The 54,674-nt window shown below is 58.7% G+C and carries 55 protein-coding genes, 1 tRNA gene and 1 pseudogene (1 of these 57 running past the window's edge); 20 read left to right on the top strand and 37 right to left on the bottom strand.

Annotation, left to right across the window (positions count from 1 at the left end; genetic code table 11):
* Positions 1-320: 320 nt before the first annotated feature.
* Positions 321-2,303 carry an OmpA family protein gene (locus tag NKK51_RS26230; RefSeq protein ID WP_352555072.1) on the bottom strand — a complete coding sequence of 661 codons (1,983 nt, stop codon included), beginning with the start codon at positions 2,301-2,303 and terminating at the stop codon, positions 321-323.
* Between the two features lie 197 nt (positions 2,304-2,500).
* Between NKK51_RS26230 and NKK51_RS26235 the strand changes: the two genes are divergently transcribed.
* A complete protein-coding gene (locus NKK51_RS26235; RefSeq protein WP_013530173.1) occupies positions 2,501-2,947 on the top strand; it encodes a YcgN family cysteine cluster protein in 447 nt (148 codons plus the stop codon).
* Positions 2,948-3,201: 254 nt separating this feature from the next.
* Positions 3,202-3,558, top strand: coding sequence for a hypothetical protein (locus NKK51_RS26240; protein ID WP_023809642.1), 357 nt, complete (start codon positions 3,202-3,204; stop codon positions 3,556-3,558).
* Between the two features lie 246 nt (positions 3,559-3,804).
* On the opposite strand, the gene NKK51_RS26245 is transcribed toward NKK51_RS26240, so the two are convergent.
* Entirely contained in the window at positions 3,805-4,518 is a 714-nt protein-coding gene (locus NKK51_RS26245; RefSeq protein WP_352555073.1) for an SIMPL domain-containing protein, read from the bottom strand.
* A gap of 134 nt (positions 4,519-4,652) precedes the next feature.
* Between NKK51_RS26245 and NKK51_RS26250 the strand changes: the two genes are divergently transcribed.
* Positions 4,653-4,728, top strand: a tRNA-Ile gene (locus NKK51_RS26250).
* A 212-nt stretch (positions 4,729-4,940) separates the two neighbouring features.
* Here the strand turns inward: NKK51_RS26250 and NKK51_RS26255 are convergent.
* From NKK51_RS26255 to NKK51_RS26265, 3 genes are read right to left on the bottom strand one after another with little or no spacing between them, the layout of a single operon-like run.
* On the bottom strand, positions 4,941-6,629 hold the full coding sequence (locus tag NKK51_RS26255) for a recombinase family protein (protein WP_352555074.1): 1,689 nt from the start codon (positions 6,627-6,629) through the stop codon (positions 4,941-4,943).
* Positions 6,626-7,132, bottom strand: a complete 507-nt coding sequence (locus NKK51_RS26260; RefSeq protein ID WP_032908834.1) for a DUF2924 domain-containing protein — start codon at positions 7,130-7,132, stop codon at positions 6,626-6,628. Before NKK51_RS26260 ends, NKK51_RS26255 begins: the two co-directional genes overlap by 4 nt.
* Before the next feature lie 5 nt (positions 7,133-7,137).
* On the bottom strand, positions 7,138-7,512 hold the full coding sequence (locus tag NKK51_RS26265; RefSeq protein ID WP_245273115.1) for a DUF3489 domain-containing protein: 375 nt from the start codon (positions 7,510-7,512) through the stop codon (positions 7,138-7,140).
* Between the two features lie 366 nt (positions 7,513-7,878).
* On the opposite strand from NKK51_RS26265, the gene NKK51_RS26270 reads away from it, so the two are divergent.
* Positions 7,879-8,865, top strand: a complete 987-nt coding sequence (locus NKK51_RS26270; RefSeq protein WP_081734773.1) for a 5'-nucleotidase — start codon at positions 7,879-7,881, stop codon at positions 8,863-8,865.
* Positions 8,866-9,084: 219 nt separating this feature from the next.
* Here the strand turns inward: NKK51_RS26270 and NKK51_RS26275 are convergent, their stop codons facing one another.
* The 11 genes from NKK51_RS26275 to NKK51_RS26325 all read right to left on the bottom strand — a co-directional run bounded on the left by NKK51_RS26275 (position 9,085) and on the right by NKK51_RS26325 (position 23,211).
* On the bottom strand, positions 9,085-9,621 hold the full coding sequence (locus NKK51_RS26275; RefSeq protein ID WP_023809638.1) for a GNAT family N-acetyltransferase: 537 nt from the start codon (positions 9,619-9,621) through the stop codon (positions 9,085-9,087).
* Positions 9,622-9,732: 111 nt separating this feature from the next.
* Entirely contained in the window at positions 9,733-11,469 is a 1,737-nt protein-coding gene (locus NKK51_RS26280; RefSeq protein WP_023809637.1) for an adenylate/guanylate cyclase domain-containing protein, read from the bottom strand.
* Positions 11,470-11,908: 439 nt separating this feature from the next.
* Entirely contained in the window at positions 11,909-12,367 is a 459-nt protein-coding gene (locus NKK51_RS26285) for a YidB family protein (RefSeq protein ID WP_023809636.1), read from the bottom strand.
* A gap of 362 nt (positions 12,368-12,729) precedes the next feature.
* Positions 12,730-13,734, bottom strand: coding sequence for a response regulator (locus NKK51_RS26290; protein WP_031212665.1), 1,005 nt, complete (start codon positions 13,732-13,734; stop codon positions 12,730-12,732).
* Positions 13,735-13,747: 13 nt separating this feature from the next.
* Positions 13,748-14,767 (bottom strand): chemotaxis response regulator protein-glutamate methylesterase, encoded by a 1,020-nt coding sequence (locus NKK51_RS26295; RefSeq protein WP_127297587.1) that lies wholly within the window; start codon positions 14,765-14,767, stop codon positions 13,748-13,750.
* A gap of 22 nt (positions 14,768-14,789) precedes the next feature.
* Entirely contained in the window at positions 14,790-17,063 is a 2,274-nt protein-coding gene (locus NKK51_RS26300) for a hybrid sensor histidine kinase/response regulator (RefSeq protein ID WP_023809633.1), read from the bottom strand.
* Positions 17,060-17,764 carry a chemotaxis protein CheW gene (locus NKK51_RS26305; protein ID WP_127297588.1) on the bottom strand — a complete coding sequence of 235 codons (705 nt, stop codon included), beginning with the start codon at positions 17,762-17,764 and terminating at the stop codon, positions 17,060-17,062. The genes NKK51_RS26300 and NKK51_RS26305 overlap by 4 nt, the downstream gene beginning before the upstream one ends.
* A complete protein-coding gene (locus NKK51_RS26310; RefSeq protein WP_023809631.1) occupies positions 17,764-19,002 on the bottom strand; it encodes a CheR family methyltransferase in 1,239 nt (412 codons plus the stop codon). Before NKK51_RS26310 ends, NKK51_RS26305 begins: the two co-directional genes overlap by 1 nt.
* A complete protein-coding gene (locus NKK51_RS26315; protein ID WP_127297589.1) occupies positions 18,999-19,466 on the bottom strand; it encodes a chemotaxis protein CheW in 468 nt (155 codons plus the stop codon). The genes NKK51_RS26310 and NKK51_RS26315 overlap by 4 nt, the downstream gene beginning before the upstream one ends.
* 23 nt (positions 19,467-19,489) lie before the next feature.
* On the bottom strand, positions 19,490-21,127 hold the full coding sequence (locus tag NKK51_RS26320) for a methyl-accepting chemotaxis protein (protein WP_023809629.1): 1,638 nt from the start codon (positions 21,125-21,127) through the stop codon (positions 19,490-19,492).
* 914 nt (positions 21,128-22,041) lie between these two features.
* On the bottom strand, positions 22,042-23,211 hold the full coding sequence (locus NKK51_RS26325) for a fasciclin domain-containing protein (RefSeq protein ID WP_352443095.1): 1,170 nt from the start codon (positions 23,209-23,211) through the stop codon (positions 22,042-22,044).
* A gap of 551 nt (positions 23,212-23,762) precedes the next feature.
* Between NKK51_RS26325 and xth the strand changes: the two genes are divergently transcribed.
* Positions 23,763-24,560, top strand: coding sequence for an exodeoxyribonuclease III (gene xth / locus NKK51_RS26330; protein ID WP_023809627.1), 798 nt, complete (start codon positions 23,763-23,765; stop codon positions 24,558-24,560).
* 50 nt (positions 24,561-24,610) lie between these two features.
* Here xth and ligD read toward each other — a convergent pair whose 3' ends face one another.
* Positions 24,611-26,383, bottom strand: a complete 1,773-nt coding sequence (gene ligD / locus NKK51_RS26335) for a DNA ligase D (protein WP_023809626.1) — start codon at positions 26,381-26,383, stop codon at positions 24,611-24,613.
* Positions 26,384-26,807: 424 nt separating this feature from the next.
* Positions 26,808-27,182 carry a hypothetical protein gene (locus NKK51_RS26340; RefSeq protein WP_031212655.1) on the bottom strand — a complete coding sequence of 125 codons (375 nt, stop codon included), beginning with the start codon at positions 27,180-27,182 and terminating at the stop codon, positions 26,808-26,810.
* A 192-nt stretch (positions 27,183-27,374) separates the two neighbouring features.
* Between NKK51_RS26340 and NKK51_RS26345 the strand changes: the two genes are divergently transcribed.
* Positions 27,375-28,817, top strand: coding sequence for a LuxR C-terminal-related transcriptional regulator (locus NKK51_RS26345; RefSeq protein WP_031212654.1), 1,443 nt, complete (start codon positions 27,375-27,377; stop codon positions 28,815-28,817).
* 561 nt (positions 28,818-29,378) lie between these two features.
* A complete protein-coding gene (locus NKK51_RS26350; protein WP_023809623.1) occupies positions 29,379-30,101 on the top strand; it encodes a Crp/Fnr family transcriptional regulator in 723 nt (240 codons plus the stop codon).
* Positions 30,102-30,707: 606 nt separating this feature from the next.
* Here the strand turns inward: NKK51_RS26350 and NKK51_RS26355 are convergent.
* Positions 30,708-30,893 carry a hypothetical protein gene (locus tag NKK51_RS26355; protein ID WP_245273113.1) on the bottom strand — a complete coding sequence of 62 codons (186 nt, stop codon included), beginning with the start codon at positions 30,891-30,893 and terminating at the stop codon, positions 30,708-30,710.
* A gap of 167 nt (positions 30,894-31,060) precedes the next feature.
* Between NKK51_RS26355 and NKK51_RS26360 the strand changes: the two genes are divergently transcribed.
* Positions 31,061-31,249, top strand: a complete 189-nt coding sequence (locus NKK51_RS26360) for a hypothetical protein (protein WP_023809620.1) — start codon at positions 31,061-31,063, stop codon at positions 31,247-31,249.
* On the opposite strand, the gene NKK51_RS26365 is transcribed toward NKK51_RS26360, so the two are convergent.
* Positions 31,246-31,965, bottom strand: coding sequence for an SOS response-associated peptidase (locus NKK51_RS26365; protein WP_127291943.1), 720 nt, complete (start codon positions 31,963-31,965; stop codon positions 31,246-31,248). The genes NKK51_RS26360 and NKK51_RS26365 overlap by 4 nt on opposite strands.
* Before the next feature lie 80 nt (positions 31,966-32,045).
* Here NKK51_RS26365 and NKK51_RS26370 point away from each other — a divergent pair, with 80 nt between their 5' ends.
* Both NKK51_RS26370 and NKK51_RS26375 read left to right on the top strand, forming a co-directional pair.
* The gene (locus NKK51_RS26370; protein WP_023809618.1) at positions 32,046-32,279 is read left to right on the top strand and encodes a hypothetical protein; all 234 of its coding nucleotides are present in this window, start codon (positions 32,046-32,048) and stop codon (positions 32,277-32,279) included.
* An 11-nt stretch (positions 32,280-32,290) separates the two neighbouring features.
* A pseudogene (locus NKK51_RS26375) lies at positions 32,291-32,536 on the top strand (hypothetical protein).
* On the opposite strand, the gene NKK51_RS26380 reads toward NKK51_RS26375, so the two are convergent.
* The 3 genes from NKK51_RS26380 to NKK51_RS26390 are packed head-to-tail and all read right to left on the bottom strand — an operon-like array spanning position 32,533 to position 33,621.
* The gene (locus NKK51_RS26380) at positions 32,533-32,760 is read right to left on the bottom strand and encodes a hypothetical protein (protein ID WP_023809616.1); all 228 of its coding nucleotides are present in this window, start codon (positions 32,758-32,760) and stop codon (positions 32,533-32,535) included. The pseudogene NKK51_RS26375 and the gene NKK51_RS26380 sit on opposite strands and share 4 nt — an antisense overlap.
* On the bottom strand, positions 32,760-33,041 hold the full coding sequence (locus tag NKK51_RS26385; protein ID WP_352555075.1) for a hypothetical protein: 282 nt from the start codon (positions 33,039-33,041) through the stop codon (positions 32,760-32,762). The genes NKK51_RS26380 and NKK51_RS26385 overlap by 1 nt, the downstream gene beginning before the upstream one ends.
* A gap of 7 nt (positions 33,042-33,048) precedes the next feature.
* The gene (locus NKK51_RS26390; protein WP_352555076.1) at positions 33,049-33,621 is read right to left on the bottom strand and encodes an ATP-dependent DNA ligase; all 573 of its coding nucleotides are present in this window, start codon (positions 33,619-33,621) and stop codon (positions 33,049-33,051) included.
* A gap of 111 nt (positions 33,622-33,732) precedes the next feature.
* Here NKK51_RS26390 and NKK51_RS26395 point away from each other — a divergent pair, with 111 nt between their 5' ends.
* Positions 33,733-33,921 carry a DUF3606 domain-containing protein gene (locus NKK51_RS26395; RefSeq protein ID WP_352555077.1) on the top strand — a complete coding sequence of 63 codons (189 nt, stop codon included), beginning with the start codon at positions 33,733-33,735 and terminating at the stop codon, positions 33,919-33,921.
* Between the two features lie 490 nt (positions 33,922-34,411).
* Here NKK51_RS26395 and NKK51_RS26400 read toward each other — a convergent pair whose 3' ends face one another.
* Together NKK51_RS26400 and NKK51_RS26405 are read right to left on the bottom strand one after the other, a co-directional pair.
* The gene (locus NKK51_RS26400) at positions 34,412-34,585 is read right to left on the bottom strand and encodes a hypothetical protein (protein WP_023809614.1); all 174 of its coding nucleotides are present in this window, start codon (positions 34,583-34,585) and stop codon (positions 34,412-34,414) included.
* 406 nt (positions 34,586-34,991) lie between these two features.
* A complete protein-coding gene (locus NKK51_RS26405) occupies positions 34,992-35,291 on the bottom strand; it encodes a hypothetical protein (protein WP_127291957.1) in 300 nt (99 codons plus the stop codon).
* Positions 35,292-36,748: 1,457 nt separating this feature from the next.
* On the opposite strand from NKK51_RS26405, the gene NKK51_RS26410 reads away from it, so the two are divergent.
* Together NKK51_RS26410 and NKK51_RS26415 are read left to right on the top strand one after the other, a co-directional pair.
* Positions 36,749-36,979, top strand: a complete 231-nt coding sequence (locus NKK51_RS26410) for a hypothetical protein (protein WP_023809610.1) — start codon at positions 36,749-36,751, stop codon at positions 36,977-36,979.
* Positions 36,979-37,221, top strand: coding sequence for a DUF982 domain-containing protein (locus NKK51_RS26415; RefSeq protein WP_023809609.1), 243 nt, complete (start codon positions 36,979-36,981; stop codon positions 37,219-37,221). Before NKK51_RS26410 ends, NKK51_RS26415 begins: the two co-directional genes overlap by 1 nt.
* A 460-nt stretch (positions 37,222-37,681) precedes the next feature.
* On the opposite strand, the gene NKK51_RS26420 is transcribed toward NKK51_RS26415, so the two are convergent.
* Positions 37,682-38,428, bottom strand: a complete 747-nt coding sequence (locus NKK51_RS26420) for a Crp/Fnr family transcriptional regulator (protein WP_352555078.1) — start codon at positions 38,426-38,428, stop codon at positions 37,682-37,684.
* Positions 38,429-38,918: 490 nt separating this feature from the next.
* Here NKK51_RS26420 and NKK51_RS26425 point away from each other — a divergent pair, with 490 nt between their 5' ends.
* Entirely contained in the window at positions 38,919-39,269 is a 351-nt protein-coding gene (locus NKK51_RS26425; protein ID WP_245273111.1) for a response regulator, read from the top strand.
* Positions 39,270-39,364: 95 nt separating this feature from the next.
* Here the strand turns inward: NKK51_RS26425 and NKK51_RS26430 are convergent, their stop codons facing one another.
* The 8 genes from NKK51_RS26430 to NKK51_RS26465 all read right to left on the bottom strand — a co-directional run bounded on the left by NKK51_RS26430 (position 39,365) and on the right by NKK51_RS26465 (position 46,871).
* The gene (locus NKK51_RS26430; protein WP_127291960.1) at positions 39,365-39,664 is read right to left on the bottom strand and encodes a hypothetical protein; all 300 of its coding nucleotides are present in this window, start codon (positions 39,662-39,664) and stop codon (positions 39,365-39,367) included.
* 451 nt (positions 39,665-40,115) lie between these two features.
* On the bottom strand, positions 40,116-41,570 hold the full coding sequence (terL, locus tag NKK51_RS26435) for a phage terminase large subunit (RefSeq protein WP_127291963.1): 1,455 nt from the start codon (positions 41,568-41,570) through the stop codon (positions 40,116-40,118).
* Positions 41,567-42,013 (bottom strand): DUF5681 domain-containing protein, encoded by a 447-nt coding sequence (locus tag NKK51_RS26440; RefSeq protein WP_127291965.1) that lies wholly within the window; start codon positions 42,011-42,013, stop codon positions 41,567-41,569. Before NKK51_RS26440 ends, terL begins: the two co-directional genes overlap by 4 nt.
* Complete coding sequence (locus tag NKK51_RS26445; RefSeq protein ID WP_352555079.1) at positions 42,010-43,389, bottom strand: site-specific DNA-methyltransferase; 1,380 nt, start codon at positions 43,387-43,389, stop codon at positions 42,010-42,012. Before NKK51_RS26445 ends, NKK51_RS26440 begins: the two co-directional genes overlap by 4 nt.
* Before the next feature lie 301 nt (positions 43,390-43,690).
* Positions 43,691-44,068, bottom strand: coding sequence for a hypothetical protein (locus NKK51_RS26450; protein WP_127291969.1), 378 nt, complete (start codon positions 44,066-44,068; stop codon positions 43,691-43,693).
* Entirely contained in the window at positions 44,065-45,342 is a 1,278-nt protein-coding gene (locus NKK51_RS26455) for a hypothetical protein (RefSeq protein WP_352555080.1), read from the bottom strand. Before NKK51_RS26455 ends, NKK51_RS26450 begins: the two co-directional genes overlap by 4 nt.
* Before the next feature lie 686 nt (positions 45,343-46,028).
* Positions 46,029-46,259, bottom strand: a complete 231-nt coding sequence (locus tag NKK51_RS26460; protein WP_352555081.1) for a hypothetical protein — start codon at positions 46,257-46,259, stop codon at positions 46,029-46,031.
* A gap of 330 nt (positions 46,260-46,589) precedes the next feature.
* A complete protein-coding gene (locus NKK51_RS26465) occupies positions 46,590-46,871 on the bottom strand; it encodes a hypothetical protein (RefSeq protein WP_352555082.1) in 282 nt (93 codons plus the stop codon).
* A gap of 1,248 nt (positions 46,872-48,119) precedes the next feature.
* On the opposite strand from NKK51_RS26465, the gene NKK51_RS26470 reads away from it, so the two are divergent.
* Positions 48,120-48,419 carry a hypothetical protein gene (locus NKK51_RS26470; RefSeq protein WP_352555083.1) on the top strand — a complete coding sequence of 100 codons (300 nt, stop codon included), beginning with the start codon at positions 48,120-48,122 and terminating at the stop codon, positions 48,417-48,419.
* An 89-nt stretch (positions 48,420-48,508) separates the two neighbouring features.
* A complete protein-coding gene (locus NKK51_RS26475) occupies positions 48,509-48,664 on the top strand; it encodes a hypothetical protein (RefSeq protein WP_352555084.1) in 156 nt (51 codons plus the stop codon).
* 407 nt (positions 48,665-49,071) lie between these two features.
* On the opposite strand, the gene NKK51_RS26480 is transcribed toward NKK51_RS26475, so the two are convergent.
* Positions 49,072-49,263, bottom strand: coding sequence for a helix-turn-helix domain-containing protein (locus tag NKK51_RS26480; protein WP_352555085.1), 192 nt, complete (start codon positions 49,261-49,263; stop codon positions 49,072-49,074).
* A gap of 501 nt (positions 49,264-49,764) precedes the next feature.
* On the opposite strand from NKK51_RS26480, the gene NKK51_RS26485 reads away from it, so the two are divergent.
* Positions 49,765-50,808, top strand: a complete 1,044-nt coding sequence (locus tag NKK51_RS26485; protein ID WP_352555086.1) for a LacI family DNA-binding transcriptional regulator — start codon at positions 49,765-49,767, stop codon at positions 50,806-50,808.
* 36 nt (positions 50,809-50,844) lie between these two features.
* On the top strand, positions 50,845-51,273 hold the full coding sequence (locus NKK51_RS26490; protein ID WP_352555099.1) for a GlcG/HbpS family heme-binding protein: 429 nt from the start codon (positions 50,845-50,847) through the stop codon (positions 51,271-51,273).
* A 30-nt stretch (positions 51,274-51,303) separates the two neighbouring features.
* Here NKK51_RS26490 and NKK51_RS26495 read toward each other — a convergent pair whose 3' ends face one another.
* The gene (locus NKK51_RS26495; RefSeq protein WP_352555087.1) at positions 51,304-52,335 is read right to left on the bottom strand and encodes an L-idonate 5-dehydrogenase; all 1,032 of its coding nucleotides are present in this window, start codon (positions 52,333-52,335) and stop codon (positions 51,304-51,306) included.
* 14 nt (positions 52,336-52,349) lie between these two features.
* Entirely contained in the window at positions 52,350-53,270 is a 921-nt protein-coding gene (locus tag NKK51_RS26500; protein WP_352555100.1) for a 2-hydroxyacid dehydrogenase, read from the bottom strand.
* Between the two features lie 171 nt (positions 53,271-53,441).
* Between NKK51_RS26500 and NKK51_RS26505 the strand changes: the two genes are divergently transcribed.
* Together NKK51_RS26505 and NKK51_RS26510 are read left to right on the top strand one after the other, a co-directional pair.
* Positions 53,442-54,179 (top strand): SDR family oxidoreductase, encoded by a 738-nt coding sequence (locus NKK51_RS26505; protein WP_352555101.1) that lies wholly within the window; start codon positions 53,442-53,444, stop codon positions 54,177-54,179.
* A protein-coding gene (locus tag NKK51_RS26510) for a gluconokinase (protein ID WP_352555088.1) crosses the window boundary here: on the top strand, positions 54,148-54,674 show its 5' portion. Its footprint extends 49 nt past the window's final position; only the first 527 of its 576 coding nucleotides appear in the window; it begins with the start codon at positions 54,148-54,150; its stop codon lies off the right edge, out of view. The genes NKK51_RS26505 and NKK51_RS26510 overlap by 32 nt, the downstream gene beginning before the upstream one ends.

The raw sequence follows: 54,674 nt of genomic DNA on the forward strand, positions 1-54,674 counted from the left end.
TCCCCGCCTAAATAGCTATCGACAACCGAGCGCTTGAAACTCTCGCTGTATTTGGACATGCAAAACCCCCGAAGGTTGTGTCCAACTTTCGGGGGTCAGTTCACAAACGGCGGGGCTTAATGCGTCCCGCTGGAGTCGGGACGGGGCAGGGAACGCCCAGCGCCGAATCTGGGGTGGCTGCGCCCGCGATTCAATGAGCCGTGTCTAATCCCCGAACAATTCTTGTTGAACCCGGCGCGTTGATCCACCCCCGGCAGTGCCGGGGATGGATGCTTCTCGTGCCGATTCCGCAAACCAGGTCATGGTTTTGAAATCATGACCTAATTGTTGCTGGCGACCGGTGCCACCAGCGACGTGATGCGGCGAATGCCAACGCGCCGGTTCTCGCGGTTCGGCGCCGACGTATTGACCTTCAGATACTCCTCGCCATAGCCCTGTGTCGTCAGGTTCTCCGGCGGGATGCCGAAGGCGTTGGTCAGCGCCTCCGCCACCGATTCCGCGCGGCGATCTGACAGGGCGAGGTTGGCTTCAGGCGAGCCGACGGCGTCGGTGTGACCTTCGATCAGGAAGGTCTCGGCCGGGTTCTTCTTCAACAACTTCTCCATTGCGGTGGCGACGCCCTCGAGCTTCTGCACCTCGGTGTCGGAGATCGAGGCCGAGCCGAATTCGAAGTTGAGCGTGTCGAGATCGACGCGCCGTGCGATGTCGCGCACGCGGGCCGAACGTTTGACCTCGTCGATCGAGTAGAGGCGCTGGACCTTCTCCACCGGTGGCTGTTCGAGGAAGGTGTAGTAGTCGTCCGGATCTTCGACATCCTCGGAGTCCAGAATGTACTCCTCGCGCGGGATTGTCAGCCGCATCGGCGGCAGATCATCGCCGGGATCGCGCCAGTCGCTGTCGTCCTCATAGTGCCGCTCATCGACATAGCTCAGCACATATTCGCGTCCATCCGGCGCAATGCGCGAACGCTGGATGACGTCGCCATAGCGGTTGCGGATGGTGACGATCTGGACACCGTTGTCACGCTCGACGATTTCCCGGGTGCGATTGCCCGAGAGATCCTCATAATAGACGTTCCTGGCGCCGCGGGTCATGCGCGGGGCGTCATTGCTCTCGACGAACGTCTGGTTGTTGAACTGCAGGATGACGCGGTCGCCGAGTTCCCTGACGACGTCGACGCCTTTCGGACGCCGGCGGTCGCGGACGTTCTCATCGGGTGCACGCTCTACGCGTGTGCCCTTTTCCTCGGTCACCGGCGCGATCTTCTCGGGCTTGATCTCCTGCTGTGCGGCCCTGTCGTCGGTGGGGGGCGGGCCTTGGTCGATGGGAGCAGCCACCGGCTTGCGGCCCTGATCGCCACCTTGCTGGGCATTTTGCCCGCCATTCTGCTGCTCGCCATCCTGGGGGACGATCTTGTCGCCCTGCTTGCGGCCGCCTCTGCGCTCGGCGTCCTTCTGGCTGTCCAGGATGGGAGCGGCGTTTGGATCGGCCGGTGCTTCGCCTTGCACCGGGCTTTCGCCCTGTACCGGTGCTGCCGTCTGACCATTGGCCGGTTGTTCGCCGGTGGCTGGCTGCTCGGCTGTGGCCGGCTGCTCGCCAACAGGTTTCCTGACACGCTTCTTCGTCGTGTCCTGGGGCTGCTCGCCCTGGGCCGCGGGCTGTTCGCCGGCAGGGGCCGTCGCCTCTCCAGCGGGAGCCTCCTTCGGTGCCGGGGCGACTTCAGGTTGGGCCTGCTGGTCCTGCCTGTTCTTCTTGCGCGGCTTGGCCTGCTCGCCGGGCTGATTGTCGTTGGCCGGTTCCGCCTGGCCGGCCGGCGCCTGCTCGGTTTGCTGCTGGTCGCGTTTCTTCCTGCGCGGCTGCTGTTCCTCGGCTGGAGCGGCCTGTTCGGCCGGCGCCTGCTCGGTCTGCTGCTGCTGGTCGCGCTTCTTCCTGCGCGGCTGCTGTTCCTCGGCGGGTGCTGCCTGTTCGGCCGGCGCCTGCTCGGTCTGCTGCTGCTGGTCGCGCTTCTTCCGGCGTGGCTGCTGCTCCTCGGCGGGCTGCTCGCTCTGGGCAGGCGCGGCCTGCTGTTCAGGCTCGGCCTTCTTGCGTTCGCGCTTCTGTTCGGGTTCCGCCTGCTGCTTTTGTGCGCAGGCTTCGGCCGCTTCGCCTTCGGCGCATGCTGCTTGCGCCAGGATGAATGGGGCTGCCGTGCGCTGGGCAAGGCCGGACGCGACACTTCCCTGAAGCGGGAACGCGCCCAACGGCGCGGATGCCATCAACAGGCCAAGTGCCGTGCCTGCCAGAATCCGTGGTTGGCGTTTCATCGAAATTCTCCTTGTGGGGTCCCATCCTTGCCGAAACCGATCTTGTGCCGATTGGTTCCAGTCTGGCACGGATAGAGGCCGTACGGGGCGATTGACCGACCTTTTGAAGGCAACTTCATGTCATTCACCTGGCGATAGCCGCAATTGCGACCATTGCCGCGCTTGACCTTGCCCGCGGCTGGGGCCACATCCCGGAAATGGAAACGCCATTCTGGAAAACCAAGGCGCTGGAGGCGATGAGCCCGGCCGAGTGGGAATCACTGTGCGACGGCTGCGGCAAATGCTGCCTGTCAAAGCTTGAGGACGAGGACACTGGCGAGATCTACTGGACCAGCGTCGGCTGTCGGCTGTTCGACGCCGAGACCTGCCGCTGTTCGGACTATGCCAATCGGCTGGCGCGCGTTCCCGACTGCGTCGGGCTGACGCCGCAGAATGTGCGAACCATCAGCTGGCTGCCCAGCACCTGCGCCTATCGGCTGGTGGCCGAAGGCCGCGACCTCTACTGGTGGCACCGGCTGGTGTCGGGCAGCGCCGAGACCGTGCATGAAGCCGGCATCTCGATGCGCGGCCGGGTCAAGGCGAGCGAAACCGATCTTGCCGAGCCGGAAGACTATTTTGACTATGTGCTGGACGAGGAGCCGTAGGACCAGCGACGGTGAGCAGGAGCCTCCCGTTCGAATGCATTCGGCCAATCAGCGGGGTCGGAACCGGGGCGTCGAGTCAGACGTTCTGGCCTTCACCAAGGGCTGGGGACGACGGCAAATGGCCGGAACTTTCCTTCTTCCCGCCATATGAACCGGAGATGAACGGCAGGTTCGTAAAGAGTTCAGATAGGCAAGCGCATTCTCCCCCTCATCGGTTCACAAGGGGGCGAAGGCCCGCAAAAGGAGAGAAGACGATGTTCAACACGATCAAGACGGCAGCCCTTTCGGCCCTGGTCGGTCTCGGCACGCTGGCGGCTGTTCCCGCTCACGCCGACAGCCTTTACCTCGGCTTCGGCAACAACAACGACCCGCGTTTCGGCGTCTATACCGGTGACGACGGTTATCGCCATCGCCGTGACGAGCGCCGTGGCGACTGGCGCCGTGGCTGCTCGCCGGACCGCGCCCTCGACAAGGCCGAACGCATGGGTCTGCGCCGTGCCCGCATCGTCGACGTCAGCCGTCGTACGGTGAAGGTGATGGGCCGCCAGGACGGCGACCGCGTCGTCGTCGTGTTCGCCAATGAGCGCGGCTGCCCCGTCATCTATCGCTAAGGCCGGCTTTGGCGGATCATAGAGGCATGATCGTCTGCGAGGATCAGCCGGGAGACACGACCTTCAGTGAAGGTCGGTCTGGCAGCATGATCTCCTACGAAGATCAGCCGGGACTAGCCGAGCCCCTTTCCGTTTGAAGGGTGTGGCTCGAAAAAACCCCGCGGGAGCAATCCCGCGGGGTTTTTCATGCACGCTATTGGCTGATGATTGCCGTGGTCAGGCTCAGCCACGGATCGTCAGAGCCGCCTACTTCAGTTCGAAGGTGACGGTGACCTGCACATTGTAGGCGTTCTCACCGGCTTGCACCGGAGCCGCAGCACCGGCCGCGGCGTCGAAGGCCTTGGCGTTGATCGGCATTGGCGTCGGCGCCATGTTCTGATCGGTGATCTCGAGCACGCGACCGAGGCTGACGCCGGCGGCCTGGGCCAGCGTCTTGGCCTTGGCCATGGCGTTGGCGACCGCCTTCTTGCGCGCCTCGGTGACCGTGGCCGCCGGGTTGTCATTGGTGAAGGCGATGCCGCCGCCCTGGTTGACGCCGAGCGACACTGCCTTGTCGAGGATCTCGCCGGTCTTGTCGACATCGCGCACCCGCACCGAAAGCGTGTTGGTCACCTGATAGGCGACGAGTTCGGCTTCCTGGCTGCCGTCCGGCTTGTTGGTGTAGTTGTAGCGCGGGTTGATCTGGATGCCGGCGGTCTGCAGGTCGCGGTCCTGGATGCCGGCCGACTTCATCGCCGCGATCACGGCGGCCATGGCGTCATTGTTGGCATCGAGCGCCGCGCGCGCGGTCTTGGCCTCGCGCATGACGCTCAGCGTCAGGACCGCCAGATCAGGCGCTACGGTTGCTTCGCCTTCGCCTGACACGATGATGCGGGGTGGCGTCGGCAAATCGGTGGCTCCAGCCATCGCCGGAAAAGCGATTGCAGCGGCGAGCGCGAGAGGCAAAAGGTGTCTGGTCATGAAAATCTCCTTGGTCTGCGATCAAGTCGCAGAGGTCGCGTAGAGCGCGATTATGGGTTGATTTGGGCGATCTCCGTAAGCCCGTCGGGAAAGCCTTGTGCCGCGACGGGAAAAACATTAATCCAGCCGGCGTGGGGCCTGTAGCTCAATGGTTAGAGCCGGCGGCTCATAACCGCTTGGTTGGGGGTTCGAGTCCCTCCGGGCCCACCATCCAGTCCCCTCGTTTTTCGGGGTTTCGACCGTCTCAGAATACCTCCGACATTTCCGTGGGTTAGCGCCGAGTAGTGGGCAACACTTGGCTGAGACGCCGCGGTAAACGCAAAACACCCGACTTTTAGTCGTCCGTCTCTGTCGGGCGAATTCCGTAGCCAAGTGTTTGCCAAAGCGATGGTCGACTGGTCAGCGAGATGCTCGCCGGATGGTTAGAAGCCCAGGAGTGCAGCCTGGTCAGTCCAAGTAAGGGGGAGGTCCGACAATCGGGACAGCCGGTGCGCCGTTAGTTCAACAGGTTGATCACCTGCAACGATGTTGGCCGCAATTTTTGGAACGAGGAAAGCGAAGGGCAATAGGCGGCTGACCTCGGATGTATCGGTGCCGTTGAGCATGGCAACGTCGGTAAGGCTGCGACCGACTCCGTCTGTAAGTTGGCCGAGATATAGGTGGGCGCGGCGCAGAAGGTTGATCAAGGCGGCATCGGGTGCCCGGTTGATATTGGATCCGTTGGTAAGCACGATCCGCGTTTCGACGCCGCGACGCTTCATTCCGATTGGACATTCGATGGAAGTTACTTGGGCGCTATCGTTGGGTGGCAGCTTTCGGTCGAGAAGCAATTCCGATAGCGAGCGGCGATCCAGTTCGATGGTCAATAAACCAAGCTTGAGGGTGATCCTGTGAACGATCTTTTGGAGGAGAGATCGCTTCGCATCCGTAGTGCCTGAAGCCCAACACGACCGCATCTCGTCAACTCGCCGCATCGCTGCCTGGATTTCGCCAGAGTCTGCCCATTGCCGAATCCAATGAGACAGTTGGGCTTGATCACTGAGAATCCGATTGAGGCGATGCTCAACAACTGACTCAAGTGCGGGTGCCGGAAGACGCCAGCCCTCGGAACCTTTCCTGCGCTCATCGACGAACTGCTTTGAGACATAGTATCGGTAGCGAACACCTTGCTTATTGGCATGAACCGATCGCAATTTCTCGCCCGCTTCATCAAAGAGCAGACCGGTGAGCAAATGGGCTTGCGTGACATTGGACTCGCTTCGCCGCCGCGGCGCCTGAGAGGCAAGTAGTGCCTGGGCCTCGTCGAACGTGGCAGACGTGACAATTGGCTTGTGCTCTCCATCGTAGACCTGATCCTTGTGCCTGATCTTGCCGACGTAGACCGGGTTCGAAAGCAGGTGGTAGAGGTTGCCGCGACCAAACGGCATGGTAACTGCAACTGATCCGTCTATGAGGTGTCGCGATCGTGTGGAAACCCCGTCGCTCGCAGCCTCATCGACAAGGTCGCGCACTGACCTCAGGGTGAGATAGCGGGCGAACAGGTGTCTGACTGTTTGTGCCTCGGTTTCGTCAATCACCAGCTTGCGGTACTCGACACGATAGCCCAGGGGCACCACGCCACCCATCCACATGCCTTTCTTCTTCGAGGCCGCGATCTTGTCGCGGATACGCTCTGCTGTAACCTCTCGCTCGAACTGGGCGAAGGACAAGAGCACGTTGAGCGTGAGCCTGCCCATTGAGGTTGTGGTGTTGAACTGCTGCGTGACCGAGACAAACGAGACGGAGCTGGCATCGAAGATCTCGACGATCTTGCAAAAATCCATCAGCGAACGGGTGAGGCGGTCGATCTTGTAGACGACCACCACATCGACCTCTTTGTCCCGGATGTCCTGTAGGAGACGCTGCAGGGCAGGGCGCTCCATCGTGCCGCCCGAAATCCCGCCGTCATCGTAGTGGCTTGGCATCAACTTCCAGCCAAGACCGACCTGCGATGCGATGAAGGCCGCGCACGCTTCGCGCTGGGCATCGAGCGAATTGAATTCCTGCTCCAATCCCTCTTCGGTCGATTTGCGAGTGTAGATCGCGCAGTTGAGGCGAGGGATTGCTGTCATAGGCCAAAGAACCTCGGGCCAGACCAATGGGCGCCGGTAATGCGGCGGGCGACGGCCGACAGCGATCCGTACGTCTTGCCATCGAGCACGAAGCCGTCATAGACCACTTCGATAACGTGCATCCGGCCATTCCATTCCCGCACCAGACGGGAGCCGATTCTTGGCGGAAGGGATCGTGGCGGCGACGTTAGTGCCTTATCCGATGACGCTGCTCGGACCGACGGAACACCGTCCTCGCGATCCGGTCCAGTATTGCTCGGTTGGACAGCCTTTACGTTGGACTGGCGCGCGTTGCCTGCTCCGAGTGTTTTCTTGACGGTCGAAGGTAAACCACCCAATCGCTTGGCCTGGAGATGCCAGGCGGCCGACCGTTCAAGCAACCCACGTTTGACCCCTTTGGGCGGCGGGCAGCCATAGGCCTTTTTCCATGCTGCCGTGAGTTCATCACGCGTGAGACCGCCAATCCCGGCGATCTCACTATCCAGATCCTGTCTTTTGCGCATCTAGGTCAACCGGCGGTCTTCGCCTCGGCAATGCGGTACCGCCTTTGTCCGTCCTTGCCGGTGTCGCTGAGCAGTTCGTGGCCAAGCTTCTTCTTGACGGTACCGGAGAGGAAACCCCGCACCGAATGCGCCTGCCATCCCGTCGCATCCATCAGGGTTTGGATTGTAGCGCCTTTGGCCGACTTCAGCTTCTTGAGGACGATGTCGGTTTTGGTAGGCGCTGCGGGCGCTTCGTCCTTTGCCTTCTTGACCGTCACCGCGACGGTCACCACGGACTTCTCGCGCGGCTTCCGGGTTGGGGTGCTGTCGTCGACGCTGGGTGCCGTATCGGCGGCTTCCGCATTGTCGGCCTTCATAGTGGTGTTGTTAAAGATAGACATTTCAAATCTCCATCAGTTAGAAGCCCGGACCATTCCGGCGCTTGTACTGACCGAAGCCCGCTGTCTTGGCGGGCTGGAGATTCTGCTCGTTGTTAATCCATTGTTCTTCTGCTGCGCTGGCAACACCAATGCTTCGTTGCCGTATGAAGTCCAGTCGAATATCGCTGCCTTCGAGGGCTTAGACCACACCAGTGGACCTTCCCACGACGTGTCGATGCTCCCAAGTCCATCTGGCATTTGAAAAGTTAGGAAATCGCGATGAAATGACAGCGATCCGCAATGAACCGCAGATCTTCAATTCTTCGGAAATAAGTCAAATATAGAAAGGGCATTGCCTAGGCTGTCTTAATATCGGAGGAAGGGCAAATGGAAATCGCGGAAGCCTCTCTTACAGCCGAAGATGACAAGGGGAATGGCGATCCAGGGTCTACGCTAAGGGCCAGCCCTCTCCGCATCGGAATCTCTACGCGCGCTCTTTTTGATCTGGAGGAGGAACATCGCGTATTCGAGAACTACGGCGTCAAGTCGTATGCGGCCATGCAACTCGAACGCGAGGACGTGATCCTCCGCAGGGGTGCTGGCTTTGAGGTAGTCGAGCGGTTACTCGCGCTGAACGATCCTGAGGCTGCTCCGTATGTTGAAGTGATCCTTCTGTCCCAGAACTCGCCCGACCTCTCTCTCCGAGCGTTCAAGTCGATCGATCATTATGGGCTTGTCGTCAAGACAGGCAGTTTTACTAGCGGGCGGTCACTCGCTCCTTTTGTTCCTGCTTGGGGCATTGACCTATTTCTCTCAAACGCGGACACGGATGTAAAAGGAGCGGTGGACGGCGGAGCAGCCGCTGCTCGGCTTGGCTTGGCGCCCAAGGATCGTGCCGAAACACCCCAGGGCGAGGTCCGGGTCGCGTTCGACGGCGATGCTGTAGTGTTTGGCCCCGAGTCCGACGCAATCTACAAAGAAAAGGGCCTGGAGGCTTTCCTTGCGCATGAGACCGCGAACGCGAGCAATCCGATGGCGCGCGGCCCGTTTGGCAATTTTCTTCACAAGTTATCGGCATTGCGCCGAGTTTTCCTTAATGAGGGCAACGTGAGTAAGGTCCGCATCGCACTTGTCACTGCCCGGAACGCCCCTGCGCATGAGCGCGTAATTCGGACGCTGAGAGCGTGGGGAACACCAGCTGACGAGGCGCACTTCGTAGGCAGCCGTGAGAAAGCACCCATCCTGAAGGCGCTCGGGGCCCACATTTTCTTTGATGATCAAGAGAAGCACGTTTTAGGCGCGGCGGCAGTGGTTCCTGCCGGCCATGTTCCCGGACCTCACGATCCGGCTGCGCCGGTAATCCCGGCCGGCTGATTCTTCAGGATTAGATCTCGTTCGCTTTGACTGAGCGTCCGAACGTGACGGCATGCGATCTGGGCATAGTGGAAGCCGAACGGCGGCTTTGCGCCCAATGGCAGTCATTCGTACGGTCCCGTCCATTCACCAAAAGCGGACCATGGGGCGGAAGTATAGGTGAGCATTCCGTGCCGGCGAGCGCCGCCAACTGCGTGCGACTGCCCTGTAAGCCGGAGGTCAGAGCGTCTTGCTCATAAGCAGGATAGGAACCGGAGCCCCGCCACGCTCGTCGAAGAATTTCTTGACGGATTGGTACCCGCAGGCGCGATACAGTGGCTCTCCGGCCGCGGTAGCTGCCAGCTCAGCACGGGCGAAGCCCTCGGCCTTGGCGGCACGCTCACAAAGCGCAAGGATCAAGTGGCCGACCCCCCGCCGGACAAAGTCCGGATGGGTGTACATGGCTCTGATGCGTGCTGCGTCCTTGGCAGGATCAAGCAGCGCTGCATCACGTCCAGGCGACTGATCTCCACCATACATCGTTGCGCGCCGGCTCCAACCGCCGCAACCTGCCAAAACGCCGTTGTGCTCCACGAGGAAGTAAGTGCCGTCGTCGACAAGTTGTGTATCCAGCCCCATGATGGCCCGGCTGGATTGGATCTGAGCGTCATCTAGAAAGGGCTTCTGGAGTTCAGAGATCGCCGCGTCCATGAGCGTAATCAGGGCCGGGAGATCCTCCCGTTGTGCTTTCCGGTGCCGAAAGTCTTCACTTGCCATGTTCAAGTCTCGATTTGACGAATTTCGTTCAGGCAGAAGAGACCAAATATTCGCTGCTGCGGCAGCCTCGAGACGCTATCCACTGCGGCCCCGACGGCATAGCCGTGACAGTCATTCTGGCAGCCCCGCCATGCGATAGCCTTCCACGATATGCCGTCGGACGTCCTCGGCCGGGAAAGGCTGCGAAGCTGACCAATGCCTGATTGTGAAGTGCGGATTGCTTATCATGAACATTTCCGCCTCCCAGCGCGCCTCCTCCAAACGGCCAAGTTGCGCAAGGCTTGCTGCAAGCAGGCGTCGTGAAGTCGTGCGATAAGTTTCGGGTCTCCGCAACGTTTGAACCGCGGATTCGTAGTCGCCGATGGCATACTGAGCCTGGCCCAACATCCAGTAGTACCAACCGGGCGGGTGAGGGTTGAGCCGCAGCGCCTTGCGCACCTGCTCTATGGCTTCGGCAGGCCGGCCGTTTTCCGTCGTCAGTTCAGCTTGCATTGCCCATGCGTCGGCGTGGTTGGGATCCAGCTTGTGGGCGGCGGCGAATTCGGCATCCGATTCCGCCCAGCGACCCTCATGTCCTAGTATAACGCCCAATACCCATCGGTTCCCAGCGTCATTCGGGTCGAGTTCGACCGCCTGCTGTGCTTCGGCAAGCGCACTTGTGCGATTGGGGTCCATCGGTTCGTCCCAGAACTCCCAGCCCAGCCAGAGGTTGAGTGCCAGCCAACGATGCGCCTCCGCATATTCCGGATCGAGCGCAATTGCCCGGTTCAGCAGGAAAATGGCTTCTTTCGCGGTGAGTGCCGTTTGCAGGCCCAAGGCCCGTGCACGCACACATAAATCATAGGCCTCCAGGTTCTTCGGTCTGTTGCGCCCCGGCGCGGCGGTCAGACGGCCCACCAGAGCCTCGACAATCTTGCCGGTCACCTCGTCCTGAACAGCGAAGATATCTTCAAGGCTTCGGTCGAATCTTTCGGCCCAAAGGTGGTCGCCCCCGATCGCATCGATCAATTGAGCGTTGATACGCACCCGTCCAGCTGCCCGCCGTGCACTACCCTCAAGAAGATGGCGCACTCCCAGTTCTCGCGCGATGCGACGCACATCCATATGCCTGCCCTTGTATGCAAAAGCCGAGTTGCTGGCGATGACAAACAACTCGCTGTTCCTCGACAGATCCGTGATCAGGTCTTCGGTGAGGCCGTCGACAAAAGCCTCCTGCTCCGGATCGTTGCTCATGTTCGTAAAGGGAAGGACGGCGATGGAGGGCTTGCCGGGGAGCGGCAGCGGCGCTTTCTCTGCCGGTCCGCCACTTTCAGATGAGGCCGATAACCGAATCCGGTAAACAGATACCGGTTCGGCAACGTTCTTGATCGCTTGCGGACCGAGTTCGTCGAAGTCGCATTCAAGCTTTCGCTTGACTTGATCGTAGACGCTGCCGGAGACGCAGATATCTCCGGCCCCGGCCATTGCCTGAAGCCGCACTGCGACAACAACGCCATCGCCGAACAGATCGCCGTCCTCGACAACGACATCGCCCAGATTGATGCCGATATGCAGGTTGATTTGTCGGTCGAACGCCAAACCCTCGTTCGCGGCCATCATCCGCTTCTGGAGTTCGACGGCGCATGACACCGCGTTCACTGCGCTTCCGAACTCGACTAGGACGCCATCACCCATCACTTTTACGACACGGCCGTGACGGTCGCGGACCAGTGGTTCCAGGATCTCCTTCCGCCTCCTCTTTAACGCGTTCAATGTTCCTTGCTCGTCCAGGTCCAGAAGTCGGCTGTAGCCCACCACGTCGGCGGCCAATATGGCGGCAAGACGGCGTTGGGCGCGTTCTTCGGCCATTTCGCTTTGCTTTCATTGAAAGCAGAAAAATGGGATTGTATGACGTCTATTTCAAAAGTCTATCAGGCTGACTTTGAAGCTCGATCGGCAAGCCGCTACATGGGGTGATCGCGTCACGTCGGTCGATCATTCACTTTCTTGTTTACGCGGTCGCGAGGACGATACCTCAAAGACGGAGGGGCCTCAGCCGAGCCCGCATTGTGTCGTTTCGGAACCGGGTGGACCAATCAATTTAGGGTCATGTTGAATAAAATGCAGAGTGGAACTCAACGCCGACCTGTGCCAGGGTCCCGCCTCATCACAACCAGTCCAAAGAGAAGATCGCCCCCTTTCACCACTCTTTCCTTCGCGGCGCCCAACGGCAGGCCGTGGCCCGCCCGTTCAGTCATGCGCTCCGGATTGCGGCGCGGCCAATTTAACGGTCGATGTAATCCCCCGTTTACCGCTCTGGAGTGCGTGGCGGCACCTGATCTAGGAGTGCGATCTCATCGGTCGCTGCTGGCAGTTCGCCCCTTGGCGTCAGCTTGTCGACCGCCTCGGGCAAGTCTTTAGTGATCCGGGCAATCAACTCATCGCGCGACAGACCAGTTTGCATCGAAAGCGCAGTGAGAGTGTCCTCGTCAATTGCCGTCTCCACGTCCTTCGGGTCGATCGGTTCGTTGGGTCCGGTACTAACCCACGAATCGACCTTCGATCCCGCTCCTGCATTTCTGAAGCGGTCGAGGATGTCCCCAAACGCGGTCCCGGAGACGCCCTTGGACAGCTGATCCAAGAGCCCGCCTTGTGTGTTGTTTGGATCTCGATTTCCCGCGCCGCGGATCAAGTCACCGATCTTATCGCGATTTTGGTAAGCAAGAATGCCAAGCATCGCGACAGCCAGTCTTCCCAGATTTGCCATTGGTTTCCTCCTTAGCTAACAGGAAGAAGGCTTCGAGGCTCGCAAGGTTCCGCCTGCTGGAGTTAATAGACCTCTGGAACACGCTCAGCCTTCTCCTCCCGGAATTCTGCAGCGAAGCGCGCCGCAAGTTTTCCTCGCCGCGCCAGTGCTTCACACGGCAATCAACCCTGGGGTTTTAAGCGGCGCAATGATAAGGAGGAGGGAGCGGAACCTGGCCAGCTCGCTGTCGCTGTCATTCCCAACGTTTGCCCAACCAGTCTTCAAGCCCGTTGTCCGGCTCCTATCTTCAACCGAGTGCCGCTCTCACGCCCCATCTTAGCCTCAAATTACACACCCGCTCTTCGGAGGTGCATTGAGCTTCTCTAGCTGCGGGACATATGAAGCGCAACACGATCTCGTCCTTCCGATTTGGCACGAAACAGAGCCAAATCGGCGGCATTGACGAAATCGTTTGGCGTCTCGTTCTCGGTGGGCACCGCTGTTGCGGCGCCAACGCTGATGGTCACGCGATCCGGGCCGTGGGGTATGTTCAATTCCCGCACGCTCTGGACGAGCCGCTCTGCGATCGCGCTGGATTGTTCCAGTAAAGTGTCGACCAGCACGATGACGAACTCTTCGCCTCCGTACCGCGCAGCGAGATCGGTGGAGCGGCCGGAACCACTCTGGATTACGCGGGCGATTTGCTTGAGCACCTCGTCGCCGGCCATATGGCCATAGGTATCGTTGTATCGTTTGAAGTTGTCTGCATCGATCATCAACAGCGACAATGGGGACTGTGCGCGAAAAGCGCGCTTCCATTCAGCCGCCAGATATTCGTCAAAATAGCGCCTGTTGCCTAGACCCGTCAGGCCATCGATCCGCGTCAAACGTTCAAGCTCGAGATTTGCACTGATCAGCTGTCGCTGGCTTTCCCTTAGCGCTCGGTACGCCGCGTCTCGCTGGACGTGATCCAGATAGGCCCGCGTGTGATATCGAATACGTGCAATCAGCTCGATACGGTCCGGCAGTTTGACGAGATAGTCGTTCGCTCCCGCAGCGAACGCCTCGCCCTTGGTGGCTGGATCTTCCTTGCTCGACAGCACAATGACTGGGACCGCGCGTGTCGACCCATGCTTCCTGTATTCTCGCACCAGATGCAGCCCATCGACCCCGGGCATGACGAGATCCTGCAGAATAACCGTTGGCTTTACCTCATCCGCGACCGCCATCGCTCTCAATGGGTCGGTGCAGAAGTGTAAGGAAATATCGGGCGCGGTGGCTAGAGCGCGCCTGACCGCCTCGCAAACCATGATCTGATCATCGATGAGCAGAACCATGGATGAATAATTATCTGCGAGTGGCGGGACCAGCTCTGGTTCTTGCGTCATCGGACGGGCCCTTTCACGTGGAGCGCTCGCAGGCTTCGATTATACGTGAGCCGATAGCACTCAAAGGAAGAATATCAACAGCCGCGCCGATGTCGGCGGCGGCCTTCGGCATGCCATAGACGGCACTGGTTGCTTTATCCTGCGCGATTGTGAGATGCCCCTTGTCGCGGAGCTGTCTCAGCCCGCGCGCACCATCCCTGCCCATGCCTGTGAGCAGAACACCAGTCACCGAGCCGGGCCACCATTGCGCCGCACTTTCGAAGAACACATCTACGGACGGCCGATAAACATTGTCCTTGGGGCTGGGCGTATAGCCAAGTTGCCGAGCTGACTTGAAAACCAGATGATCCGCAGAACTGGCAACGAGAACGGTGCCGGCTTGAGGACTATCCCTTTCCCGCGCCGGACTGATCGGGAGAGGCGTATGCTGCCCCAGCCAATCAACGAGGCCTGGAACGAACTGAGCATCGAGATGCTGGACGAGTACAATCGCGCCGCCAAAGTCAACGGGAAACGAACTCAGGACTGCGGCAACGGCAGCCGGCCCGCCCGCGGAGGCACCGATTGCAATCAGGCGTCGAGGTGTCGGCTCAGCCGCACGTGACATCCGCCTTTTTGCCTGGGTCGGCGCATCACCAATCAGCTTGCCGATCGTCCCTATCTTGTTCGTCAAAAGCCGGGCGGATTGCGAGGACGCGTTACCTTCGATGCCCACTGAGGGAATATCGACTGCGTCAAGCGCGCCATGACCCATTGCTTCGTAGACGCCGGCGAGGTTGGCTTCGATACTAGCGGTCACCAGCAAGATTGAGCACGGGGTTTCCGCCATGATTCTGCGGGTCGCTTCCACGCCGTCCATCTCTGGCATCGCTAGATCCATGAGTATGAGATCCGGCAGATCACGTCTGCAGACCTCGACCGCCTCTCGCCCATTGGTCGCGATCCACGCGACCTGATGTTCGCCGGTCGACAGGACCAGTCGACGCAGAAGTTCAACCGCCATGGGCATGTCGTTGACCACGCCGATTCTCATTCGCTGGCTTCCCATCTCGTTCTCATTCAACCGCCTCGCCAATCATGTCCACGACGGCATGGATCAGCGCCTCGTCCTGAAAGCTACTCTTGGTCAGATAATAGTCCGCACCTGCGTCGAGCCCGCGCGCGCGATCTTCTTCCCGATCCTTGTATGACACGATCATGATGGGTGTGTTCTTAAGATGAGCGTCCTTTCTGATCGAACTCACCAGCTCGATGCCATCCATACGAGGCATGTCGATGTCGGTGACGACGAGATCGAAAGGACCAGACCGGACGGCATTCCACCCGTCCATACCGTCGACCGCAACTTCGACCTCATAACCGTAATTGCCCAGCATCTTGCGCTGGAGTTCGCGAACCGTCAGTGAATCGTCAATCACGAGCACGCGCTTGCGCCTGCTCGCTTCGGGACCGCCCGCGGCGCGCCGAAGAGTTCGAAGTCCGCTGGATGATGCAAGCTTCTCCACCGATCGGATCAGATCGTCGACGTCGAAGATCAGAACAGGCGAACCGTCTTCCATCAGGGCTGCTGCGCTGATGTCCTTGATCTTGGCAAACCGTGGGTCCAGAGGTCTGATCACCAACTCGCGTTCCCCGAGAAAACGGTCGACGATCAGGCCGTACGCATCGCCCCGACCCGCATCCACGACGACGACCGAGAGTTCGTTCGGTTCCGATCCGGGCTCACCTCGATCCAGCACCTCGCGCGCGGTGACCAGCCCGATCTGTCGATCATTCAATCGAAAATGTGGCCGGCCCTGCAGGAGATTGATCTGCGTCCGCTGCAGTTTCAAAGTCTTGGAAATGGCAGCGAGTGGAAAAGCATAGGGCTCCCCATCAACATCGACGAGCAGCGTGCGCAGGACCGACAACGTCAGCGGCAATTGCAGTTGAAATCGGGTTCCGTGCCCAAATTCTGAGGAGACGCTTGCGACTCCCCGGACTTCCTTCGTCATGGCTTGCACTGCATCAAGCCCCACACCGCGACCGGAGACGTCGGTAAGGCCCGCTTTCATCGAAAAGCCTGGCAGAAACAGGAATGCGAGCAATTCGGTTTCGCTGAGTGTGTCAGCACTTTCCCTGGTTGCAAGTTGCCGGGCGACGACGGTCTCGCGCAGCTTCGAGAGCTCGACCCCCCTGCCGTCGTCCACCACGGCTATCTGCAGCAGCCCGGCATTATGCCTCGCTTCGAGCCTGATGAGCCCCTCTTCGGGTTTCCCCATCGCGATGCGCTCCTCAGGCGGTTCAAGCCCATGGTCTACAGCGTTGCGCAGGAGATGCCCCAAAGGGGCATCAAGCTGCTCGAGAATATCGCGGTCGATGCCGGTCGAGCCGCCTACAATCTCCAGTCGCACCCGCTTGCCAAGGGTACGACCGAGGTCGCGGATCGTTCTCGCATAGTGTCGCACGCCGTCCTCAAAAGGCCGCATCCGGCTCGCCAACGTTTCGTCGTACAACCTGTTGGCAAGATCGGTCGCTTTCCGATCAACTGAATCCAATTCATCGAGACGCTCCGCCAGGAACGCTTGGTTTAACCGAAGCTTTCGCTGCGCCTCAGCCAGCGCCTCCATCACCGCCGCATGGTTTAAAACCGGCGGCAGCACTGCATGAAGATTGTCGAACGCACTTGCGAGGTCCGATTGAAGTCGCTTCAGCCGTAGCAGCCCATCAGCGAATGGCCTGAGCCGCCGAGCTTCCATCAGCGACTCGCCAGCCAACCCGAGCAATCGGTTCAGGCTGTCTGCCGTCACCCGGACCATTCTATCAGAGCCGATGCTGCCGTGCGCTTGCGGTACCGCCGCAACTAGGACGTTCGCTGAAGAGGTCGTCGCCAGTTGCTCCTGGGCATGGTCTGGAGTTGCGAAATCAGCTGCAGAATCTTGGGTCCCGGGCTTTGCCTCGGGGAGGGACAATTCCTCGAACTTCGCGAGAAAGCTTTCTACTTCTGAGTTGGCACTCTCGCTCGATGATCCCGATGCGATCAATTTCAAAAGGTCAGAGCCCTGCAGAAGCGCATCTATATGCTCCCGTCGCACCCTCAGATGCCCACGTTGCGCTGCGACCAGACAGTCTTCCATCGCATTTGCAACTTTGACCGCAGGCATCAAGTCGATGATGCGGGCAGCTCCTTTCAGGGAATGCGCGGCACGCATGCATGCTTCCAGGGCGTCGGGGGCGATAGGATCGCGTTCGAGTGCCAGAAGCCCAGAGGTTAGAGCCTGTGACTGCGTCTCCAGTTCGGCCTGGAAGAGGGTGAGCATCGAAACCTGGCTGAAGTCTCCATCTGTCATGCGATGCTCCGGTCAAGCATCGTGAGCAGTTGTCGTGGATCGAGACAGCCAACGGCTCGTCCCTGCCACGGCAGCACGGCAACTGTAGCGGCCGACACTGCCTTGCCAATCGTGGCCGGAACATCGAGAGTGTCGCGTTCTTGGTACCGATGTAAGCCGTGGATCTCGTCAACCGTAAAAGCAACCCGCTTGTCGTGCTCGCCTACCACGACTAGGCGGCGAAATACCTTGGTGCGTGTGCCTTGTTCCCCCTCCTTGCGCTCGTCTATCCCGAGCAATTCGGCCAGGGACAGGCAAATGAGCAATTCACCACGGACATTCGCAATACCGAGCAGTGCACTGTTCCTGCGGTGTGGAAGTGAATGAACGCGACGAGATTCAGCCACTTCATGAAAAATACCGACCGGCAGTGCAAGCCATTCGTCCCCCAAACGGAAGAGAACGGCCGTCTGCAGCGCGTCGCTGTCTGTCGAATGGATCCCTGCACGATCAGCGTTATCATGCCATTCGTCGCGGTATGCCGAGGGCGCTGCACGGTCAAGAAGGCGTCGTGCAATCTTCTTGTAGGTCGGGCAATTCCGGCAGTGGAGATGCTGCTCCAGTAGCGGACATGACTTGTCGCCCCGTACGCCTATTTGCCGCCAGCAGTCGTCGATTGCAATCTCCTCCACCGGCTGAGCGATCTTTGTCGAAGCCGCCATCAGCCGCCGCTCCTTTTCTGGACCCGACCCAGCCGGCCGGCCAGCGCCTCGGCGCCGTTATGGTCGCCTTGCTTGCTAAGCAGCAAGGCCAGATGGACGAGAGCTTCTCGATGATTTGGTGCGAGATAGAGCGCCTTGCGATAACTTCGCGCGGCTTCGGGTGCAGAACCATCCGCATCTTGGACGAGGCCCAGCAGGTAGAAGATTTCCGCGGAAGGACCGAATTCCTTGAGATGCGCCAGGGCGACCTCCTGTGCCTCCTTTACCCGTCCTGCATTGGCGATCCGTTCAACCGCGATGAGGCTTTCCGAGGCCTGTGCAAGCGGCTTGGTCGGAGCCTGCCTACGGCCTTCATTGCCAATTGTCGGTCGGAACGGAAGAAGAGGCTCGCTCTTGTTGACCTTCGGGCTTGGCGCCCGCACCGGGACGGCGGCCGGAACTTTCGGCGCCGTGGTCTTGACGGCCTCCGATTTCAGAAAGGCAAAGGCCAATGGCCATTCAGCGGAAATAAAGCCATGCAACCTTGGAAGAGCTGCTTCCGCCGGACCGACCAGAAGAAGTCCGTCCTTGGCCAGCAGGTCCTTCAGGCAGCTCAATGCGCGATCCTGCAGCTCTCGATTGAAGTAGATCAGCAAATTGCGGCAAAGCAGGATGTCATAGACCTCTTGCCCGAAAGCGCGAGAGCCGAACAGGTTTCCTACCCTGAACCGAACCTGTTTCAGCACCCCAGCAATAGGCCGCAACCCGCCCTCAGCCGCTTCGAAATAGCGATCTTTAAATTCGAGATGGCTCCCGCGAAACGAATTGCGCCCATAGATGGCGCGTTCAGCCGTGGCGATATTGCGACTGCTGACGTCCACGCCATCGATCTTGAACTCGTGCGCCTCAAAGCCGGCATCGAACATCGCCATGGCGACCGAATAAGCCTCTTCGCCGGTTGAACATGGCAGGCTCAGGACTCTTATCGGCTGAGCAGGCTTGTGCACGCGCGCATGCCGCGCCAGCATCGTGAACGCTTCTCGGTCGCGAAAGAACCAGGTCTCTGGGATCACCACCGCATTGATCAGCTCCTGCAGCTCCTGCGAGGAAACGGTCAAGTGTTCCCTATAGGCCTGAGGGTTGGTTATCCGGCATGCTTCCATCCGGTCTCTGACCGCCTGACGAACCACTGTCGGACCAACACTGGCACTGTCCAGTCCGATGGTTTCCATCAGGAGCTTTTCTATTGCGCCGGTCATTGATCACCTATTGCGGCCTGGCGGAGCAAAGCGGTACGAATCTCTTCCGAAAGCAGCGCTTCCACTTTGACCCACTGAATGATCTCCGAACCATCGGAAGCCACCGGCCCAAGATAGGGCGGGGTTCCTTGTTCAAGTCCGAACGGCGCGAAATCGGCAGGGTGTCGCTCGAGCGTATCCGTCACCCGTTCCGCGATCAGCCCCAGCAGGCGTTGCTCGCCATCATGCGCCGGATAGCGCGTCACAACGATCCGGGTGCTCAATAGGCGCTCCGATGGCCGGCCAAGCGCAAGATGGGTAACATCGATCAGAGGGATGGGTATTCCGTTATAGCTGACCAAACCCACCACACCAGTTGGCGCACCCGGAAGAACTTTCACATCGAAATAGGGCAGCACCTCTTCAATTTGGTGGACATCGATCAAGTAGCGATCCGGACCCATGCTGAAGGCGAGGAATAGCATTGTCACCTCCTACTGCCGACTCGCTATGCTCGCAGCTTGAACCTCGAAATGCTACTTCGCATGCCGCCTGAGACTTGATTGAGCTCGTCGATCGCGAGCGTCGATTGTTGAAGGGATTCGACTGTTTGCTGAGCTGCCTCGCTTAGCTGGGTTAGCGTGTCGCTGATCTGCCCCGCGCCGGTCGCCTGTGCTTGCATGCCTTCATTGGCGACTTCGAAACGTGGCACCAGCCCCTGAACCTGCTGAATGATATCGAAGAGTTGCCCGCCGACCTGCTGGATTTCCTGCATACCCCGGCGGACCTGCTCGGAAAACTTGTCCATGCCCATCACCCCGGCCGCGACTGCCGACTGGATGTCCTTGACCATCTGCTCAATATCGTAGGTGGAGACAGCCGTCTGGTCCGCGAGCCTTCGGATTTCCGTCGCTACAACTGCAAAACCCCGGCCATATTGGCCTGCCTTCTCAGCCTCGATGGAAGCGTTGAGCGACAACAGATTCGTCTGATCGGCGACTTTTGTGATGGTCGTCACCACCTGATTGATGCTGCCGGCTTTCTCACTCAAGATCGCGAGTTTGGAATTGATCGCGCCGGCCGCTTCCATGACTTGCTGCATGGTTTCTTCCATACGGGTCAGCCCGGCTTGACCTCCGCCGGCGACGGCAGCCGTTTGTTCGGCAACTGTGGAGACCTCGTTCATCGTGCGGACCAGCTCGTTTGATGTGGCGGAGATTTCCTTGGCTGTCGCGCGGATTTCTGTTGTGGTCGCTGCGATTTCAGTCGCAGTTGCCTGCTGTTGCTTGGAGGTGGCGGCGATCTCAGTTATCGACGTGCCGACCTGTATGCTGGACCTTTGAACCTGACCAATGAGGGTTGTGAGATCGTCCGCCATTGCGTTGAAGCCGTCGGCAAGCACACTGAATTCGTCTCGGCGCATCAGATCGAGGCGTTCGCTGAAGTCGCCTTGCCGCATCAATTGAACCGCGTTGACCAAACGGGTGAGCGGACCTGTAATGGCGCGAAACAGTTGGTAACCCAAAAGAAGGGCTAGCCCGAGGGCTACCAACAAGCCAACACTCAAACCGACTTCGGCCGTTCTAACGATCGAGCTGATCCGCTGGGTCGCACTGTTTGCCTCGCCTCTATGATCCTCAACCATGGCCTGCAGAGCGGACTGCAATTTTACAAAAATCGGCTCTACGGTGTTCTTGAGGGCCGGGCTTTCATTGGGAGTTTCACCTTTCGACAAGGCAGCCCGGCTTGTGTCCAGCACAGCAGTTTCAGCCAGACGGAATTGGTTGGCGAGTTCTTTGACGAGTGCATAATTCTGCTTGTCGATGTCGGAGACGATTGTTGCCTCATAGTCGTCCATCGATCGCTGCACTTGGTCGCGATTGGTCGTGATCGCGCTTTCAAGCGTGCTTCTGTCCGACGGGTTTTCCTGAAGGGCAAATTCCTGAAGCAGACTATGGGCCGCCATCTGGCCCGTCATGATCTCGGTGCTGTGATAAAGGTCCGGTAGGATGCCCTTCTCGACCTCAGTCGCCTCCTGGCCCGCCTGAAGAAACCAGGCGTACGCCATGACGGCTATCACGGACATGACCACCAGAACGGCAGCGAAACTGACGAGGATGCGGTGGCGTATTGTCAGACTCTTCATGGAACCGGTTCACCAATGGGGGCATCGTGGGCTGCGCGACAAGCGCTCGTTCCGACGTATTCGAAAAGGTGCGTCGAAAAGCGGCAGTCTGATGCTGAATGGTTTCTTTTCCGTTCCATCGCAAATGATGGAGAGGCGGCTCGCCAATCGGCGGCGCCAGAAGCGGTGGTCAAGGACGTCCTGCCGTCCACGCACATCAGCCCGACATCGGCTAGGGTGGCACGCCGCGTCAAGAGGAGCGTGTATGAGCTACTTGTGGCCATGAGTTGAATGACTGCTTAGGTCAGCTCGATGCCCGAAAGCCGACCTCCCGCTTGCGGCCCAGAGTCGCCAGTCTGCAATGCGCCTCATTTCGGCCAGAAGGTCGACATTTGCCGCGTCCAAAAGCGTACATCGTGATGATCGGCGTTCTGACGGTCTGTCTGCGCCAGCGACCGTCAGAACGCTGCTTGAGAAGAGGTACAGAATCACATCAAATATCCGTGCCTTCAGTCCGATCTCCCGGCTCTGCTGGATCAGCAAATGCCCTGCAGATCGCTCTGGGCGGCCTCGAATATTCCCGCGCTTTGCCTCCAGACAGGCCGCCGGAGGTAATGATCCTCGGCCCCGCGCTTTTGGCTAGTATTTGATAACGAAAAACCCGCTTCGGCGGCTTTTTTACTCAATATCTTTTTTTTAGTCCAGCGCGTTTCGTGTACTCAGCAAATTTCACTGTTTCGTTTCGGGTGGCGTCTTAGCTGGTCTAAATGAGCGGTAAATCGCGCCGAAAATAATCCCCACTGCTATCCCAACAAAAATGATTAGCAACGCTCCACCAGTGGTGTTTGGCGCAATGATCGTCATCGCAATGAGCCCAAGCACCAATCCCACCACTCCGGACACACCGAACCCGGCTATGAAATCTAGGAAGGGCGTCACTTTACACCGACGACTGAAAAGATCAGGGACCCGTAGTGATCCGCCCACTCGCGAGCTGTTGCGATCAAGCTTCTATCGAACGTTCCCGATCTCCAAAGCTCGGGCCTGTTTTCAATTTCCACTACCCACCGGTGCATGATGTCACTTGCCATCTTGTATTCGGTCACTGTTGAAAGGTCGGCTTTAAGAACCACAGCACCAGGCTTTCCGATTTGCGTCGGCGGTGCCCACGCAATCAGAAAAGGCCCGTCGCCGTCGACAGCAACGCCGCTTGCAACTGCATCGCGGACTGCCTTTTGCGAAACAGCCAGTCCATAATCCTGAAGGGCTTCGTCGCAGGTCCTGGTTATGTTCGCCTTGGTTGCGGCCTTTGCATGCTCGGCGCTGTCCATCGGCCATACCGTTACCATTTGGGCCGCTGTAGGGACGACGAGCGACGACGACGGCAGGACGGCATTCACAAACGCCTCGCACAGCATCTTTTGCCGTTCCTGGTCGTAGATGGTAACTTTCGATTTGAATGCCAGAATCCCATAAGCCGCGAAATTAGTGGGTGGATATTCGTTCGGTCCGGCAAAGATCCTAGAGGCGTGAATTTCGTGAGAGGTGTCTGGAGCGCCGGGCGAAAGTACTTTGTCGACCGCGTAGACCAAGCCGTTCGTCTGTTTCACGTCGCTGGCAACGAGACTGGCAATGTCGCCAAATTGGTCCGTTACAGAAATATTGCTTCCTGCCGCCCGAAAAGTGAGAGAGCATCCCCCGATTGTGTCGACCGAGTAGGCTCCGTTGTTCGCGGCTATCTCAGCGAGGATCGCGTCGGTACTCAGATCTCCGGAAATCACATGACACTTTAGGATTTTGGAGAGTTCGTTTTTAGCTTCGGGCGCAAGAAGAACCTGCACTGCACCTTGCTGCAATCTTGCAAATGCGGCGTCTGTCGGCGCGAGAACAGTGAACGGGCCTTTACCCTCCAACGTCTCAACCAGCCCGGCCGCTTTCACAGCTGCTATAAGGGTGGTGTAGTCCTTGGAAAGAGCGGCATTCTGGATGATATTGTTGTCGGAAGTCGTCTGGGCGCGTGCTACCGCCGTCTCAACCGTCTGGGCGTTTCCGACCGCCACCTGACTTATCAGGATGCACACTGCAAAAATCAGTCGACGCTTCATGCCAAACTCCGCCCAGAGAGAGCGAATTTATCATAACCATCAGTTTTGATAAGTGACCTTGGCTATTTGCCCAAGGCGCAGTTCTTTGGACGTTTGGCCTTACGATTGCGCCACCAATGAAACTGCGGGAGGCGGTGACATCACTACTGCAATGGCGCGCCAAGGATTTTCAACGCGAGTTTAGGGGCCGCGAACGGCCCCGTCTGAGGATCATCATACCGTAAGCTGCCTGTTCGCTCTCTGCCAGGCAGGACGTTCGGCACGCCGACTCTTGATGTCGGCTTCGAGGCGCATTTCAGACATTCAGTCAGTCGAGGGCCGCATCGCACCTGCCTGAGAGTTTCGCTCGAGTTCGGCCGGACTCATCCTATCGCTGTCATCTTGAACTTTCCCCACGCTCGGCGGTTAAAAGGAGCCGAGAGGATCAACGATGTCGAAATCTGATGGCAGAGGGTCCGACGGCATGCGGTCTTCCTGTGCAGCGTAGTGAGGGATCAACTGCTGAGCCATTCACCTTGATACCGCGTGAAGAGTTTTGGAGAGAGCTCCTGATGACCCGCATCGCAACATTCAACGTCAACGGTGTGAACGGCCGCCTGCCTGTGCTCATCAAGTGGCTGGGTCAGACCGACTATGACGTCGTGTGCCTTCAGGAATTGAAGACCTCGGATGAGAAATTCCCCGCCGAAGCCATCAGGGACGCCGGCTACGGCGCAATCTGGCACGGGCAAAAGTCCTACAACGGCGTAGCCATACTCGCTCGTGGAAAAGAGCCGTTGGAGCGCCGTCGTGGGCTCCCGGGCGATCCTGACGACACGCACAGCCGATATATTGAGGCTGAGGTGGATGGGATCGTCGTCGGCTGCCTCTACCTGCCCAACGGCAATCCCGCTCCTGGCCCGAAATTCGAGTATAAGCTGCGCTGGTTCGACCGCCTGATCAGCTACGGCAAGCTGCTGCTCAGGGAAGGCGTCCCAAGCATTCTCTGCGGCGACTACAATGTCGTGCCCACCCCGATCGATGCCGTGGTGCCGCAACGTTGGTTAGGCGATGCAGTCTACTTTCCGGAGAGCCGGCAAGCCTATGCCGAAATGCTTGATGGCGGCTGGACCGATGGCGTCCGCCGCATCCACCCGGAGAAAGGCGTCTACACCTATTGGAACTTCTCCTACCAGGGTCGCTATGATCGAAGTTCCGGCCTGAGGATGGATCATCTTCTGGTCAGCCCATCCCTTTCGGACAGGTTGTGTGACGCCGGCGTTGACGCTGACGTGCGCGGTTGGGAAAAGCCGAGTGATCATGCGCCAGCCTGGATAGAACTCGGCCGGTCCGGCAAAGACACGACGTGATCTCATTCGGGATGTCTCCGGCGAGCACTCTTCATTTCCGGCGTTTGCGCTCACGCAGCTTTTCTGAGGGCCGCCCTGAACGGACGGTCGATCGTGAAGGCATCTGGACGGATGGCTGCCTCAACCTGGCTCCAGGTCACCGGATGGGCGATTGGAAAACCGCGGCGCGCCCGTGGCGAGAAGGCGCCCACCGCAGTGCTGCCCCGACCATTGCGGAGGTAATCAATGAAGATGCGGCCTGTTCGAGCCGACGGCGAGGCCGAAAGTAGATAGCGGTCCGGATGCGCTTCAGCGAGCCGATTGGCGAAGGACCTGGCCAAGAGGCGGCCGCTGTCGTGCGTGATCTTGCTCTCCAGCGGGACCATCAGGTGAATGCCTTTGCCGCCAGTAACCTTCGGCCAGCTCTCCAGCCCTTCCGCTTCCAGGATGTCGCGGAGCGCCAGTGCGGCCTCGATGACTTGCTCCCACTCCACGCCCTCGCCGGGGTCAAGGTCCAGAACAATACGGTCGGCATGTTCGATATCGTCGACGGTGGCGTTCCAGGGATGCAGCTCTACCGCATCCATCTCGACCAGTCCCAGCAAACCGGCAAGGTCGTCCACCCACACGCGCACACCTTCGCCACCCTCGCGCTTCTGCAGCCGCAATTGATGCACTGCCGCCGGGATCTGCGGCAGTGCGCCTTTGTGATAGAAGGTCGCGCCATGAGCATGGCGGACCAGCTTCAGCGGTCTGTGGCCGAGATGAACCAGGGCATGATCCGCAACCCTCTCCCAGTAACGCGCAAGCTCGTCCTTGGAGGGCGAGACAGCGTCTGGCAGCAGTTGCAGGATGTTTTCACTGGGAACGCCATGTTTCCGGGTTGGCCCGCGTCGCTTTGATGGCGCTTGAGGCTTGGCCGGGATTGGCACGAGGTCTTCGCGCAAACCCTTGAACACTGCCTCGCGCAGCACCCCGCGATCGGTGACGCCGCTGAACTGGACCTCGGCCAGCACGTGTGGTTTCACCCAAGTCGCTTTCGGCTTCACAATCGGCTCTGACAAAGGCGACTTGCTGATGATCAGCGGGTCAAGCCGCTCTCGCACAAGTTTCGCAGCGCTCAAGGTGTACCCGCTGCGAGCCTTCCCGGCATAGAGCAGTCGGTTGCCCTCGCGGCGCCCGATATAAAGCGATGCAATGCGGCGCGGGTGAGCACCGAGTTTCTCTACGAAAGCCACGATAGGGAAGGTGTCGCTCTTGATGCACTTTACCTTCAACCAACTGGTCTGAACCCCCGAGCCGTAGGTCGCATCGACGCGCTTGGATACGATCCCCTCCAACCCCATCCGGCAGGCATGTTGAAACACATCCTTGCCGCTTACCTCCAGATGTTCGGCATAGGTCAGTGTCGGCGCGGTGTTCTCCAGTAGCCTCTCCAGGGCTGCCTTGCGCTTCACCAATGGCAGTTGCCGAAGATCGCGCCCGTTAAGGTGCAGCAGGTCGAACGCATAAAAGATGAGTCTCGCGGAATCTGGATTGCCCAACTCTCTTTCCAGGGCTTGGTAATCCGGAAGGCCGGTGTCGCCGAGAACGACAGCCTCCCCATCGATGATCGCGGTCCTCACCGGCAAGCCCGCCGCTGCTTCAACTATCCGGCGGTATCGATGCGACCAGTCGTAGCCACGGCGCGTGAAGGCCCGTGCTTTGCCACGCTGCATGATCAGCTCAGTGCGGTAGCCATCGTACTTGATCTCGTGAATCCATTCGCTGCCCTCGGGCGCCGTTGCGACCAGAGTCGGCGACTGAAACTCGACGAAAGAGAGCCCGTTTGCTGCCTTACTCATGCACCCTCCGAACCGCGACTCAAGGCTCAGTGCACCAATAGGTTCCAGGTTTTAGCGAAATAGCATGTTCGACTGCTTGCACCGGCAATCCTGGGCCAGCCGGCTGCAAGGGAGATCAACGACAGGAGAAATCGCACTTTCTTCGTCGGTCAGCGGGCCTAGCGGGTCTTCGTTGCAGGAAAATTGGGCTATCACTCGCCTACTAAGGGCCAACTGAGGCTAGCTCGGCTTTTGGGCCGGGAGCGGATCGGCAGCTTGCGGAGCCACGCAGCCGAAGAGCGGTCATTCCATGAAGTTGTTTACAGCCCCAGGAGGAGTGTCACTCCTCCCGGAATAACAACCTGCCATTCGTCAACGCCATCCTTCCAACCTGGGGAGAACCGCCGGAAATCAGGCTATCAGATTGCACACCGTCGCGTTGGAGTCATTCATCGCGCCAGTATGGGTGGGAACAGCTGAATTGGCGCGAGCCAACCAGACGGCGTTTGGTCCTCGATATCGTTCTTTGGACCTGCGGATCATTCGCGGTCATGTCGGGTACGACAGTGTAACCCTGATCGACAAGCTGCAGTTTCAGCTCCGCCAGGTGGCGCCTGAATCCGTTTTCAATGTAGCTGCGCGGATACCGCCATCCGTTCCTGCATGCTCGCACGAGAATGTCGGAATACAGTTCAGCGCTGGCAGCTTTCACCGTTTCTTCCGAAGTCAGTTTGCTGTCGGTTTGGGTACCTTCGGACAAGCATGGCCCCGCCGACACCAAAAGCACCAGTAGTACGGTCAAGACAGGCAACTTTGTCATGGAGCCCTCCGTGTTCTAAATCGACCAGGCCTGCCAAGCAACCTAACCTGCCCACCTGCAGAGACTAGGATGCTGACCCGTCGCATGGAATCGTGCAAATGCAGTGTTTTCGATATCGCATCTGTAGTATTTTCATCCTGATGTAAGGCCATCGGGTTCTGGCCACAGGTCGGCAGCAAGGAAAATGGAACGATGCTTCGCCCCGTAGGCAATCCTCTCGCCGGCTTATCGGATCGGGAGTTGATGGTCGCGGCAAAGTTTGCGGAGGGAATGACTTATCGCGAAATTGGCGAAACACTCTTCATAGCGCCTACCACCGTTCGGACCCATCTTTCGGCCATTTATCGGAAGCTCGATGTTCGCAGTAAAGTGGCGCTTGCTGGGTTACTTGCCGATCACCGCCAGCAGGACCGCAGCCATGCACCACCCGGAAGTCTTTCGACCGACGAGCCGGGTCCGCCGGTCCTCGCAGTTCTCCCGTTCGACAATCTAAGCGGAGAAGAACGCTGGACTCGTATCGCTGATGGTTTGTCGGCGGACCTCATAGTTGATCTCTCTCGCTACCGGGACCTTGCGGTGATCGCCCGCCAAACAATGCTTTCCTACAAGGGACGGCGTGTTGACGTGCGAGCTCTCGGACGAGAGTTGAATGCCGACTATGTGATCGAGGGAAGTTTTCAAGTGGACGGGCAGCGGGTGCGCATCCGCGTCCAACTCGTCGACGCCCACACAGGGGTCGATGTCTGGACGATGCGTTACGATCGTTCCGCGAACAACCTGTTTGCGATGCTGGACAGCGTGACCGAAAACGTCATCAATGTCCTTGCAACTTGCCACGGTCAGCTCGCCAATCTGCGACGCGATGCTGCTCGTCGGAAGGCTCCAGCAAGTTTGCAGGCCTATGACTGCTATCTGCTTGGGCTTGAGCAGAAGCACCTTTTCACCCGTGAGTCGAACAAGGAGGCGATACGGCTACTGGCGCGTGCGATCGAACTCGACCCGGGTCTAGCAAGAGCTTGGACCGCGCTGGCACTTGCGCATGCTGTGGAAGCCATCAACGGGTTTACCGACAACCTTTCCGGCTCGATCGAGAGCTGGAGCAAATGTGTCAAGCAAGCGCTGGCGCTCGATCCGGCCGACATTTACGCCCGCATAATGCTTGCCGATCTTCGGGCATTGCAGGGCGATGTCGAAGCTGCTGTCGAAGAACATGACCGAGTGTCGGTGGCTGCTCCAAATGACGCGGACTCACTTGCCTTTCTTGCGGGTAGCCTTGCTCTTGTTGGTAGCGACCCGAAGCGTGGCTACGAACTGGCCAAGCGAGCGGTCCGGCTAAATCCTTATGTTCCTTGGTATTATGGAATGCTTGCGCGATGCAGCTACGTTCTAGGCTTTTACCGTGAATCCCTGGTCGCGCTACGTCAATCTGCGCCAGATTCGCCCGCCACACTTCTGTTTGTGGCAATGGCTCATGCGATGCTCAATGAAACGCCTCAGGTCGCCAGGATCAATTCGCGACTGAAGGACGAGTTCCCGAATTTCACGGCTGAGGTGTTCATCAGAACCTATCCGGTTACCAATCCTGTCGCCACTGCTGCAATCAGAGAAGGCGCCCGTCGTGCGGGTTTGGCATAGCTTCTTCACTCCTGGTCACCTCAGAGGCGCATTGCTCCTCGGCAGCATTGGGGCCGGAAGCTGAATGGCAGCTTCAGCTCTGCAACTCCAAACAGCCGACGCTCAACGATGATCTACATCAGCTTGTAAGAGCCAAGCAACTCACCACTTGACGCGCAAGCCGAGCGAGCCGGTCAGTACATGACTGTCACCGAAGTCTTTGAGGCCCGTCCGGGCGATGGCTTCGCCGAAAGCCGAGAACCTGTCGTCGGCCCAGTTGATCGTGCCGCCAAAACCGAGGCCGCCCCAGAGTTGCTTCCTTCCCGGTGCACATCAAGCCGGCTCGTTGGCCGCTATCGCAAATTGTTGGATTCGTACGAAGCAGAGTTCTGTACGATTCCAACCCTTTAAATTTGTACACCCTGTTTTGTAATTCGGCGGCTGAGGGGACGCCGTGCATCAGTTTGCATTTCACTGTCAATCGCGCGCCAGAGGGCGTAAGTTCGCCAAATCGTCTGCACGTGTTTACGGGCGCGGACGGCAAGGAGATTGGAAAGCTCTTGCCCCAAGTGGGATTGAGCTATGACCAATCCACAGAACGATTCCTATAAAAACGAATTGCTGCGTCGGCTTAACCCTGGTGACCTGGCGCTTTTGCAGCCACATCTTGAGCCGTGTGCCCTCAAGCTGAAGATGACCTTAGAGAAAGCCGATTCAGAGATCGAGACGGTTTACTTCCTGGAGGACGGCATCGCTTCTGTGGTCGCGACGGCTTCAGGCAAGGAGGCCGAGGTTGGACTTGTCGGTTTTGAGGGAATGACCGGTGCCGCGCTCGTGATGGGCGCTGACTATGCCCCGCATGAATGTTACGTTCAGTCGCCCGGTAGCGCTTTCCGGATCGGAACCGAGCCCTTCAAGGATGCTCTTGCGAACAGCCCAACATTGCGCCTGTTCCTGTTACGCTATGTCCACTACTTCCACATTCAGACCAGCTATACGGCCCTGATCAACGCCAAATCAAACCTTGAAGAGCGTTTGGCGCGTTGGCTTCTGATGTGTGACGATCGGATCCACGGCGAACGCCTTGCGATCACCCATGAGTTTCTCGCCGTCATGCTTGGAGCAAGACGGCCAGGAGTTACCGTTGGGCTTCAAATGCTGGAAGGACGCGGGCTCATCTATTCTCGGCGGGGCGAAGTGCGTATTAGGGACCGCAGCGGCCTTGCGGCCTGCTCAAATGGCACCTACGGCAAGCCAGAGGCCGAATACGTACTGCTCGTTAAGACCATCGCATGCCGGACGTAAACCACTAAATAGCCATGACGAAGCTATCCGACCAGCACAGCGGCTAGCCTGCCGACGAGTCGCCGTAACACGCCTTATCCTCGAAGCCTCACGTAAGCTCTTGGAGAAAATTGCCAAGCACAATGACTCTACCCAACCGTAGGGAATGGCCGACGGACGCACACACAGGCCTTGGCTTCCGGGACCACACCTTAACTGCGCCTGGAAGAATGGCCATGTGTGTGTTAGGCGGCGGACCTGATGTCTGCTTGGCCAGCGCCGCACAGCCCAACAACTCCACATGCTGCCGGTACGCTCCCATGCCCTGCCGCGCGGCTACCTGTTACTCACCATCGAAAGTCGGCTCCCATTCGCGATTGCGCTTCCGTTGCTGACCCTCGTAATCGGGAATACATGTGAAGAACACCGGTCGATGGTCGCGACCCGCAGCCTTGCAATCCGAGCAGCCAAAAAGCTCGACCAGGTCCCAGTGCATCGATCCGTGATCTGGCCCGAGGCGATCTATCAGCGCATGGATGTCGAGCTTGATGGACTTGCAGCACATAGCATGCCCGCAATTTACATAGAGGCATTCGCGCGCGGCCAACGTATCGGCGAGGGTCTTCGTCATCCTTTGAAGCGCTCGGTATGCCAGGTGATCTTGCCGTCGATCTTCATCGGTTTGTGGATCAGCAGACGCTTCGGCAAGTGCTCTGGATGCACCTCCAGCAGCGTGATCTTGATCTGAGGTTGGCACCGGCTGCAATTGAACTTCAGCGTCTGCGGATCGACGCCGCCGCCGTAGACCATCATCAGGTCGGCCGATCGGCAGTAGCGGACATTGCCGCAGCTGCATTCCGCTTTCACAAGCATGTTGTGCCGGGTCGCTTTGCCCAGCGTGTCGATCGGTTCGTGTGCCATGAGAACAGAAAAGGAACATTTTCCTTGCCCGTCAAGTCTGACTGTGGAATCTTTCTGCCATGAGCGACGAACCAGCGAGACTAGCCGAAGGCATGACGCCGGCACAGCGCGACCACGTGAAGGTGCTTGGCCACACATGTGAGCGTAACGGTTGTGGCAAGGTCGCCGGCTGGGGCTTTGCCCGGCCGCGCAGGGAATCACATTGGTTCTGCTATGAGCACCGCGGCGACGGCGATCAGTATCTCTAGACGTCGAACAAATCGGTCGGCCCCAAACCGATCTCGTCGATGATGTCGGGCGTGTTGTTGCTTGGTTTCCCGACCTTGCTGTCGATCGGCCACATCTTCATGAGGTCGGATGGATAGGGCTTCATGAGGTCGCGAGGATCTGTTTCCGGCCCGAGCCAGCGCATGTAATCGGCCGGCGCCAGAATAACCGGCATGCGATCATGGATCGTCGCCATCAACGTATTTGGCTCGCAGGTGGCGACAGCGAAGGTCCGGATCAACTCGCCGGTCGCCTTGTCGGCATATTCTTCCCAGATTCCAGCCATGGCAAAAGGATCGTCATCCTTCATGGCGATAGCGTAAGCCTGTTTTTTCTTGCCCGAAGGGTCGAGCTTTTGCCATTCGAAATAGCCGTCGACAGGCACCAGGCAGCGGCGCGCGGCATATGCCTTTCGGAACATGCCATTGCTGGCAATGGTCTCGTAGCGCGCATTGACAGGCGGCGGACGGCCGCCGCCATCGCGCGCCCAGCCGGGAACAAGTCCCCACTTCGCAGAAACGAAACCGGCCATGCTCGTGGAAAGCTCTTCGCGGATAATGATTGGATAGGTCAGGCTGGGCGCACCGTTCCAGATCGGGAACCCGTTGCCCAAGCGCTCGATGTCGCCGGGGTGCGCGAACTCGAAGCGCCGCACCATGTCCGGGATTGTCGATTTTACGAAAACGCGTCCACACATTTTAGGGTCGTCTCATTGACAAGGATCGAGGCCTGCCCAAAATGGGAACAGAGTGAGAACGAGTCAAGGCTGTCGTAGTGATGCCTAAGAAGCAAAAGGACGTGATGCTGCCAGGGGTATCGGGCGTCACAATCGATATCGACGACCGCGACAATCCCAAGGTCTGCCTGGTCGGGCTGTTGACTGATGAGGGGAAGCGATCCTTCACATTAAACGAAAACGGTGCGCGGATGATGGTGAAGGCGATGCACTCGTTTCTCGATCTTCTCGACGGAACTACGTCCGAGACGATGCCCAAAGGCCCCGCCAACTGAGAATGCAGCGCATGATCAATCCACCCAGGAGACAGGACGAATATCAGGACCGGGCAATTGACTGCTAGGAGGCAATGGAGCCCGGATTTCAGGCGATTGTCGATTGCATGATAGAGGCGGGATGGACGCGGGGCGAGATATTGCGGGCATTGAAACGGCTCATCGCCGCCGACAACATGACGCAGAAAGAGAACGCCAGGACGGAAACGCAGCTCGCGATTGCGCGGGCCATGATGCGCGCCGGCAAGCCGCTCTAATGCTCGCTGACGCCGGCCTCATCGACTTCCGCTTCCATCTGCTCACTGACAGGCTTGACCTTGCCGGCGTCGGCCAAAGGATGGTCATCAAAACCCTGCAGCCAAGCGTCGGCCTGTTCTTCCCAATACTCCGGCACTGAGCGCTCCTTACCGTCCTTGCGCGCTTGGGAGCCATACATCCAGGCATAGGTGATGCGCTCCTGATCTTTCTTGGCGACCGCCATTATTCCTCCTCCCGGTAATCGAGCAGCTTCGCGTGGCGTAGTTGCTCCTCACCTTTCAGGAACTTCACGCGGCCGACAAGACCCGGCTTCAGCCATTCCGCCTTGTCTCTCTTCAGGCCTTTCGGCACAGGGCCGCCCACCTTGCCCTGCACGCGGTCCCAGAGGCGCTTGCGTTTGTCGAATTTGAAATTGACGTTGGCGGTGCCGAGATAGCGGCCGTTGTCAGCCATAAGAACCCTTGCCGCCTGGCCCGGATCACGCTGAACGCCGATGATGTCCATCTCCTTTTCATCGTAGCACTTGATTGCGCCAGTTCATCGTCGGGCCGCTGCGATAGAGACTGTCCCGGCGCTTCGAGACGATGCCTTCTTGTCCAGTCTGGTCGGCAAGGTAGTAAACCGCGTCGCCCGTGCCGGGCATCGCCTCGCTGAATTGGATGCGGCCGCCGGCCTCGATCATTCCCTGCAGGATCTCGCGCCGATCCTCGAGCGGCATGCTGCGGAGGTCGTGGCCGTTTAGGTGCAGCAAATCGAAGGCGACGAGATAATAGTCCTGATAGGTCTCGCGGCTGCTGACCGCCGACTGCAGCGCATGGAAATCGGAGCGTCCAGCCTCATCAACCACGATGGCTTCACCCTCAATGATGAAGTCGTCGGCTTCAATCGCGGCGGCTTGGTCGGCAAGGATCTGGTAGCGTGCAGTCCAGTCGTACCCTCTCCTCGTCAGCACTCGGATGCCGTCTTCGTCCTTGATGATCTGCGTGCGATAGCCGTCGAACTTTATCTCGTGAATCCAGTCGTCACCCTCTGGCGGGTTATCGACAAGCTCCGGCTCCATCGGCTTGATGAACTTCAAACGCATCAACTGACCCACACCCGCGATTCAATCAGCTTTAGCTAAAATAGTTCCAAGAAGGATGAACAATGCGACCCGGTGCGCGTTGCGGATCAACAACCTCTAGGAGCAACACCAATGGCCGACGACAAGAGCAAGCGTGATTTCCGCGACCGCGACCGGGTATCAGGCGACGAAGAATATGAGGTCGGTTATCTCGCCAGCAAGTTTCAGCTTACGATCCCCGAGGTGCGTGAACTTATCACAAAGCACGGCAACGACCGTGAGACGCTAGAACGAGAAGCAAAAGCGCTGGGCAGTAGATGACCAAGCTATCCGACCTTGGACCACCCATCCCCGGCAGGCAGCACGGCGGCGAGCCAGCCGACGAGCGGGAGAATTTCTACACCTGCCCCACGTGCGGCCAGCAGGTCGACATGCGCGACCTACGCCAAGTCGCTTGGCATGAATTGCCAGGGCACCAGCCCTTGGAACCGGCTCTTTCCACCGGCAGTAGCAGACGTCGGGCAGGAGTCGGCACGATCAAGCAGCCGAAGCATCGAGTTGAGTGACCGTGCCGACCATGCTGGGCACGAGGGTGGGCCTAATGACCAGGCCCCATATGATACTAGACAATGGCGTCGCTACAATTACGCCTGATGGCCTATGCCGGATAAAGCGGAAGTCGCATGCTCTTGCCGCTGTGCAATTACATGGAACTGGCCTCCAAGTGGCACATTAACCTACGAGCGGTCGATTCCCAAGGATGTAGCCGCTTAACAGGTCCGCCGCCGGCGCCCCAATAGGCGGCGGACTTCTAATGACGCTCCTTCAAGAATCGGGCTTCACGAAGTAGGGAATTCCAGTCCGTGCCGATAAGCTTGATCAGAGCGCGCGCCTCAGGTTCTGAAATGCCGACTTCTTCAGACAAACGACGGGCAAGCAGTTGCTGATTGCCTTTGTCTACACGCCCATCGCCTTCCTTTTTCATCGGCTCCTCCTTTGGGAAGCCAACTCACGGCATGACCGTTCGTTTCATCGAATAAGAAAAAAGCCCGCCGCCCCATTCACGGCAGCGGCAGGCCGTCCCAGGGATAACGGGACTCGCTGGGGTGTTGGTTTTCCCCTGCTGTCGCGGGCGATGCAAAACAGGTGCCACTAGGGTGAACCAACATGGCACAGCTTGCAGGCGGCGATAACATATATGTCGACTAACTAATGTAATGGAACGGCCGTTGGACAAGCAGAGAACCAACTGGCACAGCTTGGACCTTCGCTGCGAAATGCAAGACTATAGTCCTGCGTCAACCCGCCGTGCCGGCCTAGCACGACGGGTTTTTCCAATGCGGCGACATCCTGAGAATCGACCGCTATGCATCAACCTGGGACAGGTCAGGTCAGCAGCCTTCCGTGGTCTTCTTCACCTGGCCAGGAGCAGCCGAGTTAGCATCGGTATCCTGTTGACCTGGCGCGGCCTGCTTGGCGCTACCAGTTTGTTGACCCGGAGCGCAGTCCTTGGCGGAGTTCGAGTTCGTTCCACTCGTGGTGGTCGAATCCGTCCCCTGATCGGTCGTAGTGCTCGGCATTGTCTTGGTTGTCGAGCTCGACGATCCGCCTGTGGTCGTGGTGGTCGATTGCGCAAAGGCGAGGCCAGTTGACAGTGCCATAATGGCTGAAGCGAAAAGAACCTGTTTCATGATCAACTCCATCTCGGAACGTCCCTTCGGTACCGAACTTCGCTGCGAAACGAGGGTTCCCAGAAAAATGACTAATCAAGGCGCCCGCCCCGCTTGCGGAGCGATGAGGGGAGGCCAAGCGCGTCGCTGTCATAGAACGAGCGTCCTGAACATCGTCGAGTGAATGGGCTAAACAGCGCGGATCCACACAATTGCGCCGCTGCTATCGGTCTTTCGGGGGAGAGTTCACAGTGCACTGCCTGCGGATTATGGTGGATCTCTCACGCGAAGAAGCGAAGCTTGCCTAAAATTCTAAGCTCGGAGGCACCTCGCGTGTCCTGAATAGCCCGTACCTCGGTGCCGTAGTGGCGCTATGCCCGATGCGTTTTGGTGGGCAGCTCAAATTTCTGCAGAGTCGAGTAAACGACTATCATAGTTAATTGTGGCTGCCGGTGACCCTATGTAATCAGAAGCTCAATGTAGCTTTCCCAGGGAGGACGGTATGTTATATCCAGGTCGGTTTTTGGAGCCGAGCGATATTATGGTGCTTGCCCATGTTTGTCGGACGGTCTGCAAAGAGCGCGGTGTACGTGTTGCTTCGCAGGACGGTGAGCGCATAGCTGCACACGTACTCAGACTGTTTATGAACGGCTTGACTGGTGAGAATGAACTCCTCGATGTTGAGCGGAATTGGGCTCGACGGAGTGGCCTGTCTTTCCAGGAGTTTCCCGTCAACGACGCAGAAATGAGAGATGCCGCCTGATTCAGTTGATTGTTGCAGCCGAAGGCGCCCCACCTGCGATAGGTCGGGTGATCGGGAGCAAACCTTGCCTTTGAGAGTTGGTAGAGCCGTTTCAACGGGCGACTAATCGAATGCTTCTTTCCGCGAATAATGCGATCTCGACGGCCGTTTTGGCTGGCAGAGGCGTCAATGCGGAAGTGTTTGGTGTGGTCGACCTCTCCACTAAAACTGAGGCCAAAATCGGTCCCATCACCTTGGGTATGGCCATTCAGTTGGTGGCCAACGCTTCGGTGCTTGGATACGATGTTCGCGGAGCCATGATCTTCTATGGCGAACCGGGCACCCCGAGTCTAGGGCAAGAGAGTGCGAACGCTTGTGGGCGCAGTTTGGCGGCGCGCTTTGCGACCGTAACCCGACGATCTTTCGGATTACACATCTCGAAGGGGAGCATTCTCCGTCCGGGTAAATGTTTGGCAGATCACCGGCACGACCCTCAATCCGACCAGTGGCCCAGGCTCTCACAGGGCCGAACAAACCGCTAGGAGATACGAAATGCCGACCCTCCGCACGTGTGCTGGCACGATCAAGAGCGCCCAGCAATGCCCTCAAGCGCAAGGCGCAGATCTAAGGGATTGGCGCCCTTCAGAACCTGCTTTGTACGTTTCCGGCCCTTGCCTTTTTCGGAAAGTGCACCACAGAATGGGTCATTGAGGTTCTGTCTCTCTGGGAGGATGGGATGGACATTCAAGCACCTGTTTGGCCTGCGCAGCTAGCGGCCAAGGAGCTGGTTCGCGAGGCCCTGTTGGGCTATCTACCGGGCGACATAATTTCCGTGAAGGCGACCATTGCATTGGTGCGCGAGCGCGGCCGTGACCTTCGTGAAACCGACTGCCAACTAGTCGAAATGATCGTCAATACAGCCTCCATTTGGCAGCTATTCGTCGCGTTCGACGTGCGCGAACCCTGATGCCCCATCGTTGGTTCAACCCGCCTGTCTACGTCAAAACCGACCGACCGGGATTCCGCCTTGGGATCAGCCGTATCGGCACTGCCGCCGAGGAACTATTGAAGTGGTCCAACCGTGGCCCAAAGTGGCGGTCGGCGGCGGAGGCATGTCTGTCTGCGATGGATGGCAAAATGCCGATTGGTGACTTCCGGCTACTGTTCGAGGCTGCGGCCGACCAAGAGGAGATGCTGCTGCCGGATTAACAACGTTATGCGGGTCTGGTAGCTATGGCGGCGGCGAATTGACCAGCGCCTTTAAGGCTTCGGGTTCGCCCTTAGCACGGCCCGCTCAGCCTCTCCACCATGTCAGGTGGCGCCCGCAGAACGGTGACTTTGCGGAATTTCGACGCTATCAGGCGCTCCTAGGCAGTCGTACTTAGAGGTTACCTGGGGCGGCCCTTCGCTTCAGGTCGACAAGATTCAGAACGCTGACGAGATCGCGGGAATACTCCTCGTCAAGATACTCCGCCGGAGCGCCCCACGCGTCTGCTGGCTGCCCAGTGAACACGTCAAACACCGTCCAGGTTTCGTCGGGCTCCTTCCTGAGGTCGTATCTTTGAGAAGTCATGCCGTCGCTATTTTATGTCTGCGGTCGGGTTCGTCAAGCTGTGACCGGCGGATCGCGAAGGGCTTGGCTGAACGGATTATGAGCGAGCCAGCAGGCTCAGAAATCGGCACCTGTTTGCGCAGCCCTTTGGTGCAGATAGGTAGAGTCAAAATCTGCAGCGCGGACGAGCCCTGCCCAGTCGGTCGCATGAAAACGCGAGCCAACTGTGGATATCAGACCGTCGCGTCTAAGTTCCTGAAGCACCCGGTTCACGTGCACGGTGGAAAGCCCAAGTGCGTCGCCAAGTGCAGCCTGCGTGATCGGAAGGTGGGCCACACGATCCTCAATGCGGCCCACGGAGTGCAGGCGGACTATCAGTTCGCAAAGAAGGTGAGCCATACGAGCATAGGCGTCGCGTCTCCCGACGTTGGTGACCCACTCTCGATAAATCGCCGCATCGATCACCGTCGAGCGCCAAAACATTCTCGTTATCGAAGGGTGCTGGTCGCAAATATCGTGAAGAGCGTCATGCCGCATGAAGCCCACCCGCGTCGGCATGAAAGGTGTGAAAGTGGAATCCAAGACCGACAAATGCAAACCATGCAGGTCGGGAATGTCGCCCGGAACAAAAAAGGAGGAAATCTGACGCTTGCCGTCGCCGGTTAGTTTGGTCGAGCCTATCAAGCCGTCCAGAACGACGAAGGAAAGGGTCGGTTTGTCGCCCTCGCGCAGAATGTCTTCGTTGGCATGATATTCCTTCTCCTGAATCGAGATGTTCCCCAAGAGCGCAATATCTGACGGTGCGAGTTCCGAGATGGTCTGGAGCTTGCGGATTAAAATGTTCGAAGAGGGAGCCTGTGCCATCAAGAACCTGTTTGGGGTTGGCCCTAACTTGCTGGGGGCGCTAATGTTCTCGAGGGCGGCATGGTTGGTGACCTTAGATTGTGCTTGATGCCTTTGGCCTCCCGCATCAGGGAGGACCAATTCGCTCCTAGAAGCGATATCAACTCCAGGGCTTGCGCCTCTGTGATGTCTGTCTCTCCGATAAGCCTTGGGACAAGGCGACGCTCGAGTCAGACCTCAAATCGTGCTCCCCTATGACCTACCACTCAGAACCCTCCAAACTATAACATATGTTTATAAGTTCCTATCTAAATGACTGTTTTGCGTGAGGCTCCTCCCTTTCGGCTGCGCCCTCCGAGTCCCAGCCCGCTTTCGCCGCATTAACATATGTTATTGTCTAAGGAGCATTTTCGGGCCTGCGGCCGTTGAATTGCCGAGGAATACTCAGGGAGGCATACCTTTCAATGCCGTCGGTTTCCGTACTGGTTGTGGAGATGAAAGCATCATTCTCTTGGACATCGAAAGCTCCCTCCGGGAGGCCGGGTTTGAGGTGATTCCCGTCTCAAAGGGCCTTGAAGCCATTGCAATTTTTGATCGTGAGCCGGAGCGAGTTGCGGCTCTGCTCACAGATATCAGGCTTGGAGACGGCCGAACCGGGTGGGATGTGGCCAGACACCTCCGAACCGTCAATCCCACTATGCCAGTGATATACATGAGCGGCGATGGCGCGGACGACTGGCCGTCGCTTGGAGTGCCCAACAGCCTGATGATCACCAAGCCGTTTGTTATGCCGCAGATCATTATCGGGCTGGCAACTCTCCTCAATCAAGAGAGCGTGAAGCAGCTACCTGCCTCAGAATAGCTGCGAGGTGGTAGCTGGTTAGTCATAGGGTCTTCGCGCAGCCGCGTCGGTCAGGCGTATCGGTACGGCCGTAGCTTTCATGGCCAACTCGAAGTCTATGCCAGGCTGTTCAGCAAATCCGAGCCAGGTCGGGCGCCCTGATAGTAGGCCAGCCGACCGACACTGCGATGCATTGCCAAGGCCTCCCGAAATGTGCGGCACATTCGAACGGCAAGCCAAAGATCGCCTTCGTCCATGTGGCCTTCTTGAAAGTGACGGATCACCGCCGGAGCGATGTGCTCTGCTTCTTCGCTCGTATGGTCGAAATTTCGCTCGGAACAAAGCCGCTCGAAGACCCGTTTGCAGGTCTGCAAATCATCGGGGGAAAGGTTTGGGTGATCGAGTCGGTTCAACATCAAGCGCCTCAAAACGCAACGTGCAAGAACGTTCCCTCAGAACCGATTTAGAGATTGCAAGGGGCGCGAGTCAATGAATGGTTAAGGACGTACATTTCGGGTTTTGTCTCGGTTTGAAATACAGAAAATCGACGGCGGCGTTGCGGCGTCTCAAAACCCCGAACGCTTCGAAGGTCGTAACTGATGGTGTGGGCGCCCGAAAACAATGGCAACGAACCCTCCGGGTGCAGATCGCGGCGGCTGTCCTGACCGTAGCCTTTCGCGCTCTGCTACAAGCTGCGATCATTGAGCCGACAACCTCAGTACCTCGGATCGTCTAGCGGCATCGGCGTGCTACATCGTCCGTTCGCTTTAATGTCCGCTCCTCGGATGCGGCCGGGTTCTGCTCAACGTCGTTATGTGGGCGCAAAGCTGACATTTCGCGAAAGCGCCCAGATTTTGGAGCAGGACTTCAAAATTTGCCGATATAGAACCTTCCCGTAGGCTTGTCGTCTTTCATCCAGATCAGCGCCTGCGTCATGGAATCGACTTGGTCGTCGTGCCTGCCATGCGGAAATGCGAGCACCTCAAGCAGGAAGTCATCTCTCCAATGTGCGTCTTTCGGAAGATTGACGTTGCCGTTTTCGATCATCGCGGCAACGCGTGACAGCCGACTTTCCTTGTCGGTTCTGGCTTTTACCGGCGTCGTGCTGATGTCTTGGCTTTCCAAGTCGGCGATGAGGCTTGAGCCAGAGCCGGCATCTTCAATGAGGATGATGTCAGGGTCGTGCTCCAAAAGGGAGTTTTTGACGGACTTGATGAGGTCTGGATAAGCTGCCCTGACGCGCACGAGATCAAGGAGATAATAGTTGTTGTCATCCTTGGCCCATGTCGTTCCGACGGAGTAATCGCTGGAGGGGTCGCCCTTAAGGGCGGTGTCCCAGCTTTGAACGATGGTCATCGACCGACGGTCGAACTGATGCGGATCGTAGTCGCGAAACCACACCCTCTTGACCATGTTGCCGTCCGGTGGGGCAGGGGATTGTTGGTACTGCGCGGAAAAGTTGAGCGATCCTAATAGGCGCTTTAGACCGTCCAGTTCCGCGTGTCCCAGACGCGCGGGGTGGAGCAAGTCGCCAAACTTGCGATCGTGCCAGCGATTTACACTTGTCTGGACGCGTTCGTCCTGCTCGGCAATCGCCGACAGGTTCAAATGCTCCCAGCCGCCAGTCTCCAGAAGCACGCCTGCCAGGTCGTCGACATGCAATCTTTGCATGACAAGGACGACGGCACCGGCAGCGGGATTGTCGAAGCGCGACATCAATGTCGTGCGAACCCAGTCGGCGCACCTATTGCGAGCCGATTCCGAATGCGCTTCATCTGCCTTCAAGGGGTCATCGATAATGATGATGTCGCCACCGCGGCCGGTTAGCTGACCACCGGTCGAGGTCGCCAGGCGCCCACCGCCGAGCGTGGTCTGCAGCTCATTTTCAGTGTTCTTGCGCGGGCTAACCTTGAACGTCGGAAACATCGACCGGTACCAGGCGGTGTTGACGACTGTTCGAAAGTCGTTGGCGTGCTTGACCGCAAGAGGTTGAGCATAAGAGACGCAGATCATTTTCTTCGACGGATCGCGGCCAAGAATCCATGCCGGGAACGCGACCGAGCTGGTGACCGACTTCAACGATCGCGGTGGCATCGTAATGATCAAGCGCTTGCACTTGCCCGCTGAGACGCGCTCGAGCTGATGCGCAATCGCTCGGATGTGCCAGTTGGGCAAATACTTGGCACCTGGATCGACAGCGGAGAAAGCCAGCGCCACGAAGGTCGCCAAGTCATCGCGGGCCGCGCCCAACAGCAGCTGAAGGGCAGTCGGTGCAACGGGCGAGGAGGATGGTCGGCCCGGTAGGGGGAGTGGAGCGTTCATTCCTCGTCTCCCTCGTCGCCGGTCTTGGAACGGGTCTCGGTATCATTCTCTGGCGAGTCCTTGTGGTCGAGATAATCCCGCATCATGTCGACCATTGTTTGCGGATCGAACACGTCGACCTCTGCATCGGGTTGCCGGCTTTCCTCAAGTTCGGCACAACGGGATGCGAGCTGAAGAGCATGGGCCGCCGACCGGAAATCGCCTGAAAGCGCATTGTTGCGCATTTTGAGGAGGATGGCCTCGAGTGCCGTCACCGTCGTCGTCCTGCCATTCTGCTGGATTTGGATCGGCCCAAAGAGCGTCTCACGTACAATAGTGTTCATGTTTTTTTTGCCTTTCGGTCGCCCTTTCGGATTGCCTGACATTCCTTTCTGGAACCGGGTTTCAGTTGGAGGCTTGCCGTAGCCTATCGAGTAGTCGGCAGGTTTCTTTCTCCGTGTCACAGCAGGCCTCCCACAGTTTCAGGCGCCGGGGTCGCGGACGCTGTTTTGGCGCGTGCGTCGGAAGATTCGAGGCTTCCACGCTGCTCGCACAGTTCCTCGAACGTCTCGCCCGTGGTGGCGAGCGTTGCCTGCTTGCCCGTATGCCTTTCGAAGCGGCGGATGATCAGATCGCAATAGTGAGGATCGATCTCGATAAGGCGTGCATGGCGCCCTGTCTTGTGCGACGCGAGTAGCGTGGTCCCCGAGCCGCCAAATGGGTCCAGCACGACGTCGCCGCGGCGGCTGACGTCCAGCAGTGCGTCGGCAACCAGAGCGACAGGTTTGACGGTCGGATGGGCTTCGAGCTCTTCCATCCGCGTCGTGCCAAAGCTGTTGGCGCCGCGGTAGGTCCAGACATTGCTGCGGTGACGTCCGTGTTTGCCGAGTTCGACGTTGTTGCGATGCGGCTCTTTCCCGTTTTTGAACACCAGCACCAGCTCGTGCTGAGAGCGGTAGAGGCTGCCCATGCCGGCATTAGTCTTATTCCAGACGCACAGATTGAGCAGATCGCCGAACGTCTGTTTACCCGCCAATGTGGTCTCTGCGATATGACGCCAATCCATGCACACGAAGGCGATAGCGCCCGGCTTGCTCGACCCAGCAATCAGTGAGAACGACTGTTCCAGGAACCTTGCGAACTCATCGTCGGACATCTCGCCGGATGCCATTGCAAATTCCCGGTGGCTTGTCTTGCCAAGACCACTGACGTGTCCGCCGATCGGAACATTGTAGGGCGGGTCTGCAAAACAGACGGATGCCTTCTCGCCCTGCATCAGCATATCGAAATGCTCTGCCGAAAGCGCGTTGCCGCAAAGCAGTCGATGATCGCCAAGCAGGAACAGATCGCCAGGCCGTGTTACTGCTGGTCCCGCCGATTGCTCCAGATGTTCCGCTTCGTCCCCTTCGGCTTCATCATCCTGATTGTCCGGCGAGAACTCGCTGATGATCAGGTCGACCTCTGGGATGTCGAAGCCGGTGAGGCTCACATCGAAGTCGAGATCGACCAGCGCCTGCAACTCGATGGCCAGGATCTGCTTGTCCCAGCCGGCCTTCTCGGCGATCCGATTATCGGCGAGGATGTAAGCGCGCTTCTGCGCCTCACTGAGATGGTTGATCGAGAGGGTTGGAACGTCCTTCCATCCCAGCAGGCGCGCTGCTGAGAGTCGGCCATGGCCGGCAAGGACGTTGTTCTTCTCGTCGACCAGGACCGGATTGGTGAAGCCGAATTTTTCGATGCTGTCGGCAATTTGTCGGATTTGTTTCTTGGAATGGGTGCGAGCGTTATTGCGGTAAGGGGTGAGTGCGTCGATCGAAACTGTGGTGATGTTGGTGGCCATGAGATCCTCTGAATGCCAGCGCAGGAACGACCGACATCGGTATGTTCCTGAGAATTACCCAGAGAATAGCGACCATTGACTTGGCGCAAAATACCAAATCTTCGGATCCATCGAACGAAACTTGAACTAAATGCATTTTTCTTTGTGTTATCACGACTTGAGATTGCAACAAAATATTTTGTCGCTCGGCAAAAGTGATGCTGAAGGCCGACAAAATGTTTTGTTGGCCTACATCTAGGCCGAACCAATACATGCTTTTTCAGCGACCTCAGCGTCGCAAGCTGATTCGCAAAATGCTGAGCTAAAGGGCCTCCTGTTTGAGCCGCAGAGCCAATGCCTTGGCCTCTTCCGGCGTCAGTTGATTGAGAGCCACACGAAGCGCTTCACACAGTTCGTCGAGAATTGGGTCATTGTCTTCTGATCCGGTATGGCGATGGGCGCGTTGCTGGAAGAACAAACTGAGCCAAAGGTCGAGCGCGCTGCCTTGCCATTTGCCCGTCTTGCGAGCTTGCCCCGACATTGCGATGGCAAGGCCGGCTAGAGCGTCCATTCCTCCGGCGACCTCGTACCCGTTGAGGAAATGGGCGAAGCGGCCGGATTGATCCCACTTAAGGGGCGCGGGCATGGTTGAGAAGTCGCCCTCCAGGGCCAGCCGTTCCCATTTGAGCAGCCTTGTCATTCGGCAGCCTCCGCCATCAGGCTGAGCCTTGGGCGGATCAACGAAACAAAGCGATTAGCCGTATGGCAGAGCCAGTCGAGCTGCTGGCCTTCGTCTGCGAAGTCTGACCTTGGCCTAAACACGCCCAACTCCGCATGAAATGGCCTGTCCGATTTCAGCCGCGCGACCAAATCAAGGCCGGTTTCTCCGCGCAATTCTGCAATGTCGTTGTGGAATTCATCAAAGAGAGCCTGACCATCCTCTTCGCGGAAGGTCAGGAACAGGCCGACTTCGGCTCTGCTGCCAGTCGACCGAAAGGCAGTCAGCCATCCTAGCGGGTCGGGCAGGGGAACTCTCACCCAGTTGTCGCCGCCGTGGCGTGGTGCCAGTTGGTCTGCGTGGTCGAACTGTACCTCATCAATGAACCGCTGCCAGAATGCGCGGTTGATGCCCCGCCGGTTTACTCGGTCGGGATCGACAACATTCTCCATGGTGTCAGCGGGCAGGGCGCTGATAGGTTCTGGCGTTTCCAAATAGAGCGGCATACCGCCGAGATCGACCAAAACTCTCTGCTGCAGGACTTCGGTCCGCAGCGGCACCGTAGGCACAACGATAATATTTCCAGAAGTCGCTTGCCAAATCTGGATTTCAAGCAATGTCAGTTGGGCCAGACCGGCGCCTTGCGAATTTAGATGCTCGGCAATCGCGTGCGTATCTGAGCGGATGCCATCTCCGGCGACAACGAGCTGAAAGTCACCCAGTCTTAGCGACCGCGTCACGGCATCGACAAATGGAGCCTCTTCAAGCTCTGGCCACCGAAGCTTCGCCGCGGCAAAGATCGGGTTCGGCTCACGGGTTGCGAGCCTGCGCTTTATCCCTGCGGTCAGATCGCCAAAGCTCCAGCGTCGCAGCAGCGCGGCATATTCCAAGATTTGCGCCAACACTTCGCGACGCGCCTGCGGGTTGCGCCAAAGCTTGCACTCAATAACGATCAGCCGGCCGCTCCTGGCCACGCCCAGGATATCCGCGAACACTGTCCCGCCCGCACGAGGAATGGCGAGTTCCCGGCATAAGGGGACGACATCGCCGAAGCCGCCTTCAAGGCGGTCGGCCACGATCAACTCGGGATGCCGAAACAGCAAATCTTGTAGCCAACGCTCGTCATAAGCATGCTGCGACAGAGCATTCGAAATTGGCATTTGCCCTGGGGCAGGCGTTGGATTTCGCGTTAGAGAACGACGAGCCAGTGGCTCCGCATCTGTTGAAATAAAGGCAGAAAGTAATAAAGCACTCATTTTATGGTCTCCATCTCCAATATCTTGTCGTCAAAATGGGAACAACCGTCGAAGATATTTCGATTATATTCAGATGTTCACAACTATTCGTGACACGGACTTGCGCTCGATTTGAAGCGGCAGTCAACTCGAATTGTCGAGGCCATTTTCTCTCGGCGAGCGAATTGGACGCGGGCGAAGCACATGTGCCCTACGCTGCAGTGTGGGATTGGTAAGGAAATCTCGAGACAACGAAGGGCCGCCCCAGGTGACCTCTAAGTACGACTGCCTAGGAGCGCCTGATAGCGTCGAAATTCCGCAAAGTCACCGTTCTGCGGGCGCCGCCTGACATGGTGGAGAGGCTGAGGGGACCGTGCTAAGGGCGAACCCCGAAGCCTTAAAGGCGCTGGTTAATTCGCCGCCGCCATAGCTACCAGACCCGCATGGCCCCGTCCGTATAACGTTGTTAATCCGGTAGCAGCATCTCCTCCTCGTCGGCTGCAGCCTCGAACAGCAGCCAGAAGTCACCAGTCGGCATTTTGGCATCCATCGCAGGCAGACATGCCTCCGCCGCCGACCGCCTTTTGGGCCACGGTTGGACCACTTCAATAGTTCCTCGGCGGCAGTGTCGATATGGCCGATCCCAAGACGGAATCCCGGTCGGTCGATTTTGACGTAGACAGGCGGGTTGAACCAACGAAGGGGCATCAGGGTTCGCGCACGTCGAACGCGACGAAAAGCTGCCAAATGGAGGCTGTATTAACGATCATTTCGACTAGTTGGCAGTCGGTTTCACGGAGGTCACGGCCGCGCTCGCGCACCAATGCAATGGTCGCCTTCACGGAAATTATGTCGCCCGGTTGAGAGCCCAACAGGGCCTCGCGAACCAGCTCCTTGGCCGCTAGCTGCGTAGGCCAAACAGGTGCTTGAATGTCCATCCCTTCCTCCCAGAGAGACAGAACCTCAATGACCCATTCTGTGGTGCACTTTCCGAAAAAAGCAAGGCCGGAAACGTACAAAGCAGGTTCTGAAGGGCGCCAATCCCTTAGATCTGCGCCTTGTCTTTGAGGGCATTGCCGGGCGCTCTTGATCGTGCCAGCACAGGCGCGGAGGGTCGGCCATGTCGTTTCTCCTAGTGGTTTGTTCGGCCCGGTGAGAGCCTGCGCCACTGGTCGGATCGACCGTCGTGCCGGTGATCTGCCAAACATTTACACCGGATGGAGAATGAAGCTCCCATTCTGAGATGCAATCCGAAAGATCGTGGGGGATTACGGGCGCAGAAGTGCGCCGCCAAACTGCGCCCACAAGCGTTCGCACTCTCTTGTCCTCAGACTCGGGGTGCCCGGTTCGCCATAGAAGATCATGGCTCCGCGAACGTCATATCCAAGCACCGAAGCGTTGGCCACGAACTGAATAGCCATACCCAAGGTGACGGGACCGATTTTTGCCTCAGCTTTAGTAGTGAGGTCGACCACGCCAAACACTTCCGCATTGGCACCCCTGCCAGCCAAAACGGCCGTCGAGATTGCACTGTTCACGGCAAGAAGCATTTCGGTTAGTCGCCCGCTGAAAGGGCTCTACAAACTCTCAAAAATATGTTTGGTTCCCGATCACCCGACCTATCGCAGGCGACGGGGGTCTTCGGCTGCAACAATCAAACGGACCAGGCGGCATCTCTCATTTCTGCGTCGTTGACGGGAAGCTCCTGGAAACAGCCACTCCGTCGAGCCCAATTCCGCTCAGCATCGAGGAGTTCATTCCCTCAGGTCAAGCCGTTCATAAACAGCCTGAGTACGTGTGCAGCTATGCGCTCTCCGTCCTGCGAAGCAATACGTACACCGCGCTCTTTGCAGACCGTCTTACAAACGTGGGCCAGCACCCCAATATCGCTCGGCTCCAAAAACCGACCTGGATGTAACATACCATCCTCCGTGGGAAGCTACCGTTAGCTTCTGATTACGCGAGGTCACCGGCAGCCACAATTAACTATGATAGTCGTGTACTCGACTCTGCGGAAATTCGAACGGCCGCAAACGCATCGGGCATAGCAATACGGCACCGAAGTACGGGCTATTTGGGTAACGCGAGGAGCCTCCGTTCGCGTGAGAGACCCACCATGATCCAGGCCGTTGCAATTGTGAACTCGCCCCCGTAGACCGATAGCAGCGGCGCAATTGTGTGGATCCGCCCTGTTTAGCCCATTCACTCGACGATGTTCAGGACGGCTCGACACCGAAGTAGGTCGGCTCCTCTACTTGGCTGCCTCTGCCACTGCCGATCGACCGACGTGGTAACATAGGTTGTAAGTTCGAAAGAGCGCAGCGTCCTCGGACAGCGCTGCTGGCCAGGGGCCGTAAGCCTTGGTCGGCCCGTCACTGCCTCCAGTGGCGGGCCACATGGCAACAATCAGTCCGCCGAATTGAGGGAACATTTTAGCAAACTGTAAATTCAACGGTCTTCTGGCAGGAGGCCAATGTGTCCCGGCGAAGCGTCGACAAAGATCGAATGGAACGTGCAGACCGTGAGGCAAAGATTGCTAGTGCGGTCGAGAGAGAGGCGCGAAACACAAAACTGCACGACTTCGAGACCAACGCCTCGCGGCCGAAGCGAAGGCTTCCCAAATCAAGAAAGGTCAATCCGGGGGCTAGTTCGCTTAGCCGCTGACGCACGTTCCATGACATCGACACGCTTGGCCGGCCCGCATCGCTCCGCGGGCGCCTCGATTAGTTATTTTTCTTGGAACCGTCGTTTCGCAGCGAAGTTCGGTGCCGAAGGGACGTTCCGATATGGAGTTGATCATGAAACAGGTTCTTTTCGCTTCAGCCATTATGGCACTGTCAACTGGCCTCGCGTTTGCGCAATCGACCGACACGACGACAGGCGGATCGTCGACCTCGGCAACCAAGACCATGCCGAGCACTACGACCGATCAGGGGACGGATTCGACCACCACGAGTGGAACGAGCTCGAACTCCGCCAAGGACTGCGCTCCGGGTCAACAAACTGGCAGCGCCAAACAGGCAGCGCCAGGTCAACAGGATACCGATGCTAACTCGGCTGCTCCTGGCCAGATGAAAAAGACCACGGAAGGCTGCTGACTTGCCGGGACGGCAGGCTTTTTCCTTCCGTGATCGAAAGCGCATTCCGGGAGTTGGTTCAAAGGAGGAGCCAATGAGAAAGGACGGCGATGGACGTGGACAAAGACACTCAGCAACTGCTTGCCCGACGTTTGTCTGAAGAAGTCGGCATTTCAGAGCCGGACGCGCGCGATCTGATCAAGCTTATCGGAACAGACTGGAATTCGCTACTTCGTGAAGCCCGATTTTTAAAGGAGCGCCATTAGACTCCGCCGCCTATTGGGGCGCCGGCGGCGGACCTGTCAAGCGGCTACATCCTTGGGAATCGACCGCTCATAGGGTTAATGTGCCACTTGGAGGCCAGTTCCATGTAATTGCACAGCGGCAAGAGCATGCGACTTCCGCTTTATCCGGCATAGGCCATCAGGCGTAATTGTAGCGACGCCATTGTCTAGTATCATATGGGGCCTGGTCATTAGGCCCACCCTCGTGCCCAGCATGGTCGGCACGGTCACTCAACTCGATGCTTCGGCTGCTTGATCGTGCCGACTCCTGCCCGACGTCTGCTACCGCCGGTGGAAAGAGCCGGTTCCAAGGGCATCGCGGCCCATGATGCGAACCGGCTAAATGCGAGATGCGGCCTGCCCGGGAGATTTGATAGTCCACCTCAGGGTCAGTGAAGCTGCCCGATCAAGCGCGCGTACTCGGCTTCGGGCTTTCCAGATGAGCCGGCCGCCATCTCGATGAGACCGGCCCGGTCGCGGATGACGACCTCCCCACGCGTTGAGCGGATCAAACCCTCGCCCTCCAGGGTCTGGAGCGCGATCGTCACGCCCGGACGTCTCGTACCGAGCATCACCGACATTAATTCAATTGGATTGTATTCGAGACGATTTCGAGCGCGCCGTGAAGTTGATCTTCGGGTTCTTGCGGGCTATGCGGAACCATACGGGAAGACTTCTGATTTTGATACACGAAAAAAGCCAGTGAAATCAACGGAACTGATACGGCTCCGAGCCCACTGAAATATTAAGCATCTGATTGTTTAAATTTTTACTTCGTTTTGTTTTTGCGTTTGGAATCGAACTCTCTGGGTGTTTTACGGAATCCACCCAGGCACCAAGACGGCGCGGAAGACCTGATAGTAGACCAAAAGGTGACCGCGGCCCAAACCGCGTGCTCATGACCACGACACAATTGGGCCTCGTATGTGGCTGTTGTCTTGTTGATTTGGTATCGATAACATGTCTTTGCGTGAAGTTGATTCCAATGGGTGGTTCATGAGCGTTGCCGGACGCCGCAGAGATCGTGTGCCCGAGCGTCTAGGGCTTTCCCTGGGCAGACCGCAGCCGGTCGGTGGAGCGGCATGATGGCCAAGGCAGCCGCATCGAGGCCTAGGGAAAGCCACACGCCGACGATGGTCGACGTGGCGCTGCGGGCAGGTGTGTCGACCATGACGGTGTCACGCGCCTTGAAGGAAGGCAGCCGAGTGTCCAAGGCCACTCGGGAGAAGATCATGGTCGCGGTCAACGACCTCGGCTACGTGCTCGACCAGTCTGCTGGCAGTTTGTCCTCGCGCAAGACAGGATTTGTTGCGGCCATGGTCCCGTCGCTCAACAATTCCAACTTCGCTGACACGGCGCGCGGCATTACGGATGAACTGGAGAGCACGGGGCTCCAGCTTCTGCTCGGCTACACCGACTACACGGTCGAGAAGGAGGAAAAGCTGATCGAAGCGATGCTCCGTCGACGGCCGGAAGGCATCATTCTGACCGGCGGTGCCCATACGGAGCGCGCCCGCCGGCTACTGAAAGGCGCCGGCATCCCGGTAGTCGAAACCTGGGAGTTGCCGGCGAAACCCATCGACCAGGTGGTCGGATTCTCCAACGAAGAGGCGATGGGGCTTCTCGTCAAGACGCTGGCCAGGAAAGGCTACCGAAAATTCGGTTACATCGGTGGCACGACCTCGCGCGACACCCGCGGCAGCCAAAGGCGCGAAGGCTTCGTCCGGGCGATCGAGGAACTCGGCCTGCCGACCGGCCGGCTCGTCTCCTTCGGCGTGCCTCCGATCTCCATCGAACAAGGTGGCCAGGCGATTGTCAGCATGCTGGAACGCTGGCCGGACACCGAGGCGGTGCTCTGCGTTTCCGATCTCTCGGCCTTTGGCGCGCTGATGGAATGCAAGCGTCGTGGACTGCGGGTCCCGCAGGACATCGCCATTGCCGGTTTTGGCGACTATGAGGTTGCCGCCTTCTGCCATCCCGGCATCACCACCGTGAACGTGGACTGCTTTGGCATCGGGCGACAGGCTGCCCGCAGGCTTGTCCAGATCATCCGCGGCGGCGAGAAGAAGCACGAACAGGAAATCATCCTGACCGGTTGTCGCGTCGTCGAGCGCGAAAGCACCTGAGCTCCTGCAGAAGGTTCCAAGTGAAAGGCAGTTCCTATTGTGATGTTTCGAGAGACCATCAGCCTCACTCATAAGGGTGCGTTGAAAGCTGTGGCTGCCGGAGCGGCGCGCGCGGTCACGATGGGGGTGCCGCAATGTCTTGTGGTGGTCGATGCGAGTGGCGAGACCATCGCCAGCCTGCGTATGGACGGCACTCGTTTCCTGAGCGTGCGCACAGCGCTGGCAAAGGCGCGCACGGCGGCGTCGGTAAACGCCGCCACCGGCGGGATGACGTTCGAAGCCGGGCTCTCGGCCGGGATCGCTTCGCAGGGCGGCGTGACCAATTTGCCCGGCGGCTTGCCGATCCGCTTCGGCGGACGCCTTGCGGGCGGCATCGGCGTCGGTTCGGGAACCGGCGAGCAGGATTTCGACGTGGCTCACGCCGCGCTGGCGGCGATCGGGGCCGATGCTGTTATAAGGCGGTGAGCCGATGAGCGTCCGCAGCGTCCGACTATTTCAGAATGCGATCTGGACCTTCATGGATTTATTCCGGTCTCCAGCGATCTCGAAAGCTGCAACTGCCTCGTCCAGGGTATAAACGCCCGTCAGCAGCGGCTTGACGTCCACCCGGCGGCGGTTGATCAGGTCGACGGCAAGCGCAAATTCGTCGTGGAAGCGGAAAGTTCCGCGCAACTCGATCTCCTTCGCCACGATCTGGTTTTGCGGTATCGAGATATCGCCTCCGAGGCCGAGCTGGACCAGGACGCCGCGCGGCTTCAGGACATCGAGCCCCGCCCGCACGGCGCGCTCGTTGCCGGAAGCTTCGAACATCACATCGAAGTGCCCTTTATCGACGTTATAGGCGGCGAGCTTTTCGCTATTGGTCGCGACGTTGATCGCGCGGTCTGCGCCGATCTCCAATGCCTTCTCCAGCACACCGTCCATGACATCGGTCGCGAGGATTTCGCGCGCCCCGTGGGCTCGCGCAGCCAGGATGCAAAGCGCACCAATAGGCCCGCAGCCGGTGATCAGAACGCGTTTGCCGAGCAGCGAGCCGGCACGGTTCATGGCGTGCAGCGTCACCGCGAACGGCTCGGCGAAGGCAGCTTCGTTGATGGGAACATGTTCAGCGATCTTGTGGCACTGCCACGCTTCTGCGACCAGGCGCTGGCGAAACGCGCCCTGGATATGCGGCATCGGCATGGCGCTGCCATAGAAGCGCATGTTGAGGCATTGGTTCTGCATGCTTTGCAGGCAGTAGCGGCAGGCATTGCAGGGGCGGCTGGGGGAGATCGCGACGCGGTCGCCGACGGCGAGGGTGGAAACGCCGCCGCCGACGACTTTCACCGTGCCGGCAACCTCGTGGCCGAGGATCATCGGTTCGCGCAGGCGGATCGCGCCGAAGCCACCATGGTTATAGTAGTGCAGGTCCGAGCCGCAGATGCCGCCGGCTTCGACCGCGATCTCGACCTGTCCGGCGCCGGGGGAGCCCGGATCGGTCTCCTCGATCCGCAGGTCTTTTGCCGCGTGGATGACGATCGACTTCATGATGTGATCCTCTCTCACACGACCGGTGTCAGCAATGTCTGTCCGCCAAAATGGGCCGCGAGATTGTCGCGAACGAGCTGACCCATGGCCTTGCGGGTCTCCACCGTGCCGCTGGCGTGGTGGGGTTGCAGCACGACATTGGAAAGCTTCAGGAAGCGCTCGTCGATCGTTGGCTCGTTCCAGAACACGTCGAGCCCGGCGCCCTTTATGGCACCGGATTCCAGGACCGCGAGCAACGCTGTCTCGTCGACCGTGCTGCCGCGCGAAATGTTTATGACGATCCCGTCGGGTCCGAGTGCAGCCAGAACATCCGCATCGATGATGTGCTTCGTGCTGTCGCCGCCGGCGAGCGTCACGATCATGAATTCACTCTGTCGCGCCAGTTCGACCAGGTCGCCAACGAAGGCGTAAGGCAAGTCATCGCGCTTGCGCACGTCGAAATAGGCGACAGCGCAGTCGAAGGCAGCGGCGCGCCTGGCCACCGCTGCGCCGACCCGGCCCATGCCAACAATGCCCAGCCTTTTGCCGCAAACGCGGGTCACCAGCGGCATGTTGGCCTTGCGCCAGCTGCCATCGCGGACGTAGGCGTCGGCCAGCGGGATCTTGCGCGCCACGGCCAGCAGCAGCCCGATGCCGATATCGGCCACGTCCTCGGTCAGAACGTCCGGCGTGTTGGTGACGCGAATGCCGTTTGCCCTGGCGTAGGCAAGGTCGATGGCATCGGTGCCGACGCCGTAGCAGGAGACGATTTCAAGCTTCGGCAGCTTCGCCATCAGCGCCGCACTTGCACCAAGCTCGCCGCGCGTTGCGATGCCACGAATCGCGCCGGCGTGGCTTGCGACCAGCGCGTCCTTGTCCTCGGCCTGCCAGAGCTTGTGGACGCGATATTTCGCCTCGAGGTCTTCCATATCCCAATCCGGATAGAGGCCAGTCATCAATATGTCGGTCACGGCGTCGTCTCCTTCGCAAGTTCATTTTTACCATTGACTATGTTATCGATAACATTCATGTCAATAGGCACGTCGGCGGCGCGGTGGAAATCGTATCCGCTGAAGGGCAGTCCTCAGGAGGAGCGCGTGAGCAGTTCGTTGTTCGATTTGACCGGCATGCGGGCCCTGGTCACCGGCTCGGGGCAGGGGATCGGTCTGGCGCTGGCAGAGGGGCTGGCGCAGCACGGCGCCGAAATCGTGCTGAACGGGCGCAACGCCGAAAAAGTCGTGGCTGCTGCCGATGCGCTGGTGGCCCGGGGATACAAGGCTCGCGCGGCGGTCTTCGACGTGACCGATCACACTGCGGTCGCCAAAGGCGTCGCCGAGATCGAGGCGACGATCGGCGCCATCGACATTTTGATCAACAATGCCGGCATGCAGTTTCGCATGCCGCTCGAGGATTTCCCCGCGGACAAATGGGACGAGCTGCTGCGCACGAACATCTCCAGTGTGTTTTTCGTCGGGCAGGCCGTGGCGCGGCACATGATTGCGCGCAAGTGCGGCAAGATCATCAACATCGCCTCGGTACAAAGCGAGCTGGCTCGCACGAACATCGCGCCCTATACCGCTACGAAGGGTGCGGTGCGCAATCTGACGCGCGGCATGTGCGCCGACTGGGCCAAGCATGGCCTGCAGATCAATTCCATCGCGCCGGGCTACTTCAAGACGACGCTCAACCAGGCCTTAGTCGACAATCCCGAATTTTCGACGTGGCTGACAAATCGCACGCCGGCCGGGCGCTGGGGCGACGTCGGCGAACTGGTCGGCGCGGCGGTCTTTCTGGCCGGACCGGCATCATCCTTTGTCAATGGACACACGCTTTATGTCGATGGCGGCATCACAACCTGTCTTTGAGCCCGCACTCATCGTCGTGATGGGTGTCAGCGGCTGCGGCAAGACCAGAATCGGCGTCGAGATTGCCCAGCGGCTCGGCCTCGCCTTCATCGAAGGTGACACGCTGCATCCGCGCGGCAATGTCGAAAAGATGTCGGCGAGCATGCCGCTTTCCGACGATGATCGCTGGCCATGGCTCGATCTGGTCGGCGCCGTCTTGCGCCAGGCACATGAGGAGGGTGGCGGGCTCGTCGTGAGCTGCTCGGCTCTGAAGAAATCCTATCGTGACCGCCTTCGCCAAGCAGCGGCTGGGGCGGTGGTCTTCGTATTCCTGGAGGGATCGCGCGCCGTGCTGCAAGCCAGGATCGCCGAGCGCCGCGGCCATTTCTTTCCGCCGGCGCTGCTCGACAGCCAGCTCGCCGCGCTGGAAAATCCGGGCGAAGAACCGCTGGTGGTCACCGTGGACATCGACGCCTCGGTCGACAGGATCGCCAATGCGGCGTTGAAGGGGCTTGG

It is taken from the genome of Mesorhizobium sp. M0011, from assembly GCF_040324155.1.
In the GTDB taxonomy this organism is placed as follows: Bacteria; Pseudomonadota; Alphaproteobacteria; order Rhizobiales; family Rhizobiaceae; genus Mesorhizobium.

What these genes read in the sequence shown, in the direction of transcription:
- NKK51_RS26230 (WP_352555072.1), bottom strand. Translation starts at nt 2,303, where the DNA reads ATGAAACGCCAACCACGGATTCTGGCAGGCACGGCACTTGGCCTGTTG.
- NKK51_RS26235 (WP_013530173.1), top strand. Translation starts at nt 2,501, where the DNA reads ATGGAAACGCCATTCTGGAAAACCAAGGCGCTGGAGGCGATGAGCCCG.
- NKK51_RS26240 (WP_023809642.1), top strand. Translation starts at nt 3,202, where the DNA reads ATGTTCAACACGATCAAGACGGCAGCCCTTTCGGCCCTGGTCGGTCTC.
- NKK51_RS26245 (WP_352555073.1), bottom strand. Translation starts at nt 4,518, where the DNA reads ATGACCAGACACCTTTTGCCTCTCGCGCTCGCCGCTGCAATCGCTTTT.
- NKK51_RS26255 (WP_352555074.1), bottom strand. Translation starts at nt 6,629, where the DNA reads ATGACAGCAATCCCTCGCCTCAACTGCGCGATCTACACTCGCAAATCG.
- NKK51_RS26260 (WP_032908834.1), bottom strand. Translation starts at nt 7,132, where the DNA reads ATGCGCAAAAGACAGGATCTGGATAGTGAGATCGCCGGGATTGGCGGT.
- NKK51_RS26265 (WP_245273115.1), bottom strand. Translation starts at nt 7,512, where the DNA reads ATGTCTATCTTTAACAACACCACTATGAAGGCCGACAATGCGGAAGCC.
- NKK51_RS26270 (WP_081734773.1), top strand. Translation starts at nt 7,879, where the DNA reads ATGGAAATCGCGGAAGCCTCTCTTACAGCCGAAGATGACAAGGGGAAT.
- NKK51_RS26275 (WP_023809638.1), bottom strand. Translation starts at nt 9,621, where the DNA reads ATGGCAAGTGAAGACTTTCGGCACCGGAAAGCACAACGGGAGGATCTC.
- NKK51_RS26280 (WP_023809637.1), bottom strand. Translation starts at nt 11,469, where the DNA reads ATGGCCGAAGAACGCGCCCAACGCCGTCTTGCCGCCATATTGGCCGCC.
- NKK51_RS26285 (WP_023809636.1), bottom strand. Translation starts at nt 12,367, where the DNA reads ATGGCAAATCTGGGAAGACTGGCTGTCGCGATGCTTGGCATTCTTGCT.
- NKK51_RS26290 (WP_031212665.1), bottom strand. Translation starts at nt 13,734, where the DNA reads ATGACGCAAGAACCAGAGCTGGTCCCGCCACTCGCAGATAATTATTCA.
- NKK51_RS26295 (WP_127297587.1), bottom strand. Translation starts at nt 14,767, where the DNA reads ATGAGAATCGGCGTGGTCAACGACATGCCCATGGCGGTTGAACTTCTG.
- NKK51_RS26300 (WP_023809633.1), bottom strand. Translation starts at nt 17,063, where the DNA reads ATGACAGATGGAGACTTCAGCCAGGTTTCGATGCTCACCCTCTTCCAG.
- NKK51_RS26305 (WP_127297588.1), bottom strand. Translation starts at nt 17,764, where the DNA reads ATGGCGGCTTCGACAAAGATCGCTCAGCCGGTGGAGGAGATTGCAATC.
- NKK51_RS26310 (WP_023809631.1), bottom strand. Translation starts at nt 19,002, where the DNA reads ATGACCGGCGCAATAGAAAAGCTCCTGATGGAAACCATCGGACTGGAC.
- NKK51_RS26315 (WP_127297589.1), bottom strand. Translation starts at nt 19,466, where the DNA reads ATGCTATTCCTCGCCTTCAGCATGGGTCCGGATCGCTACTTGATCGAT.
- NKK51_RS26320 (WP_023809629.1), bottom strand. Translation starts at nt 21,127, where the DNA reads ATGAAGAGTCTGACAATACGCCACCGCATCCTCGTCAGTTTCGCTGCC.
- NKK51_RS26325 (WP_352443095.1), bottom strand. Translation starts at nt 23,211, where the DNA reads ATGAAGCGTCGACTGATTTTTGCAGTGTGCATCCTGATAAGTCAGGTG.
- xth (WP_023809627.1), top strand. Translation starts at nt 23,763, where the DNA reads ATGACCCGCATCGCAACATTCAACGTCAACGGTGTGAACGGCCGCCTG.
- ligD (WP_023809626.1), bottom strand. Translation starts at nt 26,383, where the DNA reads ATGAGTAAGGCAGCAAACGGGCTCTCTTTCGTCGAGTTTCAGTCGCCG.
- NKK51_RS26340 (WP_031212655.1), bottom strand. Translation starts at nt 27,182, where the DNA reads ATGACAAAGTTGCCTGTCTTGACCGTACTACTGGTGCTTTTGGTGTCG.
- NKK51_RS26345 (WP_031212654.1), top strand. Translation starts at nt 27,375, where the DNA reads ATGCTTCGCCCCGTAGGCAATCCTCTCGCCGGCTTATCGGATCGGGAG.
- NKK51_RS26350 (WP_023809623.1), top strand. Translation starts at nt 29,379, where the DNA reads ATGACCAATCCACAGAACGATTCCTATAAAAACGAATTGCTGCGTCGG.
- NKK51_RS26355 (WP_245273113.1), bottom strand. Translation starts at nt 30,893, where the DNA reads ATGATGGTCTACGGCGGCGGCGTCGATCCGCAGACGCTGAAGTTCAAT.
- NKK51_RS26360 (WP_023809620.1), top strand. Translation starts at nt 31,061, where the DNA reads ATGAGCGACGAACCAGCGAGACTAGCCGAAGGCATGACGCCGGCACAG.
- NKK51_RS26365 (WP_127291943.1), bottom strand. Translation starts at nt 31,965, where the DNA reads ATGTGTGGACGCGTTTTCGTAAAATCGACAATCCCGGACATGGTGCGG.
- NKK51_RS26370 (WP_023809618.1), top strand. Translation starts at nt 32,046, where the DNA reads ATGCCTAAGAAGCAAAAGGACGTGATGCTGCCAGGGGTATCGGGCGTC.
- NKK51_RS26380 (WP_023809616.1), bottom strand. Translation starts at nt 32,760, where the DNA reads ATGGCGGTCGCCAAGAAAGATCAGGAGCGCATCACCTATGCCTGGATG.
- NKK51_RS26385 (WP_352555075.1), bottom strand. Translation starts at nt 33,041, where the DNA reads ATGGACATCATCGGCGTTCAGCGTGATCCGGGCCAGGCGGCAAGGGTT.
- NKK51_RS26390 (WP_352555076.1), bottom strand. Translation starts at nt 33,621, where the DNA reads ATGCGTTTGAAGTTCATCAAGCCGATGGAGCCGGAGCTTGTCGATAAC.
- NKK51_RS26395 (WP_352555077.1), top strand. Translation starts at nt 33,733, where the DNA reads ATGGCCGACGACAAGAGCAAGCGTGATTTCCGCGACCGCGACCGGGTA.
- NKK51_RS26400 (WP_023809614.1), bottom strand. Translation starts at nt 34,585, where the DNA reads ATGAAAAAGGAAGGCGATGGGCGTGTAGACAAAGGCAATCAGCAACTG.
- NKK51_RS26405 (WP_127291957.1), bottom strand. Translation starts at nt 35,291, where the DNA reads ATGAAACAGGTTCTTTTCGCTTCAGCCATTATGGCACTGTCAACTGGC.
- NKK51_RS26410 (WP_023809610.1), top strand. Translation starts at nt 36,749, where the DNA reads ATGGACATTCAAGCACCTGTTTGGCCTGCGCAGCTAGCGGCCAAGGAG.
- NKK51_RS26415 (WP_023809609.1), top strand. Translation starts at nt 36,979, where the DNA reads ATGCCCCATCGTTGGTTCAACCCGCCTGTCTACGTCAAAACCGACCGA.
- NKK51_RS26420 (WP_352555078.1), bottom strand. Translation starts at nt 38,428, where the DNA reads ATGGCACAGGCTCCCTCTTCGAACATTTTAATCCGCAAGCTCCAGACC.
- NKK51_RS26430 (WP_127291960.1), bottom strand. Translation starts at nt 39,664, where the DNA reads ATGTTGAACCGACTCGATCACCCAAACCTTTCCCCCGATGATTTGCAG.
- terL (WP_127291963.1), bottom strand. Translation starts at nt 41,570, where the DNA reads ATGAACGCTCCACTCCCCCTACCGGGCCGACCATCCTCCTCGCCCGTT.
- NKK51_RS26445 (WP_352555079.1), bottom strand. Translation starts at nt 43,389, where the DNA reads ATGGCCACCAACATCACCACAGTTTCGATCGACGCACTCACCCCTTAC.
- NKK51_RS26450 (WP_127291969.1), bottom strand. Translation starts at nt 44,068, where the DNA reads ATGACAAGGCTGCTCAAATGGGAACGGCTGGCCCTGGAGGGCGACTTC.
- NKK51_RS26455 (WP_352555080.1), bottom strand. Translation starts at nt 45,342, where the DNA reads ATGAGTGCTTTATTACTTTCTGCCTTTATTTCAACAGATGCGGAGCCA.
- NKK51_RS26460 (WP_352555081.1), bottom strand. Translation starts at nt 46,259, where the DNA reads ATGGACATTCAAGCACCTGTTTGGCCTACGCAGCTAGCGGCCAAGGAG.
- NKK51_RS26465 (WP_352555082.1), bottom strand. Translation starts at nt 46,871, where the DNA reads ATGCTTCTTGCCGTGAACAGTGCAATCTCGACGGCCGTTTTGGCTGGC.
- NKK51_RS26470 (WP_352555083.1), top strand. Translation starts at nt 48,120, where the DNA reads ATGAAACAGGTTCTTTTCGCTTCAGCCATTATGGCACTGTCAACTGGC.
- NKK51_RS26475 (WP_352555084.1), top strand. Translation starts at nt 48,509, where the DNA reads ATGGACGTGGACAAAGACACTCAGCAACTGCTTGCCCGACGTTTGTCT.
- NKK51_RS26480 (WP_352555085.1), bottom strand. Translation starts at nt 49,263, where the DNA reads ATGTCGGTGATGCTCGGTACGAGACGTCCGGGCGTGACGATCGCGCTC.
- NKK51_RS26485 (WP_352555086.1), top strand. Translation starts at nt 49,765, where the DNA reads ATGATGGCCAAGGCAGCCGCATCGAGGCCTAGGGAAAGCCACACGCCG.
- NKK51_RS26495 (WP_352555087.1), bottom strand. Translation starts at nt 52,335, where the DNA reads ATGAAGTCGATCGTCATCCACGCGGCAAAAGACCTGCGGATCGAGGAG.
- NKK51_RS26500 (WP_352555100.1), bottom strand. Translation starts at nt 53,270, where the DNA reads ATGACTGGCCTCTATCCGGATTGGGATATGGAAGACCTCGAGGCGAAA.
- NKK51_RS26505 (WP_352555101.1), top strand. Translation starts at nt 53,442, where the DNA reads ATGCGGGCCCTGGTCACCGGCTCGGGGCAGGGGATCGGTCTGGCGCTG.